Raw genomic sequence first — 52,544 nt, forward strand, 5'->3', positions numbered from 1 at the left:
CCGCCGCCGAGGACTACATCACGATGGCGCGCGCGAAGGGCCTGACCGAGCGGCGGATCATGTACCGCTACGCGGCCCGCAACGCCATGCTGCCCTCGGTGACCGCCTTCGGGATGTCGATCGGCTTCGTGGTCGGCGGCGCCCTGCTCACCGAGGTCGTCTTCGCCTACCCCGGCATCGGCTATCAGCTGCTCCGGGCCGTGCAGGCGCTGGACTACCCGCTCATGCAGGGCATCTTCCTCACCCTGACCGGCGCCGTGCTGGTCGCCAACTTCCTGATCGACATCTTCTACGTGCGGCTCGACCCGCGCGTGCGAGTGAGGTAATCATGTCCGTACAGAATTCCGGATCGAGCATGCTCTCGACGGCGACGACCTCGCGTCCCGGCGTCCCGGTGAAGAGCCCGGTGTACCGCGACCACCTGCTCGCGCGTCTGCTGCGAGACCGTCGTGCCGTGATCGGCCTCGTCATCCTGGCGATCTTCGTCGTCGTCGCCGTCGCCGCGCCGCTGCTGGCACCGGGCAATCCCCGCGCCTCGGTGGTCGCCGGCTCCGAGGCGCCGTCGCTCGCGCACCTTCTCGGCACGACGGCCAAGGGCGAGGACGTCCTCGCGCTTCTGATCTGGGGATCCCAGAGCTCGCTCGGGATCGGGTTCACCGTCGGAGCGCTGGCCACTCTCATCGGTCTGCTGGTCGGTCTGGTGTCGGCCTTCTTCGGCCGCGTCGTCGACGACGTGCTGTCGGTCGTGACGAACATCTTCCTGCTGATCCCCGGGCTGCCTCTCCTGATCATCCTCGCCGCGTTCCTCCCGCCAGGACCCGGGACCATCGTCATCGTGCTCGTGGCCACCGGGTGGGCCGGGTCGGCGCGAGTGGTGCGGTCGCAAGCCCTCTCCCTGCGCGGCAAGGACTACACCGACGCCGCGGTCGTGACCGGGGAGCGCCCGCTGACGATCATGTTCCGCGAGATGCTGCCCAACATGGCGTCCATCGTGATGAGCACCTTCCTCGCCTGCGTGATCTTCGGCATCGGGGCCCAGGCGGGACTGGAGTTCCTCGGCCTCGGCGACGTCTCGGCCATCAGCTGGGGCACGAACCTGTACTGGGCGAGCATCGAAGGCTCTCTCATCCGAGGCACCTGGTGGACCTTCGTCCCCTCGGGCGTCGCCATCGCCCTGGTGGCGTTCGCGCTCGCCCTCATCAACTACGCCGTCGACGAGATCACCAATCCTCGACTCGCCGGACGCACCAAGAGAAAGGACCGCCGGCGATGATCACCACACCGAGCGCGCGCGCGAGCAGCGCGCAAGCACCCGACGCAGCCGACGTCATCCTCGACGTCCGCGACCTCACCATCGCCTACGAGGTGAACGGACGATCCGTCACCGCCGTCGAGAACGTGTCCTTCACCATCCGCCGCGGAGAGACGTTCGGCCTGGCCGGCGAGTCCGGAAGCGGCAAGAGCACGATCGCGAACGCCATCCTCAAGCTCCTCGGCGGCAACGGCCGCATCGTCTCCGGGTCGATCCGCTGCGGCGACGTCGAGATCGAGCATCTGACCGGGGAGGAGCTGCGTGCGTTCCGGTGGAATCGCGTCTCGATGGTCTTCCAGAGCGCGATGAACTCCCTGAACCCCGTGATGACGGTCGGGGATCAGATCGTCGACGTCTTCACCACGCACCGGAAGATGAGGCGAGCGGAGGCGCGTGAGCGGGCGCGGCAGTTGCTCGAGCTCGTGGGCATCGACCCCGACCGGATGACGTCGTACCCTCATCAGCTCTCCGGGGGCATGCGTCAGCGCGCGGTGATCGCGATCGCCCTGGCCCTCGAGCCCGATCTGCTCATCATGGACGAGCCCACCACGGCGCTCGACGTCGTCGTGCAGCAGGAGATCATCAACGAGATCAAGGAGCTGCAGGCCCGCCTCGGGTTCGCGATCCTCTTCATCACGCACGACCTCTCGCTGATGGTCGAGATCAGTCAGCGCCTCGGCATCATGCGTCACGGCGTTCTGCTGGAGGTGGGGGACTCGGCCGAGGTGTATGCGCGACCGACGCACGAGTACACGCGACAGCTCATCGACGCCTTCCCGCCGGTGACTCGCGACCCGTCCGCGCCGGCACCGTCGACGGCCGCGGCCGTGGACGGACCCGCGTCGGATCCGGCCGCGGCGGGCGAGGTCGTGGTCTCGTTCCGCGATGTGACCAAGGACTTCATGGGCGGATCGATGTTCGCGCGTCGCAGCACCAGAGCCGTCGACGGCGCGAGCTTCGATCTGCACGCCGGCGAGATCATGGCGCTCGTGGGCGAGTCCGGCAGCGGCAAGAGCACGATCGCCCGCATCCTCGCACGGCTCGAGCAGCCGTCCGACGGACGCCTGATCGTCGAAGGCATCGATGTGCTCCGCGACGAGCCGCGGCGCGCGTCGCGGCGATACCGGAACACGGTGCAGATGGTGTTCCAGGATCCGTTCGGATCCCTGAACCCGACGAAGCGCATCCGTCACTTCCTCGAGCGCCCGCTCGCCATCTACTCCGACCTCTCCGCCGCACAGCGACGCGAGGAGGCCGCGGCCCTGATGCGCTCGGTCGAGCTCGACCCCGCGCTGCTGGACCGGCACCCGCACGAGCTCTCCGGAGGACAGCGTCAGCGGGTGGCGATCGCCCGCGCGCTGGCGGTGAACCCGAAGGTGATCCTCGCCGACGAGCCCACCTCGATGCTGGACGTGTCGGTGCGGATGGGGGTGCTGCAGCTGCTGAAGCGCCTCCGCGACGAGCGCGGCATCTCGATCCTCTACATCACGCACGATCTCGCCTCCGCGCGTTTCGTCGCGGACACGACGATCGTCATGCTCCGCGGAGCGCTCGTCGAAGGCGGCGCGAGCGCGGAGGTGATGGACGCGCCGCAGCATCCGTACACCCGGCTGCTCGTCTCGGCCGCCCCCGATCCGCTCCGACGCACCCCCTTCGACCGGGAGGATCGCGCCCGCGTCCGCGCGCAGATCCACACGATCACGGAGGGCCGATCGCCGGCGCAGGAGCGGCCGGCGCATCGATTCGTCTCCTCGACGCACTGGTACAGCCAGGACGGCGTCGCGTGAGAGCCGCGATCCCCGTCCCGACGATCCCCATCCCGACGACCCGCACCACGACGACCACCACGACTTCGAACTGAGAACCACGCAATGACGACGCCCCTCACCGATGCGACCAGTCGCCCGCAGGCCCACTTCGCTCCCGCGGAGAACTGGATGAACGACCCGAACGGTCTCATCCACCACGACGGCCTGTACCACCTGTACTTCCAGCACAACCCCGAGTCGGCGGAATGGGGGAACATGAGCTGGGGGCACGCCACCAGTCGGGACCTGCGGACATGGCAGGAGCACGCCGTGGCGTTGCGGTTCGACGACGACGAGCAGATCTTCTCCGGCTCCGTCGTGTTCGACGCGACGAACTCGTCGGGCTTCGGCGTCGACGGTCGTGCGCCTCTGATCGCGCTCTACACCTCGGCGACCGATCACGGCCAGGCGCAGGCGCTCGCCCACAGCGCGGACGGCGGCTACACGTGGACGAAGCACGGCGTGGTCCTCGACCGCGGTACCGCGGACTTCCGCGACCCGAAGGTGTTCCGCCATGGCGGCGAGTGGATCCTCGTCGCGGTGGAGGCGCTCGACCGGCAGGTGCACCTGTTCCGGTCCGATGACCTGCTCGCCTGGCAGCCGCTCAGCGTCTTCGGGCCGTTCGGTGCGCCCGAGGGCATGTGGGAGTGCCCCGACCTCTTCCCGGTGGACGACAGGTGGGTGCTGGCGCTGTCGGTGAATCCGGGGCATCCGGGCGGCGGCTCGGGCATGCAGTACATCGTGGGCGACTTCGACGGGGAGGCATTCACCCCGTCGCACTGGGACTGGCTCGATCACGGGCACGACTACTACGCCGGGGTCACCTTCAGCGGTCTGGAGGAGCCCGTGATGCTCGCCTGGCTCAGCAACTGGGCGTACGCGCGCGAGGTTCCCACGCACCCGTGGCGCGGCAGCATGGCGCTCCCGCGTCGGCTCTCGCTCCGCGGAGATGTGCTGCTGCAGCGGCCCGCCGTCGAGGTCGACCGTCCGGCCGCCTTCTCGTGCGAGCACGCCCCCGTCCCCGTGGGCGGATTCGAGCTGCCGCGGGAGGCGCAGGGAGCCGCGCTGCGCATCGAGCTCGCGATCCGTCCCGCTGAGGCGGAGGTCGAGCTGCACGTCCGTGCCGGAGCGGAGCCGGGCGATGCCATCGTCGTGCGGTACGCCGACGGCGTAGTGAGCGTGGACCGCTCCGGCGCGTCGAACACGTCGTTCTCGGCCGACTACGGGCTCACCTCGTCGGCGCCCGCGGAGGTGCGCGACGGCGTTCTCGACCTCGACGTCTGGGTCGACAGCACTTCGGTCGAGGTGTTCGTCGACGGGGGCGCGGTCACGATCAGCGAGCAGATCGTGACCACGGACGAGCGGGTCGGCGTCCGCATCGCGGCGAGTCGCCCCGGGGCGACGATCGATTCGCTGGTGATCACCGATCTGGACCGCGCATGATCGGCGCGGCTACCGAACCGGTCGATGCCCTCGTCATCGGCGAGGCCCTCGTCGACGTCGTCGACGACGGCACGTCGACGACCGAGCACCCCGGGGGCAGCCCCGCCAACGTCGCGCTGGGGCTCGGCCGTCGCGGCCTGGATGTCGCACTGCTGACCGACCTCGGGCGCGACGCGCGGGGGAGTCGGATCGTTCGCCATCTGGAACGATCGGGCGTGCGGGTGCTGGGCGGATCCTTCTCCGACCGGCCCACCTCCTCCGCGACCGCGACCATGCGCGAGGACGGCTCGGCGTCCTACCTCTTCGACGTGCAGTGGAACCCCGGGGCGGCGCCGCTGGCGGTCGCCCCCGCACTCGTGCACACCGGGTCGATCGGTGCCTTCCTCTCGCCGGGTCGCGCGACCGTGCTCGCGCACCTGGATCGGCTCGATGCGCGCCTCGTCACGTTCGACCCGAACATCCGCCCCGCCCTGCTCGGCACCCATGCCGAGACGTTCGCGGATTTCGAGGAGCTGGCCTCTCGGGCGGATGTCGTGAAGATGAGCGACGAAGACGCCGAGTGGCTGTATCCGCGGCTGTCGCCGAGCGAGGTCGGCGAGCGGGTGCAGGCCCTGGGCCCGCGGCTGGTCGTGATCACCCTCGGCGCCGACGGCGCGCTGCTCGTCGCTCAGGGCATCGCCGTCTCCGTCGCCGCAGCTGCGGTGTCGGTGACCGACACGATCGGCGCCGGCGACACCTATATGAGCTCGCTCATCGCCGACCTGTTGGCCGCGGATCGTCCTCTCGACCGGTCGACGGTCGAGCGTCTGGGCATCCGTGCCGCCGGTGCCGCGGCGATCACGGTGTCCAGGGCCGGAGCGGACCTGCCCTGGGCGACGGATCTTGCGACGGCCGCGCTGCCGTCGTTCGACGCGATCGGCGGGCGAGCGCCTGCCGTCGCGCACCCCTAACGGCAGCGCCGATGCTGCCCTCAACGGAAGGTGATCATGGACACTCCTCACGCGCTCTCCCGCCGCGCACTCCTCGCAGGGGCGGGGGCCGCCGCGATCGGCGGCTCGCTCGCCCTGGTGGCCGGTGAATCCGCCGCCGCCTCGACACTCGCTCCCGCGACTCCTGCCGCAGCGGGAGGTCCCTCTTCGAAAGGACGATCGCGCATGCGACCGACGTACCACTTCAGCGTGCCCGACAACTGGAAGAACGACCCGCAGCGGCCGATCTACCTCGACGGCGAGTACCACTACTACTACCTCTACAACGCCGACTACCTCGAGGGCGGAGTCGGCACGTCGTGGCGCCGCGCGACGACTCGTGACCATGTCGAATTCCGCGACCGCGGCGAGGCGATCCCGAAGTTCAGCGACGCCAACGGAGACTGCTGGTCGGGATCGCTGGTCGTCGACGAGCAGAACACGGCGGGATACGGTGCCGGTGCCGTCATCGCCCTCGTCACGCAGGCTCCGGAGGGGCGACAGGCGCAGTACCTCTGGTATTCGACCGACCGAGGCCGCTCCTTCCGCCCGGGTGGCACGGCGCCGGTGCTCGCCAATCCCGGAACGCCGGACTTCCGCGACCCCAAGGTGATCTGGGACTCCGACCGGAACCGGTGGTTCATGGCCAATGCGGAGGGGCAGACGATCGGCTTCTACGCGTCTGCCGATCTGCGCTCCTGGACGCGGGTGGGGGAGTTCGTGCGCACCGACCTCGGCCTTCTGGAATGTCCGGACATCTTCCGGATGACGGCGGACGACGGAACCTCCCACTGGATCCTCGGCACCAGCGGAAACGGCAAGGCTCGCGGCCTTCCGGCCACCTACGCCTACTGGACGGGCCGCTTCGACGGCGCATCGTTCGTCACCGACCGCGACGAGCCGGAGTGGCTCGACTACGGCTTCGACTTCTACGGTGCGGTCACCTACCCGAACCATGACACGACGGGCGCCGAGGATCCGACCCTCCGGCGCGTGATCGGCTGGGCGAACTTCTGGGACTACCCGCACAACACCCCCACGCTCGCCACCGACGGCTACAACGGCGACGACATGATCGTCCGTGACGTCCGGTTGAAGCGGGGGACCGACGGCTACTATCTCGCCTCCGCCCCCACCGCCGCGCTCGCCGACCACGTGACGCGCACGCACAATCTGGGCGATGTCGAGGTCACCGGGACGCGGGATCTCGATCTGCGGGAGCTGGCCTACGAGATCTCCTGCGAGATCGTCTGGGATGCCGGGTCTCCGCCGGCCAACGTCGGACTGGAGATCTGCCGCGCTGCCGGCGGCGGGCGCCACGTCGCCGCGGGAGCATATCTCGCGGGTGGATTCGCGTACGTCAACCGGCGTCCGACCATCAACCCGACCGGCGGCGAGACCCAGACTCCGGTCGATCCCTCGGCCGGGCGACTGAGCCTGCGGATCCTCGTCGACCGCACGAGCGTCGAGATGTTCGTCGGAGACGGCCGTGCCGTGCACTCGCACCGAGTGTTCCCGCTGGAGGGCGACAACCGCATCCGCCTCTACTCCCATGAAGGGACGAGCACGTTCCGGGGGCTGACGGTGAAGCGGCTCGCGTAACGGCCGCATCTCTCCCCGCGCGCCTCATCGGTGCTCGGGGAGAGTCGGGCTCGACCAGCCCGGATCCCGCCCGAGCTGCGCGGCACGGGAGACGGATGCCGCGCCGAAACGCTCGCGCAGTGTGTCGAGCACGCCGTCGAGACGCTGCTCGTCGCCCCAGTCGATGGGCAGCTCGGGTTGCACGCGCTCGGCGCTGTCGAGCTGCGACAGCGAGATGCCGAGGAGGGTGATGCCGCGGTCGGTGATCTCGGGCTGTGCGGCGGCCAGCAGCCGCCGTGCCGTGGTGAGCAGGATCGCCGTGCGGTCGGTCGGCGTGCCGACGGTGCGCGACCGGGTCGCCTTCGTGTAGTCGCCGAAGCGCAGGCGCAGCACGACCGTGCGGCAGACGCGCTCACCGTCGCGCAGCCGTCGCGCGAGGCGGTCGATGATCTCGGTGAGGAGGAGATCGAGTTCGTCGGGCGAGCGCGGACGGCTCCCCAGGGCGCGCTGCGACCCGATCGAGCGGCGTCGTCGGGCGGTGTCGACCGGGCGGGGGTCTCGCAGGCGGGCGAGCGCATGCAGGTGCGCTCCGGCCGCGGTACCCAGCATGCTCTCGGCGGTCGACGCCTCGAGTTCGGCGAGCTGGCCGACGGTCCGGATGCCGTAACGGTGCAGCTTCTCGGCCGTCACCGCTCCCACGCCCCACAGACGCTCCACCGGCAGTGGAAGCAGGAATTCCTCTTCTCGGTCAGGTTCGACGACGAGCAGCCCGTCGGGCTTGCTGACCGCGCTCGCCACCTTCGCGAGGAACTTGGTGCGCGCCACGCCGACCGAGATCGCCAGCCCGACCTCCGCTCGCACGCGCTCGCGCAGGCGAGTGGCGACCTGCTCGGGTGTGCCGGCGATGCGCCGCAATCCGCCGACCTCGAGGAAGGCCTCGTCGATCGAGAGACCCTCGACCAGAGGCGTCGTGTCGCGGAAGATCGCGAAGACGTCGCTGCTCGCCGCGGAGTACGCCTCCATGCGCGGGGGCACGACCACGGCATCGGGGCACAGGTCGCGCGCCTGCCTTCCGCCCATCGCGGTGCGCACGCCGCGGGCCTTGGCCTCGTAGCTCGCCGCCAGGACGACGCCGCCCCCGACGATGACCGGCCGCCCGCGCAGTGCCGGTGCATCCCGCTGCTCCACCGACGCGTAGAACGCGTCGAGGTCTGCGTGCAGCACGGTCGCCTCGCCCCGCATCCCGGCCTCCCGTCGACGCGCCGATCATCGCACGGGCCGGGGACACTGCTCAGATCGGGAGAAGCCGGGACGAGAAGGAGCGGATCCGCCGGAAGAGGGTGTCGAAGGCCGCGTCGAAGGCGGCGGCGGTGCCGACCCTGGCCGGATCGCGGATGGACCAGTGCAGGTCGTCGCCGTCGCGCAGCCGCTCGTGGGCGTCGTCGCACACCGTGATCACGAGGTCGCCGTCCGCACGGACGTCGTCGATGTGCTGCGGGGGATGGTCTGACGCGATGGTGAGGCCGTGGCGGGCGGCCGACGCCGTCGCCTCGGGGTTCACCGTGTTCGCGGGCCGCGTTCCCGCCGATGCGACGTCGACCGTGCTCGTCTCGCGCCAGATGGCCTCGGCGAGCTGCGACCGCGCCGAGTTCGCGGTGCACACGAACAGCACGCGCTGCGGCGGCACGATGCTGGCGGGGGCGAGAGTGTCGAAGACCTCGGGGCGGAGGCCGATGTAGTTGCGGCGTCGGTCGAATTCGGAGCGCGAACGGGTGATGATCTGCGCCGACTCGAGAACGCCGAGATGGTGCGCGATCAGATTCGAGCGCAGATCCAGGGCCGTCCCGATCTCCGAGGACGACAGATCTCCGATCGTGAGCAGATCGACGATCCGCAGGCGCGTCTGATCCGCAAGGGCGGCGAAGATCCCCGTTCGGCGTTCCAGATCGGTCATCACCTTCATCACTATCAGACACTCACAGATCTGTCCACGGCTATTGACTCAACGCCGACTGACCATATCGTGGTCCCACGGGTCCGCAGAGGCGGCCCAGGAGAGGAATCCACATCATGGGTATCGGAACCGGCATCGCGCTCATCGTCATCGGAGCGATCCTCGTCTTCGCGCTCAACATCGACACCGGCGGATTCGTCGATCTCGATCTGATCGGCTACATCCTCATGGGCGCCGGCGCCCTGGTGTTCCTGATCAGCCTCATCTTCGTCACGCGCAGCAGGCGCACCGAGACCGTCGCCCGCACCGCGGTCGACCCCGCGACGGGCGAGCGGGTCACGCGGAGGAGCATCCGCGACAACGAACCCCTCGCCTGACCCCGCGTGTCCGACGCCGCCCGTCGCGACGCCGCGCTGCTGACGGCCGTCTCCGCCGTCGTCGCCTTCGTCGCGTTGCGCAGCGTCGTCGCGATCGGCGGGCACCGGCCGCTGGCGATCGATGTCTGGTGGCACGACCTCATGGGGGCAGCGTCGAGTGACGTCGGCATCGTCATCGCATGGGTGCCCGCCGTCATCGGGGGCACCATCGGCATGATCCTGGTCGGCGCCGCTCTGGTCGTCCTCCTGCTCTGGCGCGGACGGCGAGGCGACGCCGTGACGCTGGCGACCGCCATGGTCGCGGTCGTCGCCGTCGGTGCGACGATGGCGGCCGTGATCGGCCGGACGCGCCCCGCGGACTCGCTGGCGGAGAGCGTGGCCACCTCCTTCCCCTCCGGGCACACCGCGGTCGCGACGACGGTCGTCGTCGTTCTCGGCATCGCGCTCCGTCGTCGCCTCGTCTGGGTGTTGGGCGCGATCTGGGTCCTCACGATGATGTGGAGTCGCACCTACCTCGCGGCGCACTGGCTCAGCGATGTCATCGCAGGAATGCTCGAGGGCATCGCCGTCGCCACCCTCGTCTGGGTGTGCGCCGAGGCCGTCCGTGATCGTCATGCCGCCCACCTGTCCGACACCCCTCCCTTCGAGCACTCCGACGAAAGCGCCACCACACCATGAATGTCCCCACATCCGCTGCCGGCACCGCCAGGGCAGCACAGAGCAGTACGGCGTTCCGCATCCTCGCCAGAGTCGGCTACGTCGTGCTCGGCATCCTGCATCTCCTCATCGGGTTCATCGCCATCTCCCTCGCGACCGGCGGGGGCGGGGGCAGCGCCGACCAGGGCGGAGCGCTGTCGCAGATCCAGCAGTCGCCCGCCGGCACCGCCCTGCTGTGGATCATCGTGCTCGGGCTGTTCGCGCTCGCGATCTGGCAGATCGCGGAGGCGGTCGTCGAGCGCGATCCCGATGCCAAGAAGAAGTGGGCTCACCGCATCAAGTTCGCGGGGACGGCCGTGGCGTACGTCGCGATCGGGGCGACCGCGCTCGTGTATGCGCTCGGCGGGCGGTCGGAGTCCTCCGATTCGTCGCAGTCCTTCAGCGCACGGCTGCTGGCCGTGCCCGCCGGGGTCGTGCTGCTCGTGGTCGTGGGCCTCATCGTCGTCGCGGTGGGCGTCGCGTTCATCGTGCGGGGCGCCACCCGGGCGTTCACGAAGAACCTCTCGCTGCCCGGCGGCGCGGCGCGCTCCGGCATCATCGCGTTCGGCGTCGCCGGCTACATCGCCAAGGGGATCGCGGTCGCCGTCGCCGGCGTGCTGTTCGTCATCGCCGCTCTCACGCACGATCCCGAGACGGCCGGCGGTCTCGACTCCGCGTTGCGCAGCCTCGCCGGGCTGCCTTTCGGTGCGGTCATCCTCTGGGCGGTCGGCGCGGGGCTCGTGGTCTACGGACTGTTCTGCGTCGCTCGAGCGCGGTACGCGAGGATGTGACGCCCCAGCCTCCCGGGGGAGGGTGACGGGGATGGTTGCTCCAGGTCGACAGTTGCGCTTTAGCAACCATCGGGAGTATAGTTGATTCTTATCAACTTTCTACACAGGAGCATCCCACTGTGACCCACGTCTCTTCCTCTTCTCTCGCTGAGCCCACGCGCTCTCCGCGTGAGGTCTTCACCGCGATCTCCGGCCTCGTCGTCGGCATGTTCGTCGCCGTGCTCTCCGGCACGGTCGTGTCGACCTCGATGCCTGTCATCATCGCCGACCTCGGCGGCACCCAGTCCCAGTACACCTGGGTCATCACCGCGAGCCTGCTGGCGACCGCCGTCTCCACCCCGATCTGGGGCAAGCTCGCCGACCTCGTCGACCGCAAGGTCCTCGTGCAGATCTCGCTCATCATCTTCACCGTCGGCACGGTGATCGCGGGATTCTCGACCGACACGAACATGCTCATCGCGGTGCGCGTCATCCAGGGCATCGGCGTCGGCGGTCTGATGTCGCTCGTCATGATCGCGGTCGCGCTGATCATCTCGCCCCGTGAGCGCGGCAAGTACATGGGCGTCGTCGGCGGCATCATGGCCCTCGGCACCATCGGCGGCCCGCTGCTGGGCGGACTCCTCACCGACGTGTGGGGCTGGCGCTCCAACTTCTTCGTCGGCGTGCCCTTCGCGCTCCTCGCGCTGGTGCTGCTGCAGTTCACGCTGCACCTGCCCAAGCCGCAGCGCGACACCAGGGTCTCGATCGACTACTTCGGCATCGTCCTGCTCGCGGTCGGCGTCTCGACCCTGCTGATCTGGGTGTCGATGGGCGGCAGCCAGTTCGACTGGGATTCCTCGACCAGCATCATGCTCGTCGTCACCGCCGCGGTCGCGATCGCCGGATTCATCACCGTCGAGTTCTTCGTCAAGGAACCGATCGTGCCGATGTCGCTGTTCCGCAACCGCACCTTCACGCTCTCCGTCATCGCGTCGATCGCGATCGGCGTCTCGATGTTCGCGACCTCGGTGTTCCTCGCGCAGTACTTCCAGCTGGCCCGTGGCGCCACACCCACGGAGTCCGGCCTCATGACCATCCCGATGATCATCGGTCAGATGGGTGCGTCGATCATCATCGGCCAGCTGGTGAGCCGGTTCGGCAAGTGGAAGGGCTGGATGCTCACGGGCTCCGCGCTCACCACGATCGGCGTGAGCCTGATGGCGACGCTGCGCTACGACACCCCGTTCCCGCTCGTCGCGACGTACATGTTCGTCCTCGGCGCCGGGCTCGGCATGGTGATGCAGAACCTCACCCTCATCGTGCAGAACGACACGAACCCGAAGCAGCTGGGGGCCGCGTCGTCGAACGTGAACTTCTTCCGCACCATCGCCGGCACCATCGGCGTGACGGTCATGGGCTCTCTGCTGTCGACGAGCGTCGCCTCGTACATGTCCGACGCTCTCGAGGGATTCACGCCGACCACTCCTGACGAGGTCGACGCGCTCACCCACCTCGCCTCGGGCGATGTGCCCAAGGTGACGCAGCTCCCCGACACCATCCGTGCGATCGTCGAGGGCGCCTACGGCCATGGCATCGCGGATGCCTTCATCATCGCCATCCCGCTCGCCGTGATCTCGATCATCGCGATCGCGTTCATCCGCAACAAGCCGCTCTCGACCAAGAACGCCGCCGAGCAGCTGCGCGAGCAGGCCGAGGAGTCGGTGCTCGACGTCTCGGAGGCGGAGGTCGGGGCGAACATGTCGACCGGCACCATCCGGATCTCGGCAGCGCAGGCGTCCACCGCCACCGGGTCGGTGACCGTCCTCGAGCACGACCGCGAGGATGAGCAGGGCCGGGAGTCGAGGAACTGAGATGACCATCTCAGACGCGGCGGTGTCCGCAGATGTGGACACCGCCCTCGGCGACCTCCAGACGCATCTGAACCTCATCTTCGCGAGGACCAGGACGCTCTGGCGCGAGTCGGCGGCGCGCATCGACCCCGAGCTGCAGGTCGGCGGTTACAAGCTGCTCGCCTTCATCGACCGCGCGGGCTCGGCCAGCGCACACGAACTGGCCGAGCGGTTCGAGATGGACAAATCCGTCATCAGCCGGCACGTGCGGATGCTCGAGGAGCTCGGGCTCCTGGCCTCTCGGGCGGACGAGCGGGACGGGCGGCTGCGCGTGCTGACGGCGACGCCGTCGGCCTGCGCCGCCCTCGCCGAGCTCCGCAGCGACCACGCCTCGCGACTGCGCACCGTCGTCGCGGAGCTGACGCCGGAGGAGATCGACGCCGCCTCCAAGGTCTTCCGACTGCTCGCCGAGGTCTGAGCGCCGTAACCGAACGATCGCCTCCTGTGTCGTCTCGGGTTGTCGATCGACGTCTTCTGTGGTTCAGTCGAATGTCTTGACTGCGCGAGTCGGCGTCCCAAGACCGGACAGAACGGTGCTTCGGTGAACTGGATCGCCTCCAACCTCGGCCTGATATTCGATCTCACGATCAATCACGTCCGTCTGGCGATCGTGCCCATCCTCCTCGGCTTCGTGATCGCGGTGCCGCTGGGGTGGGTGGCCAGTCGCAATCGCATCGCCAGGACGTTCATCATCACCACGGGCAGCCTGCTCTACACGATCCCGTCGCTGCCGCTGTTCGTCATCCTGCCGGTCATCCTCGGCACCCGGATCCTCGATGACACGAACCTGGTCGTGGCGCTCACGATCTACGCGGTCGCGATCATGCTGCGCTCGGCCACCGATGCGTTCGGATCCGTCGATCGGGCGATCATCGAGTCGGCGAAGGCCGTCGGCTTCTCGCGAGGCGGCCGGTTCTGGCGCGTCGAGTTCCCGCTCGCCGGGCCGGTGCTCGTCGCCGGCCTCCGCGTCGTCTCCGTGTCGACCATCGCCCTCGTCTCGGTGGGTGTGATCATCGGCTCCGAGAACCTCGGCTACCTCTTCCAGAACGGCAAGCAGCGCGGCATCCTCGAGGAGGTCGTCGTCGGGATCGTCATGAGTCTGCTCATCGCCCTCGTCTTCGATCTGATCCTGGTGGCGATCGGGCGGGTTCTGATGCCCTGGAGCCGCGCGGCCGGCGCACGTGCGCAGGGTGGCGCGCCCACCGGCAGCGACACCACGGCCGCCGATGCGGGTGCCGGCGGCGGTCGGCTGCTCGCGCCCCCGGGAGCGGGTGTCTGATGAACTTCTTCCTCGACGCCATCGCCTGGATCTTCGATCCCGCCAACTGGGTGCCGGGCTCGCAGAGTCCGCTGCCCATCGGCGACCGGCTCGTCGAGCACCTCCTCTACTCGGGGGTCTCGCTCGCCATCGCGATGCTGATCGCTCTTCCGCTCGGCTTCTACATCGGGCACACCGGGCGCGGTCGGCAGTTCGTCATCGGCTTCACCGGTGCGATGCGCGCCCTCCCCACGCTGGGGCTCCTGTTCTTCCTCACGATGGTGCTGCGCTCCGGCCTCAGCACCACTCCGGCCGTGCTCGTAGGCTCCGTCATCGCGTTCGTCCTGCTGGCCATCCCGTCGCTGCTCGCCGGCGCCTACGCGGGGCTCGAGAGCGTCGGCCGCGAGGCGATCGATGCGGCGCGCTCGATCGGGATGACGGAGATGCAGATCCTGCGCAAGGTCGAGATCCCGCTCGGTCTTCCCGTGATCATCGGCGGGATCCGCTCGGCCACCCTGCAGGTGATCGCGACGGTGACGATCGCGTCGTACGTCGGACTCGGCGGCCTGGGGCGCATCATCTCCTCCGGCATCGGCCTCAACGACTACACCGTGATCCTCGGCGGCGCGCTCCTGGTCACCGCCCTCGCCCTCGTCATCGACGGCGTCTTCGCGCTTCTCCAGCGTCTCACCCGCACTCGGGGACAGGCGAGGCGTCCCCTCCGCAGCGTTCAGCGAAACAGATCGGATGCCGCTGTGGCGCCGATCCTCGACGAAAGGACCCCCGCATGACCTCTCGAGCCCGCAAGACCTGGCTGACAGCCTGCCTGCTCGCCGTCAGCACCACCGTCGCACTCACCGGCTGCGCGACCTCCGACCCGACGTCGTCCGGCGGCGAGTCCGGCGGGGCCGCCGACGGCGACGCCATCATCGTGGGCTCCTTCGCCTTCCCCGAGAGCGAGATCCTCGGCGAGATCTACGCGCAGGCGCTCGAGGGCGAAGGCTTCGACGTCTCCACGAAGTTCAACATCGGTCCGCGACAGCAGACCATCCCCGCTCTCCAGGACGGGTCGATCAACCTCATCCCGGAGTACAACGGCAACCTGCTGGCCTACTACGACACGGCCTACGAGGAGCGGACGACCGAGGACGTCGACGCCGCGCTGCCGGATGCCGTGGGTGCAGACGATCTGCAGGTGCTCGACTCGGCTGAGGCCGAGGACAAGGACGCCTACGTGGTGACGAAGAAGACCGCCGAGGAGAACGACCTGAAGGCGATCGGCGACCTGAAGGCGCTGGAGCCCTTCTCGCTCGCCTCGAACCCGCAGTTCGGCGAGCTCGGGTACGGCATCCCGGGCCTGCGCGACGTCTACGGCGTCGGCACGGAAGCCGGTCAGGTCACGTTCGTCCCGTACGAGGACTTCGGCGGCCCCGACACCGTGCAGGCGCTCGTCGACGGCACGGTGCAGGTGGCGGACATCTACACGACCTCTCCGGCGATCAAGTCCGAGGATCTCGTCGTGCTCGACGACCCCGAGAACATGATCTCGGCGCAGAACGTCATCCCGCTGCTCTCGAAGGACATCTACACGGACAAGCTCGCAGAGGTGCTCAACGCGATCTCGGCGAAGCTCACCACCGACGACCTGATCGAGCTGCGCAACCGGGTCGAGGGCGACGAGAAGGCATCGGCTGCGACGGCGGCGGAAGAGTGGCTCACCGCCGCAGGCCTGCTCGACAAGTGACCGTGCGGACGGATCACCCGTCCACGATCTGATCGACGCCCCGCTGTCGCACCGGCAGCGGGGCTTCGCCGTATCATGGCGATCATGAGTGCCTCTTCCGACGAACACGCCGGACCCGACGCATCCGCCCAGGACGCCGCATCCGCGGGGGCTCTCGATCTCGACGAGGCGGTGTCGCGCGTCGAGCACGAGCTGGGGCGGCTCTTCGCCCGCATCCGCGTGAGCTGGCGGGAGGCGGCGCAGACCGTGCATCCCGATCTTCAGCCGCTCGGCTACCAGGTGCTCACTTCGATCGCGACCGGCAAGGCGACGTCGGCCGGCGCGATCATCGAACGACTGCAGACCGACAAGACCGCCGTCAGTCGCCAGGTGCGGCAGCTCGAGCAGCTCGGGCTGGTCGAGAGCGTGCGGGATCCCGACGATCGGCGAGCGCGGGTTCTCGTCGCGACCGCACTCGCTCAGGAGAAGGTCACGGCCGCGCGCTCGCGCTATGAAGCCCGACTGGCCGCGCGGCTCGGCCAGTGGTCGCAGGCCGACCTCGATCGCTTCGCCGAGATGCTCTCGGAACTCGGTGGCGGGGCATCCGACGGTGCGGACGGCAAGACTCCGGCATCCTGACCGGGAATACGCGACGAGCGACGCGACTTGACCCTCACTGTGAGTCTTTACGAGCCCGCCGTCTTCGGCGCCCTTCCGCTGTCCAACCGCGTCGTCATGGCGCCGCTGACCCGCACCCGTGCGGACGATGACGGCGTGCCCACCGAGACGATGGTGGAGTACTACCGTCAGCGCGCGGGGCAGGGTCTCATCCTCACCGAGGGCACGTGGCCCGCGGCCGAGGGCAAGTCGTACCCCGGACAGCCCGGCATCGTGACGCCCGCGCAGATCGAGGGCTGGCGTCGCATCGCCGACGCCGTGCACGAAGAGGGCGGCACGATCGTGATGCAGCTCATGCACGGCGGTCGCGTCTCGCACCCGGCGATCTCCGGAGAACCCCGCGTGGTCGCGCCGAGCGCTCTCGCCGCTCCCGGTCAGACGCACACGCCCGAGGGCAAGGTCGACATGCCGGTCGCGCACGCTCTGACCCTCGACGAGATCCCCGAGGTGATCGAGCAGTTCGTGCAGGCCGCCCGCAACGCGATCGCCGCCGGTCTCGACGGCGTCGAGGTGCACGGCGCCAACGGCTACCTGGTGCAGGAGTTCCTCTCGCCCGTGTCGAACGTCCGCGACGACCGGTACGGCGGGTCTCCGGAGAACCGTGCGCGGTTCGCGATCGAGGTCACGACCGCGGTCGCCGAGGCCGTCGGCGGCGACCGGACCGGCATCCGCCTGTCGCCGCAGCACAACATCCAGGGCGTCCTCGAGGAGGACGACGCCGATGCGCTCGCGACCTACCTCGCCGTCGCCGACGGGCTCCGCCCGCTGGGCCTCGCCTTCGTCGACATCCTGAACGCCGCCCCCACGGGCGAGCTCGTCCAGCGCATCCGCCGCGCGCTCGGTGCACCCCTGATCATCAACTCGGGATTCGGGCTCGTCACGACCCGGGAAGAGGCCGAAGGCCTCGTCGACGACGGATGGGCGGATGCCGTCGCCGTCGGCCGCCCCGTGATCGCCAACCCCGACCTCGTCGAGCGCTGGCGTCAGGGAGCCGAGCTCAACGAGCCGCGCCCCGCGCTGTTCTACGGCCGCACCGGCGAGGGCTACACCGACTACCCCTCGCTCGAGACGGTGCGCACCGGCGCCTGAGCGGAGAACGCCTGTCGGATCCCGAACCTGAGCGATCCGACAGGCCTGGCGCGTAGCCTGAACCCCATGACGCTCACGAAAGCCCGCACCGCCGCCGAGGTCGTCGACTGGCGACGCCGTGTGTTCGCCCTGTACGACGCCGTCCGGCAGGCGGAATCGCCGGAGGAGGCGCACGAGCTCTGGCGCATCGAACGCGACGACCTCATGCTGCATCACCCGGCGACTCCGCTGCGTGCGGGCGACAGGGCCCTGTTCGAAGGGCTGCCCATCGCCTCGTACGATCCGCAGTGGCGTTTCGAGCTGCCGATCCTGCCCGCCGATCCCGGCGGATTCGACTTCGCGACCGGAACCGACGGCGTCGTGCCGTTCGAGCGCATCGGCAGGGTGGAGATCCCCGACACCGGCTCGCTCGACATCTGGCGCCTGACGACTTATGGCGGGGGATTGTTCATCCCGGTGCGCGACGCGCTGGCCGGACGCCCCGGCGGCACCTACGGGGGCGGCCGCTACCTGATCGACACGATCAAGGGCGCAGACCTCGGATCGGATGCCGAGCGCGGCACGATCGTCCTCGACTTCAACTTCGCCTACAACCCGTCGTGCGCCTATGACCCGGCATGGGCCTGCCCTCTGGCGCAGCCGGGCAACGTGCTGTCGGTGGCGATTCCGGTGGGCGAGATGTACGCGGGCACCGCCGACTGACCGCCCGGGTCAGCGCCGGACGCGCGCCCGCGTCTTCGCGACGCTGCTGAGCGTGGCTCGGACCGGCGTGCCCAGGTAGAGGCCGAGCGAGGCGCCGGAGGCGAGCCCGATCCCGATCACCGCGGCGCCGATCAGCGATCCGCCCGTACCGACCACGCCGCTCTGCGTCCCCACGGCGTGCACCATCTCGAGCAGCCCCTGGAACACCGCGACACCGGGCACCAGGGGGACGATGGCGGCGGTCGTGACGGCGACCGACGGCACATGCAGGTTGCGGGCGATGAGCATGCCGATGAAGCTCGAGGCCAGCGCGCCGATCGCGCTCGCCGCGGCCGGATGCAGGTTGAGACCGGTCATCGCCGTGTAGCCGGCGATGGTGACGGCGCTCAGCAGCGCGCTGACGAGGATGATCCTGAGGCCGGCGCCGTTGAAGACCGCGACGGCGATCGCCACGATGATCGCGCCCGCGAACTGGTTCACCAGCGGCCCGAAGGGGGCGGGATCATCGGGGAGTCCCATGGTGAAGCCGAACACCTTGCCGAGCTCGAGTCCGACGAGGATGCCGATCACCACGCCGAGCGTCTGCATCGTGAGATCGAGGATGCGTCCGCCTGCGGTCAGCGCGAAGCCGTCGATCGCATCCTGCGCGGCGCCGACCACGGTGAGCCCGGCGAGCATGAGCACGATTCCGGACGCCACGATGATCGAGGGGCGGATGCCGACGAACGGCTCGATCCCGGCCGCGCCGAGCGCCGACACCGCCACGGCGACGATCGTGGTCACGAATCCACCGGCGATCTGGCTGAAGAAGAGGGGGACCCTGATGCGGGCGAGGCCGGCCTGGGTCAGTGCGGCGCAGAGAGCGGCCACGAAGGTGAGCCCGACGACGATCGGCGATGCTCCCAGCATGATGCTGACGCCGACGGCCAGCAGCGCCCTGGCCACGATCACCACCGGCTGCTGGTAGCGGAAGGGGAGCCGGCGCAGCGCCTTGAAGGCGATGCGAGCGGATTCGAGGTCGAGCCCGTCGTCGATGTCGGCGACGAGTGCCTGCACCCGCTGCAGCTTCGCATGATCGGGGGCGGCGACGCGCACGACGCGGACGAGGGTCTCGGGCCAGACCTCGCCGCTCAGGTGGAACGAGACGGTGATCGAGTTGTAGGTGACGTCGACCTGCACGTCGCGCATGCCGTACGCCGCGCAGATGCGGGTGATGGCGAGGGTCACCTCGTGCGCCGACGCGCCCACTCCGAACATCGATTCACCGATGCGGGTGGCGAGATCGAGGACCCGCGGCACCGTGCGCTCGTCGATGACGGGCATGGCCTCGGTGAGGGCCACAGCCGACGGATCGGTGTGCAGGACTCTGCGCACGGAGGCGAGCAGTCGCCGTGGGGGATTCTGGGCCATAGCCTCATTCTCCCGCCTCGGAGACGCGTGTTCCGGCGACCCGCAGGACTGCGAGCGGATCGTCGGGACGACGTCAGGCGAAGGCCGGGGTCGGTGCCTTCTGGACCGGCGCGGAGGCGGGCTCCGAAGGCTCCGGGACCAGGTAGAGGCCGCTGGGGGCGTTCGCGGTGAACGCGAGAGCCTCGATCCAGTTGCGGTTGATCGAGGGCTGCCTGCTGCCGCTGTACTTGAACACGAGCGAGCTGCCGGCGTGCACCCATACGGTCGTGCGTCCGCCGCCCACGCTCATGTCCTCGCGCCAGGTGAACGAGAACGGCTCACCGCGACGCAGCTTGGTGGTGATGACCAGCTGCAGGTGCGTCAGCGCCCGGTCCTCGATCTCCGCCTTGACGCTTCCTTCATAGACGAGCTTGCCCATCGTGATCTCCTCAGTTCGCCACGGAACCCGTGCCACGCGGTGCAATCAGGATGATCACTGGCGGTATTCCAGCTTCCCACAGATACCCACCCCTCGGGCTGCGATCTCTCTCAGGATCAGTGCGCATGGCGTGACGTCGGCACCCGGGTCGAGCGTCTGTCAACCCTCTGTGCCGATCCGCCGACGGGTGTGGAGTCTGGAAGACCGGTGAACGACGAGGAGGACGAACGATGAAGGCACTCACCTGGCAGGGCACCCGCTCCGTGGCGGTCGAGGAGGTGCCGGATCCCGTGATCGAGCATCCGACGGATGCGATCGTGCGGATCACCTCGTCGGCGATCTGCGGCTCGGATCTGCACCTGTACGAACTCCTCGGGCCGTTCCTCGACCGGGGCGACATCCTCGGTCACGAGCCCATGGGCGTCGTGGTGGAAGTCGGAGGCGCGGTGAAGGACCTGGCCGTCGGAGACCGTGTCGTGGTGCCGTTCACCATCTCCTGCGGGCACTGCTTCTTCTGCCTGCGCGGCCTGCAGTCGCAGTGCGAGACGACCCAGGTGAAGGAGTACGGCAGCGGAGCCTCGCTCTTCGGCTACACCAAGCTCTACGGGCAGGTGCCCGGTGGACAGGCGGAGTACCTGCGCGTGCCGCTCGCGGACTACAACCACATCAAGGTCGCCTCCGACCTCCCCGATGAGCGCTACCTGTTCCTCAGCGACATCCTGCCGACGGCGTGGCAGGGCGTGGAGTACGCGGAGGTCCCCGAGGGGGGCACTCTCGCCGTGATGGGTCTGGGGCCGGTCGGCCAGTTCGTGGCGCGGATCGGCGCGCACCGCGGATACCGTGTGCTCGCCGTCGACCCTGTCGCCGAGCGGCGCGATATGGCCGCACGCCACGGCGCCGAGGTCTTCGACCTCACCGACGACATCGTCGAGCAGCTGAGGGACCTCACAGGAGGGCGAGGTGCGGATGCCGCCGTCGACGCCGTCGGCATGGAGGCTCACGGAAACCCTGGCGTCTCGCTCGTGCAGAAGGCGGTGGGCCTGCTCCCCGATGCGGCGGCCCGGCAGGTCTTCGACAAGGCGGGCATCGATCGCCTCGCCGCGCTGTATTCGTCGATCGACGTCGTACGACGCGGAGGGACGGTGTCTCTGAGCGGCGTGTATGCGGGAGATGCCGACATCCTGCCGATGAAGACCATGTTCGACAAGCAGATCAGCCTGCGCATGGGGCAGTGCAACGTGAAGCGCTGGATCGACGACCTGATGCCCCTGGTCGAGGACCTCGCGGATCCGCTGGGCGTGATGGACCTCACCACCCACACCGCGCCGCTCGAGGACGCACCGAAGCTGTACGAGACATTCCAGCGCAAGGAGGACGGCTGCATCAAGGTGGTGCTGCAGCCCTCCGCGGTGTGACGGTCAGGCGGCCCCGTACGACGGGGCCGCCTGATCCCGTCCCACCCGCCCGCGGATGAAGAACAGTGCGATGAGCCCGACCACGATCACCGCGGGGTTCCCGACGCCCGCGAGCGAGCTCAGGGCTCCTTCCACCGGATAGGCGGTGTGCAGAAAGATGCTGGGATCCGTGCTCGCGTGCAGCAGGATCGGCGCGATGATCGTTCCCGTCACCCGCATCGCGAGGTACATGCAGACGCCGAAGGCGAACGTGTAGACGAGCTGGAACAGGGTCGCGGGCAGCGACTGGCCAGTGAGGAGGTTGCCGGCGTGCAGCGCCGCGAACAGCGCCGACGAGATCACCGCCACGACGATCTCGCGCTGCCCGGCCCGGCGGAGCAGCGTGACCACGAGTCCCCGGGTGAGCACCTCCTCGGCGAAGCCGATGAAGAGTCCCGTGAGCAGCCAGGTCGCGACGACCTGCGTCCCCGCGGCTTCGTAGTCGAACGAGAGCAGATGCAGCACGTTGAACAGGAGCACCACGGCGACAGCGATCCACATCCAGCCGCGCCCGCGGATCGGCTGCGGACGGAAGAGCTGATGCAGCCAGCCGACCGACGCGGCGAAGCCGACCAGGAGCAGGCATCCGATCAGGATCGGCGCGGCGTAGAAGACGAGGATGCCCGCTGCGCTGCCCGGATCGTCGATCTGCGTGGCGAGCGGTGTCAGCAGCAGCGAGAGGCCGTTGTAGAGGACGAAGTACACGACGACCAGCACCACGGCACGCCACCAGCCACCGCGGTCCCAGAAGCGGGTCCAGCCCGACCGTGTCGCCTCGCTCATGGATCTCCCGTCGCATCCGCGACGGTCGCGGCCCCTTCGCACCAATATATGGGTTGGTTCCCTCCGCGCGGCAGAGGCGGATGCCGGTACGGATCACGCGGTGCGGGGCAGGCGGCGTGGGGCAGGCGGTGCGGGTCAGGCGGCGAGACCTTCGGCGAGGTACGCCAGCCGGTGCAGCGTCTCGGAGTTCCGCCAGCGCAGCAGGGGCGTCGTGAGCACGCCCGGCAGCAGCGTGGCCGGTCCGCTCACGGGCTCCTCGTCGATGCGCACCATCGTTCCGTCGCCGTACGAGCGCACGCGCAGGGTGACGCGTGCTTCGCCGATCGGCCAGCCCTTGGCCCGCATCACCATGCGGTGCGGCGGATCCCATTCCTCGACCACGGTCGTGTCGTCGAGGAGCGCCGGCCAGACCCCCACCGAGTGGTGGAGTTCGGCGCCCGGCCGGGGCCAGGTCTCGTCGACGTCGCGCATCCTCGATGCGCCGACGACCCAGGCGGGGTAGAGCCAGCCGTTCCCCAGAACCCGGAACACGTCCTCCGGGATGCAGCTCATCGTGCGTACGTTCTTCGCCATGTCGACTCCTGTTCTCGGTCACGCGGTCGCGGGTTCTCAGTCACGCGGACGCGGTCCGTCTGCGGCGATCCTCCCTGTATCGTGCGGGCCGGTCACGCCCTTGACCGAGGGGGTTGACGGCCGTGCTGCGTGATGCACCGAGGGAACGGGCGCCCTGCGATGCGTGCCCGTTCCCTCGGTGGGCCTCCGCCACAGGCCGGGCGCGTGACCGGCTACGGTAGGGCACATGTCGCAGGCCTTCCGGATCTTCGCGCGCATCGTCGCCGGGCACTGGCCCGCGCTCATGGCGTGGTACCTCGGGGGAGAGGCTCTGCACCGGGTGCTCATCGAGCTCGCGGGTTTCGTCGGCGGCCACACCACACTCGGCGGTCTGCTGCTGCTGCCGCTCGCGGTCGCCGCTCGACTCGTCTCGTACGTCGCGATGTACCTGACGGTGCGGCCGTCGCTGCCGCACAGCCGCAGAGAGGACGCCGGAGGCATCCGCGAGTTCGCCTCCGCCACGCTGGCCGCGATCCTGCCCTTCTTCGCGTTCTACACGGCGTGGGGCCTGCTCGACGCCGACCAGATCGAGTTCTTCCAGATCGCGAATTCGGTCGCGGTCGCGGGTGTCGGATACGATCCCGCTCAGCTCGGCGACCGAGGCGGCCTGATCGCGGTCGGCGTCCTGCCGCTTGCCGTGCTTCTCGTCGCCTTCGTTGCGCGTCTGCTCTTCGCCCGCTACGCCGCACGGTTGCCACGCTGGACGATCATCCTCGCGACGTACGCCGAGGCGCTGTGGACGTTCATGCTGTTCATGTTCGTCGCCCGCTGGTGGGCGGGGGTGCTCGACTGGTTCTCCCAGCGAGAGGCGGTCGGCTGGGTGCAGGGCGTCGGCGACTGGTTCGCCGTCAATCTCGCCCCGGTCGCGATCGTGTGGGAGGGAGCGGCCTGGGTCGTCGGCATCCTGGTCGCGGCCCTCATCGTGCCTGCGGCCTGGCTGACGGTCGCAGGCGTGATCTTCGGCACCACCTTCGATTCCACCCCCTCTCTCGGGCGCTGGGGGGGAGCGGCGGCGCGAGGCGCGGCGCGGAGCGCGGCGATGAGCGTCGCGCGCACCCTGGTGATGCGCCTGGAAGGGCTGTGGGCCGCAGTCACCGTGATCTGGCGAGGAGGACCGCTGCTCTACGGCGCCTACGCGCTCGCCTACGCGGCCTGGGCGCTCGCCGAGCAGGCGGGGACCCGCGCCGTATTTCAGCTGATCGGCGGCCACGAGGCATCGTTCTGGGCCGGACTCTTCCCCCTGGTCACTGTGGCGGTCGCTGCAGTGACCGAGCCGCTCAGGGTCGCGATCGTCGTGACGGCATACGACGGGGTGCTCGGTCGACCTCAGTCAGAGCTCGACACCCGACCCTCACGGGTCGATGTCGAACCGGGCGAGATCGTCGTCGCTGCCCTCGATGTCGAGCCGGAACGGCCCGTCGGCGTCGTCGGGAAGCAGGAAGACGAGCAGGATCCGGTACGCATCCGTCTCGACGGTGCATGAGCTCTCGCCGTCATCGGACGAGACCTCGAGGCCCTTTCGCGAGCTGATCCAGGTGCGCGATGAGTCCGGCTCGGTGAGTGTCGACCGGCCGCAGAGCGAGGCGTCGAGACCTCCGCTCGACGACAACCGCACGCTGAGCGTGCGCGAGCCCGACGGAGCCTCGAACTCGCCCCACTCGGTGGCGCCGAGTGTCAGGGTCTGCCCGGCGATGTCGACGCTCGTGTCGGCCTCGACGACCCGGTCGGTCGGACGCGCGCTCGGCAGGATGTCGAGCCAGATCGTGACCGCGACCATCGCGACAGCGGCGACGACGAGCGCGATCAGCGCCGTGCGTTGCCTGCGCCACCAGCTCACGGAGTGCTCCATGCGGGGGCCTCGATGTCGAGGGTCGGAACTCGTGGCAGGTCGTCCAGAGCGAGGGATATGGCGATGAGGTCGTCGAGCTCGGCGGTGTAATACGAGGTGGTCAGGCGCAGCTCCGCGGTTCCCGCGACGACGTCGGGAGGCAGCTCGAACGCCAGCATGCCCTCGGTGTCCGTGCCGACCCGCAGCGGTGCACCCTTGAGAGTCGTCGCGACCCGTTCGCTGGAGTGGAACACGCGGTCGCCGATCGCCAGCGCCGCCAGCTGGATCGCGGCATCCGCCTCGGTGGTGGGTGCAGAGGCGGTGACCCTCACCACGAGCCAGTTGCCCTCTGCGCTCCAGTGGGAGGTGGGAACGGCGACCTCATCGGCGAAGGTCGCGTCGGACGCCGTCGCGATCAGAGAGCGCGACTGCACGGCGTCGCCGACCGCCCCACGCAGCAGAAGGGGGCCGATCACCGCGTCGTCGCCGGGGGTGACGGCGGTGAGCGCTCCGGCGCCGAGCAGCAGCACGCCGCCCAGGATCCAGGGGCGGGCGCGCTTCATCGCGCATCCTCCGCGGCGACGGTGATGCGCGCGCCGACTTCTGCGGCGCGCCAGCTGACCGCAGTCGACGAGATCAGCACTCTCCCGCGACGCACCTCCGCCTCGTGTACGTCGAGCGAGACCTCGCCGTCCGAGAGCGCCTCCTCCGGCACGGTCCAGGCGAAGGTGACCTGACTGGGCACGCCCGGCTGGAGGATCACCTGTCCGGCCGAGCCGTCGGCGCGCCAGACCGACACGGAGGCATCGGTCGCCGTCGCATCCGCCAGATCGAGGAGTGGGCCCGGGATATTGATGATGTTGGTGGAAGTGCGGTCGGCGGTGGTGCCGACGCCGATCGGAGCATCCGTCAGGTTCTCCATGCGCGTGGTCATCACGAGGAGCTTTTCGCCCGGGTCGGCGCTCAGATACTCGGATTCGATCTCCGTGGCGACCTCGGCGCCGAGCACCGTGATCGCGTAGGTCGACATGCGTGCCTCGTCGCCGACGCCGAGTTCGGGCGGGTGCACGGTGGCCCGGGTGAAACCGCCCGTCACGCCCACCACGAGCAGGACAGCGGTGGCCGTCGCCGCGGCGATCCAGATTCCCCGTGGTACGTCGAGGATCGCCCGACCCCACCGCGCGATGATCGCGCGCGCGGACAGCACGGGCGGGGCGGTGTCATGACCCGCTCCCTCGTGATCCCCCGTCATGCTCACGGGGTCAGCCTACTCACGCCCTTCGCGCGGCGACGGTCATGGGCAGGTCTCGAACACGTACCCCTCGACATCCGGAGTGACGAGGTCGCGGTCGCGCAGCACCATCGAGGCCGGGGACTCGGGATCGGCGCACATCTCGCCGAACGACCGGGGGAGCTCGTCGCTGTACTCGATGTCGATCACGGCATCGCCGTAGACGGCGGCGTAGACGCCGCATTCCTCGTAGACCGCGCACTGTTCGACCACGGCGAAGTCGAACCCGGCGCGCTCGTGCAGGACCACCGCATCCTCCGCCGCGTTCTTCTGCCCTGCCGCGAGCCCCGAGGCGTGGGCGACATCGACGAGCAGGGTGGCGAGGGCGAGGTTGTCGTCGAGCGTGAGCGCGTCATGAGATCGCGTGTACGAGTCGAGGTTGTCGAACTCGACCGCGTCGAAGCCCGACGTCGCACACCCCTCGATCCAGGCCCCGACGGTCTCGGCGATGCGCTGACGTCGATCGTCCGTCGACGTGTCGAGCAGAGCCTCATCCGGCCAGTCCGGATCGAACACCGGCTCGCCGCCGCGCTGCAGCACCAGGTCCCTCGGCCAGGACTCGAGCTCACCGGGCTGCGTCTGGAACCCGTTGACGTAGCAGACCGAGTACAGTCCGTCCGCCGGTTCGTCCGACCGATCGCGGCCCACGATGCCGACGCCGTCTGCCGGATCGTAGCCGCCGCCGAGCTGGTAATCGGGGGTGGCGCCCGCCGGCGGGAGAGCGGCATCCGCGGCATCCGGCGCCGAGGCCTGCGCGCAGCCGGCCAGAGCGAGGGCGAGCAGGGCCGCGGCCACCGCGGCCGTCACGCGCCTCAGTTGCCGGCCCCGTACAGTGCGGCGATCTCTTTCGAACCCATCCCCTGATCGTACGTGCCGTGCTGCGGCCATCCGGCGGGCGAGTCCTCCCACTCCTCCTGGCGGCCGTAGGGGAGGAGGTCCACCAGCCCCTGCACGTGGCTGAGGCGCTCGGTGCCGCGGCCGTTCGTGTGCCACGTGCGGTACACGGTGTCACCGTCGCGCAGCAGGACGTTCACCGCGAAGCCCTCGTTCGGCCCGGCATCCATGTCCGCGCCGAAGGTGCTGTCGGCGCTCGAGTACCAGTCCATCCGGTTGCCGACCCGGTCGCGATACGCCAGGGCCTCGTCGATCGGTCCGTTCGTCACGATCACGAAGCGCGCGTCGTAGTACCGCTCGAGCACGTCGAGCCGTGTGAACTGCGAGGTGAAGCCGGTGCAGCCGGGGCACTGCCACTCGTTGCCGTCGGACCACATGTGGTTGTACACGATGAGCTGCGGATGCTCGCCGAAGATCTCGGCGAGACCCACCGGCCCGTCGGCGCCGATGAGCGTGTAGGGCGGCAGCTGCACAATCGGCAGACGACGCCGCTGCGCGGCGATCGCGTCGAGTTCACGGGTCGCCGCCTTCTCGCGCACATGCAGTGCCTCGAGATCGCGACGCCACATGTCGGCATCGACGATGGGCGGAAGGGGAGACGGGGTGCTGCTCATGACGGACCTCCGGATGCTCGGGCGGTGAACTCAGTCTGCGCCCGGCCACCGACACGGTCAACCGATGGGCGTCGAGGCTCCGTCGACCGTCTCGGCGGGCGCGTCTTCGGCCGGGTTGCGACGGATGCCGATCCACGACACCACGCCACCGAGCACGAGCAGGCTCGCGGTGACCAGAGCGGCGTTGTGGAAGCCCGCGAGATCGAGGGTGCCGCCGATGATGGTCGACAGCATCGCCACGACGAGCAGGCCCGCGACACGGGACACGGCGTTGTTGACGGCGGATGCGATGCCGGAGCGCGACTCGTCGATGGCCCCGAGGATCGCCGAGGTGAGCGGCGCGACCGTCAGAGACAGACCGAGTCCCATCACGATCATGGCCGGCAGCACCTGCCACCAGTAGTCGAAGCTCTCGGCGACCGTCAGCAGAAGCAGCGCACCCGCGGCCATGACGATCGGTCCGACCGTCATGAAGATGCGGGGCCCGAACCTGCCCGCCCACGATCCGGCGCGTGAGCTGAGGAGGATCATCAGGATCGTCAGCGGCAGGCTGGCGAGCCCCGCGGCGGTGGCGGTGAGCCCCGCACCCTGCTGCAGGTAGACGCCGACCACGAAGCCGTTGAGCGAGAGGGCGGCGTACACGAACAGGGTCGCCACATTGCCCCAGGCGAAGTCGCGCACGCGGAACAGCGAGAGCGGCATGAGGGGAGCGGTCGAACGCTGCTGGCGCACCAGGAACCACGCGAACAGGGCCGCCCCCGTGAGGCCGGGCACCCAGATCGCGGGGGACTGCCAGCCGAGGTTCGGCTGCTCGATCAGCGCGAACACGACCGCGCCGAGGCCGATCGCGCACAGGGCGCCGCTGAGCCAGTCGACCTTCACGCCGCTCGGCTTCTCGGCGAGCTTCAGACGCGACAGCAGCACCAGCGTGACGGCGATCGGGAGCACGTTGATGAGGAACACGAACCGCCACGACAGGTAGTCGACGAACAGTCCGCCCAGCAGCGGGCCGACCAGCTGAGCGCCGGTCGTGAATGCCGTCCAGGTGCCGATCGCGCGTGACTGCACGTCGGCGCGCATGGTCGCCGTGATCAGGGCCAGTGAACTCGGCACCAGCAGAGCACCGGCCGCTCCCTGCGCAGCCCGGGCGATGATCAGGATGAGCGGATCGGGCGCTGCGGCCACCGCGACCGACGCGACGCCGAACGCGATCAACCCGATGCGCATCACGAGCACCCGGCCATAGGCGTCGGACAGCGACCCCGCGAGGAGGATCAGGGCGCTGAGGGTGATCAGGTACGCGTCGACCACCCACTGCTGGGTCGTGATGCCGCCGCCGAGCTCCCTGCTGATCGCGGGCAGCGCGACGGTCACCACCGTCCCATCGAGGAACGTCACGAACGAGGCGAGCACGGCGACCGAGATCACCAGACGTTGGAGCGGGGCGAAGCGGGAGGTGGCCACAGCCAGACACTACTCCCGCCCGGGGACGGCCGGGGCGGCGCCGCCGACGCGCGCGTCAGAGCGTCGCGGTGCCCTCGAGGTAGAGGTCGCGCAGCCCCGCGGTGCCGTTCTCGGCGTAGGCGCGCAGCTGCCGCTGCGCTCCGGTGCCGTCCGTCGCGATGCGCGCGAGCCCCTCGGCGACGAGATCGGCGTCGCCCAGTCGATCGAGGGTCGGGGTGAGACGGTCGAGCAGACCCGCACTGATGCGTCGGACGGAGGCGACCTCGCCGGTGAGCGGATCGACGAGTCGCGCATCCGGCCCGAATCGTGCGGCCGTCCACAGCGACGCGTCGATCACGTCGAGCGGCATCGGCGCCGCTGCGTCGAAGGCGTCGCTGGTCATGATGCCGCGACACAGGGCGGCGGCGAGAAGGGTGTCTTCGGAATCGAGCTGCGCGTCGAACACCCGCACCTCGACCGTCGGGAAGCGCTCCGACAGCCGCACCGTCCATGACAGCGAACTCGCATCCGCGATCGCCCCCATCGAGATGAGCTGATCGATGCGGGTGCGGTAGTCGTCGAGGTCCTCGAAGTGCGGAGGGCTCCACGACGACGGCATCCGGTGGATCAGGATGCTGCGCCAGCTCGCGAATCCGGAATCGCGGCCGTGGGTGAAGGGGGAATTGCCGGTCAGCGCGAGCAGGGTGGGCAGCCAGGCGCGGATGCGGTTGAGCACGCGTACGCGCTCCTCGTCGCCGTCGACCTCGACGTGCACGTGCACCCCGTTCACCTCGTGCTCGCGCGTGATCTCACCCAGCTGCGCCGAGACGGCGTCGTAGTGGGGGGAGGACGAGACCACGAAGCGGTTGGGGGAGATGAACGGCGTGCCGGAGCAGGCGACGATGGCGCCGTGCATCTGGGCCGCGCGTCCCAGACGACTGCGCGTTCGCCGCAGATCCGCCCTGGCCTGCTCGGTGGTGGTGACGGGCGCGGTGGCCGACTCGAGCTGGCACGTGAGGTACTCCGCGGTGAGGCCGGGACCGACGTCTCGCAGGATCTCGTCGCGCGCCTCGACGCTCATGCCCGAGGGGACGAGGGTCTGCTCATCGAGCAGTACGAACTCCTCTTCGATGCCGAATCGGGCCACGGGGGTGAACCTAGTGGTCCCTGAGCGTGGAGATCAGCTTCTCTTTGCGCATGCGGCTGTAGCCCGACAAGCCCAGCTCCTTGGCGCGGGCGCGCAACTCCGAGACCGTCCAGTCCTCGTAGTCGCCATGCTCTCCGCCGCGTCTGCCGACCGCGCTGCGGCCGTCCCTCGCCGCCGCATTCGAGATGCGCGCGGCCTTCTCCTTCGAGGCGCCGTCGTCTCGGAGCTCCTCGTAGAGCTCCGGATCCTTGAGCGAACTGTTCCTGCGTCCGGGCATGACCTCTACTCCTCTCTCGTCGGCGGGACTGCACCGGCGGGCTCGCGCCCGCCGGTGAGGGACACTCAGTCCTTGAGACCGTCCCGAAGGTTCTCGCCGGCGTTGTGCGCGGCATCCTTCACGTTCTCGCCGGCCTGCTTGGCCGACGCCTTGGTCTGGTCGGCGCGGCCCTCGGCCTCGAGCTTCTCGTTGTCGGTGACCTTGCCGACGCCCTCTTTGATCTTGCCGCCGACCTTCTCGGCCGAGTTCTTGATGTCGTCTGCTCCGCTCATGGCGTGCCGTCCTCTCATCTGTCGATCAATGTCCGACCAACCTCGCACGGGCCACGGATGCTGCACACGGGATTGACAACGAGCGCGGCTCGTGAGAGCCGCGGATCGACCGTCGACGTGGACGTCCGGGCGGACTAGCCTGGCCCTCAGGCGGGTGGTCCTGCCCGTTCTCACCCCGGCTGCGGCCGACGACGGAGGCGGTACAGATGGACTCGATGATGATGGGCGCCATGACGCAGAGCATGAAGTCGATGCCCGACATGGCGGCGATGGACATGTCCGTCCTGCAGGCGTGCATGGACGCCTGCGCGGCATGCGAGCAGGCGTGCACCGTGTGCTCGACGCAGATGATGGACTGCAGCCCCGCGTGCATGAACTGCGCCGACATGGCGGGCACCATGATGAGGTCGATGCTGCGGATGCAGGGGATGACCCCCGCGTCGATGATGGCGATGCTCGACGCCTGCATCGCCATGTGCCAGACCTGCATGGACGAGTGCATGCAGCATGCGGATCACAGCGAAGTCTGCCGGATGTGCGCTCAGGCCTGCAAGGACTGCATGGATGCCTGCATGGCAGTGAAGGACATGATGATGGCGAGCGCCTGAGGCTCGCTCCCCGAACGTCTCAGACGAGTGCGATGTTGAACTGCGTCCGCCCCACGGACAGGACGCCGTAGCGCACGTGCAGCGCGACCGGGGTGCCGACGGGAGCTTCGAGAGCGGCCCCCGCCGCACTCCAGATCTCGTGGGCGGTGCCGTCGAGTGTGCGCACGGCGAGGGTTCCCGAGAGCGCGTCGGCGTGCTCCACGACCGCATCGACCCAGTCGCTCGGCGTCGCCGATGCCATGCGCGCCTGGATGAGGTGCAGGGCGTGGCCGTCGGCGAAGGAGGAGCACGCGAAGCCGTGCCGGCACATGCACGCGGAACGCTCACGCACCGAGAGGGGCGGAAGGCTGTTCAGCGGCGTGGACACGGTGGTCTCCTTCGTGAGTGGACGTTCCGGCAAGAGTAGGTCGGTCGCGACACCGAGGGAACCGGGACCGACACGCGGTGAAACAAACGGGCGTAGACTCTCCGGGTGCTGTTGTCGAAGAGTGCTCCCCGGACGCCGGGTAGAGCGCGGAACGGAGCCGTGGGCGCATTCCGCGCCACGGACAGAGGCTGACGATCGGCCGGAGGCGGAACATCCCGTCCCCGGTGGCCCGTCGTACCCGCATCCGTCGTGATGCGCTCCCTCTTCTCCTGCCGCCGCTCGGCGGCCCGCCGCCTCGCGCGGCCGACACGAAAGTCTGCACCCTCATGCGTCCCATCGACGAGCGCACTCTGCGCGCCTCCTTCCTCAACGCCTCCCGCAAAGAGGTCTCCGACCTGACCCTGCCCCCGGGCTTCGCCGACCTCGACGTCGAGAAGCTCGACTACCTCGGCTGGGTCGATCCGAAGCTCCCCCGTCGCTCATACGTCGTCGCCTGGGTCGACGACGTCGTCACCGGCGTCATGCTGCAGCGGGCGGAGCAGCGCGTTCTCGCCAGGGCGCAGTGCTCCTGGTGCGAGGACGTGACGCTCCGCAACGACGTGCAGCTCTACGTCGCACGCAAGGCGGGCCCCGCCGGCCGCAAGGGCGACAGCATCGGGACCCTGCTGTGCGCGGAGTTCGGATGCTCGCGGAACGTGCGGATGCTGCCGCCCTTGGCCTATGAGGGATACGACCGGGAGCTCGCCCGTGAGATGCGCATCCTCAGGCTGCAGGAGCACGTCGGGGCGTTCATCGCGGCCGTCCGGGGCTAGACGTACTGACCCGGATCGTCGTTGACGGAGGAGAGACGACGAGCAGGCGCTCTCGGCCGCCTGCCTGCTGCACGATCGCCGCGGAGTTCCTGAGCGAGGATCGGGAGGGACGGGAGGATCGGCTCACGGCCGAGGAGCGAGGGCTCAGCCGCGGGCGAGCCGGATGAAGGCCGCGAACGCCCCGTGCACATCGACCGACTCGTCGAGCAGCCATTGCAGTTGCAGGCCGTCCATGATGGCGGCCAGCAGGACGGCAGCCTGCTCAGGTTCCAGGGCGAGATGACCGCCAGCGGCTTCGGCGGCCCTCAGTTCGCCCGCGAATTGGGCACGGATGCGCGCATACCGGTCGACGAAGAACTGATGAGCGGGATGGTCCCGACCGACGGCCTCTCCGGACACCGTCGTGAACACCTCCGTGATGGCGGGATCCTCCAGCACCTGGTCCAGCAGTGCCACCAGGGCATCGAGCAGGTCCATGCCGTGCACGTCCGCCTGCTGGGTGCTGTGCTCCTGATCGCGCTGCTCCAGCACCGCGATGAGCAGTTCGTCCTTCGTCGCGAAGTGATGACGGAGCCCCGTGAACGTGATGCCGGCCTCTTCGGCGATGCCGCGCATCGACGAACCGCTGTAGCCGAACTGGGCGAACACGCGACGCGCGGCCGCGAGGATGTTGTCGCGCTGCGCGACCGATTTCGCGTACGGTCCCCGCGCTTTTCTGCCTGCCACGGAGACCACTGTACGACAGACGTTCTGAAAATATTGCACGTGAGCTGTTTTAGGGCTACTGTCGAGGCAACCTCTCCCAATGACGTGAACGGAGTCCGTAGCACCGTGACCATTCCTGACATCGCCCGGCCGATGACGGCCCTGCCCGACGCCTGGATCGGCGTGAACTTCTGGTCCCGCGTCGGCGGCCCATTCATGTGGCGCAGCTTCGACGAGACGGTCGTGCGCGAGGAGTTGCAGACGCTCGCCGATCACTCCCTCACCGTCACCCGCTCGTTCTTCTTCTGGCCAGACTTCCACCCCGAGCCGTACGAGATCGACGAGGAACTCTGCCGGGCCTTCGCCCGTTTCCTCGACCTCCACTCCGAGACGGGCCTCACCACGATTCCGACCTTCATCGTCGGGCACATGTCGGGACAGAACTGGGACCCGGCCTGGCGGAACGGACGCGACCTCTACACCGACGTCTGGATGGTGGGTCGGCAGGCGTGGTTCATCCAGCAGATGACCGAGCGCTTCGCCGAGCACCCCGCGGTGGCGGGCTGGCTGATCTCGAACGAGATGCCGCTCTACGGGGGCGGAGGAGGCCTGATGGGCCCGGTCGAGCGTGTCGACGGCGCGGCCGTGCGCACCTGGTCGGAGCTCATGGTGGCGGCGGTCAGGGCGGCCGGAGCCACCCAGCCCGTCTCCCTCGGCGACGGGGCGTGGGGTCTGGAGGTGATGGGCCAGGACAACGGGTTCCGGCTGTCGTGGTCGGCCCCGCTCACCGACTGGATCGGTCCGCATTCGTACCACATGAACGACGACCCGGTTCGGCAGAACCTCATCCCCGCCTTCAACGCCGAACTGTGCGCGCCTCACGGGAAGCCGGTCGTGATGGAGGAGTTCGGCGTCACCAGCGAGTTCGCCGCCGACGACAACGCGGCGGACTACTACCGTCAGGTGCTCCACTCGACCCTGGCCGCCGGAGTGACGGGCTGGCTCGGCTGGAACAACACCGACTTCGACCTCGACGCGCAGGAACCCTACAACCACCGCCCGTTCGAGTTGCACTTCGGGCTCACCACGGCCGACGGCACCCCGAAACCCGCGTTGCGTGAACTCGGCGCGTTCGCCAGGGCGGTCCGCGATCGCGGACTCGCGCACGCGACCAGAGCATCGACCCGAACCGGCCTCGTGGTGAGCAGCTACTTCGACGGCGGGTTCCCCTTCTGGGGGCCGGAGGAGTCCCCCGCCCTGCGAGACGCACTGCTCGAGGGCTATATCGCCGCCCGGCTCGCCGACCTCGCCCCCGCTATCGTCCGCGACGACGCGGACGTGCCGGCGCTGCCCCTGCTCGTGGTGCCGTCGGCCAAGGCGATCACCACGCCGGGAGCTCGGGCCCTCGCCGATGCCGCCCGCGCCGGGTCCACCGTCTGGGTCAGCTTCAGCTGCGGGGAGACCCTCAACCAGCGCGGCTGGTGGTGGCCGGGCGTCGACCAGACCTTCGGTGTGCGCCACGCCGCACGGTACGGCCTCGCCGAGCCTGTCACAGGCGATACCGTCGTGCTGCACTTCGAGGAGGCGTTCGGCGATCTGGCCGCGGGCGAGCAACTGGTGCTCCCGGTCGGCGGCCCCGACATCGCCCGCGCCGTCCTCCCGGTCGAGGCGACCGAGGCGCGCGTCGTCGCCCGGGATGCCGAGGGGCGCCCGGCACTCCTCGTGCACGAGACGGGCGCGGGCCGGCTGGTGCTCTGCACCTACCCGGTCGAGCTGTTCGCCGCGCGCACCGGCTTCGTCGATCGCAGTAGCATCGTTCGGCTCTACCGGGCCCTCGCCGAGATCGCCGACGCGGCGGGTCCCGTGCAGGTCTCGGCACCCGACGTCTACGGTGACCTCGTGCACGGTCCAGACGGCGAACCGAGCATCGTGCTGATCAGCGAAGCCGGCGAACGGCGTGAGGTGACCGTCCGCATGGCCGGCCGTGCCGATCTCGAGACGTCCCTCGCGCCCTTCGATGCCGCGATCATCGCCATGGCACCGCTCGACTCCACTTCCTGACTCTCCACCTCACACCCTCAATGACGAGAAAGGCACCACAGCAATGACATCACCCACCACCCGCCGGACACGCCGGGCCGCCCTCGCGGCAGGCACCGTCGTCGCCCTGGCTCTCGGAACAGCGGCCTGCTCCACGGGAGACGCTCCATCGAGCGGCGGCGACGACACCGTCACGACGCTCAGTCTCTACTCCGCCGACAGCCCAGCCGGCGCCTGGCTCACGACGATGGCCGCGGACTTCCAGAAGGAGACCGGCATCACGGTCACCAACGACTTCGTGCTGCAGACCGATCTGCCGACCACTTACGGCAAGTCAGTGGTCGCCGGCAACGAGCAGGATCTGGTCCTGACGAACCTGGTGGGCGACCCCACCACGTGGCTCGCGAACGGCGCCACCGTCGATGTGTCGACCTACCTCGATGAATGGGGCCTGAGCGACGTCTTCGCCGACAACGCCTTGTCGGCATGGAAGACCTCCGACGGCGCGCTCCAGGCCTTCCCCCTCGAGGGATACAACTGGCCGATGTGGTTCAACATGGACCTCTTCTCCCAGGCCGGCATCAGTGCTCCTCCCTCCACCTGGGACGAACTCATCGCTGATTCGAAGGCGCTCCGCGCCGTCGGCGTGCAGCCGTTCGTGGTGGGTGGTGCGGACTACCCCGCACCGGCCGTGGTCACCCTCGTCGCCCTCTCGCTGCTGAGCGAAGAAGAGGTGACCGAGCTGTACGCCTCCGGCGACTGGTCGGGCGCCACCGGCCAGAAGGTGATCGACGGCATCCTGGAACTCCAGGCGGCCGGCGTCTTCGCCGACGACTCCGCAGGCCTGAGCTACTCCGACCAGATCGCGGCGTTCGGCGCGGGCGAGGCGGCGATGCTCTTCGACGGGTCCTGGGGCTACGGCAACGCGGAGAGCACCTTCCCCGACGTGAACATCCAGCTCGGCGGCTTCCCGCTGGCGTCGTCGTCGCCGATCTCCAAGCCGGTGAGCTTCGCCGGTCAGTCGACCGGGGTGTGGGTGTCGCCGAACGGGCAGAAGAACATCGACGCCGTGCAGAAGTTCATCTCGTTCCTCTACGAACCGGAGAACCTCGCGCAGTTCGTGAACATCGGCTACATCTCGCCGGCGAAGCCGGGGTACCTCACCCTTGACACCTCGGCACTCCCGTCGCTGAACGTGGCATCGCAGGAGCAGCTGCCTGACGCGACCACCGTCTACACGCCGACGTACAACTCGCTCTCGCCGACGGTCACCAGCGCCTTCTTCCGCGCCAGCACCCAGGCCTTCGTGCCCGGCACCACCGCGGAACAGCTGACGCAGAGCCTGGAGCAGGCGTGGCAGGCACAGTGATCGACACCCCCCGGCGGCGTGCTTCGGCCCGCCGCCGGGGGGCCGCCGGCCAGGTCGCGGAGGTCACTCCCGCTCTGGCCTGGTATGGGCTGTTCATGGTGGCGCCTCTCGTTGCGATGATCGTGCTCAGCTTCTTCAGCTGGAACAGCCTCGTGGCCTCCCCCCAGCCCAATGGGCTGGACAACTATGCCTATCTCTTCCAGGATCAGATCCTGCGCGTGGCGGTCGTCAACACGATCCTCTACGTGGGGATCGGGCTGTTGCTGATCATCCCGTTCGGCTTCCTGCTGGGCTTCTTCCTCTCCCGCCGGCCGCGCGGGCACGCGGTGCTCTCCATCATCTTCTTCACCCCGTGGATCGTCTCGGCATCTGCGCGGGCGATGATGTTCACAGGCCTCTACCAGCCCAACGGCGCCATCAACAGCATCCTCGACGTCATCGGCCTGGGCGACCTGGGCCGGGTCTGGCTCGCCGACCCCGCCACCGCGCTGGCCGCGGTGATCGCCACCGAAGCCTGGGCGGGCATCGGTGCCACGGCCGTGATCTTCTCCTCGGCGCTCGGCCGGATCCCCGATGAGGTGTACGAAGCGGCCAGGCTGGACGGCGCAGGCATCTGGCGCGAGATCTTCGCTATCGCGATGCCGCTCTCGAAGGACTTCATCGGCCTCATGACCATGCTGCAGTTCCTCTGGCTGTTCCTCGGTTCGGCCGGAACGGTCCTCCTGCTCACCAAAGGCGGACCGGGTTCCACCACCATGACCCTGTCCTTCTACCTCTACGACCAGGCTTTCGTCTCGGGACGGCTCGGCTACAGCCAGACCATCGGCGTGGTCGGCCTGCTGGTGGGTCTGCTGGGCATGGGCATCATCCGCTACGCGTTCCGCACGAAGGACTGACCATGCGATCCCTCCGCTTCCGCTCCGCCGCCGGCTGGACCGCCGCTTACATCCCGGTCGTGCTCTATGCCGCGGCGATCCTGGTTCCCCTCTACTACGTGGTGGTCAGCGCGTTCAAGACGAACGCCGAGATATCCCTGAACCCGTTGGGGCTTCCCAGCTCCTTCAGCTTCGAGAAGTTCTTCGATGCGAACGACGCCGTGAACCTCGTGGCGGCCGAGGGCAACTCGCTCCTGGTCGCGGCCGGATCCGTGGTGCTCACCATCCTGTTCGCTGCACCGGCCGCCCACGGCATCGCCCGGCGCGTGAACCGGTTCTCCTCGGGTGCCCAGCTGGCATTCGGACTGGCGTTCCTCATCCCGCAGTTCGCGGTGCTCGTGCCGGTCTACCTGATCGCCGTGCGCTCCGGGCTGATCCAGGCTCCGCTGTTCTTCCTGATCCTGTTCTACGCGGCCATGAACATCCCGCTGGCCGTGCTGCTGCTGGTGCCCTTCTTCCGCGCCATCCCGAAAGAGATCGAGGAGTCGGCCGAGCTCGACGGGGCCGGCCTGGCGTCGCGGTTGCGCCACGTGCTGCTGCCGATCGTGGTGCCGGGTCTCACGACCGTCGCAATCCTCTGCTTCCTCGCCGCCTGGAACGAGTACATCTTCGCGCAGGTCATCACCAACAGCACCTCCTACACGGTGCAGGTCGCTCTTCCCCTGCTCCGTAACGAGGGCGCCTTCCAGGGCGCTGACGTCGACCTCGGCCGGCTGGCCGCCGGCGTCGTGGTCAGTATCCTGCCCGTCTTCGTGGTCTATGCGATCTTGCGGCGGCGTCTGATCGACGCCTTCGCCGCAGGTGCGGTGAAGGGCTGACCCGCGAGATGACGATCCGATCCAGGCTGGTGGCCACCGCAGCGAAGCTCCCCCCGCGCACCGACGACCTTCAGAACAGCCGGGGCACCTTCGGCTCGAGTGGCCGGTTCGTGCCGTTCCAGAACGATTCTGATGACGGGGCGTACCCCTACGGCGTGATCGGGCCGTGGACCCACGGCTCACCGAGCATCCTCGGCGCCCTGGAACGCGAACGCCGGTCAGACGTGTTCACCACCAGTGCGCCGGGTGTCGCGGGGGAGCGGCGGCTGATGTCGCGCACCTACGCACCACGCAGCGTCAGGCTGCCCATGCTGCCGAGCGGCTGGGACGATCTCCGCGCCGACCGCACGGCGATCACGGAGGATGCGGCATGAACGCCACCGTTCGGCAGGGGACGTGGGCTCCGGGATTCGACGCCGTGCGCGATGCCTTCGACGCCTTCCTCGACGCCGACCCGGAATTCAGCGCACAGCTCTGCGCCTACGTCGACGGCATCTGCGTGGTGGATCTCGCAGGCGGGCCCCACCTCGGCCTTGATGACGTGACGGGTGTCTTCTCCGTCACCAAAGGCGTCGCCGCTCTGGCCCTCGCGACCATCATCGACGACGGCCTGCTCGAGCTCGACGCGACGGTCGCCTCGTACTGGCCGGAGTTCGCGGCCCGGGGAAAGGGCTCGATCTCCGTGCGGCAGCTGCTGTCGCACCGGGCCGGGCTACCGGCACCGGAAGGAGGCGTCACGCAGGAGGATGTGCTCCATTCGGAACGCGGAGCCGCACGCCTCGCCGCTGCCGCACCGCTCTGGCACCCGGGGGCGATGTTCGGCTATCACGGACTCACCATCGGCATCCTGATGGAGGAGCTCGCCCGCCGCACGACCGGCCGAGACCTGCGGTCGATCTACGAGTCCGACGTGCGGCAGGTGCACGGCATCGACTTCTATCTCGGACTGCCGACGGCATATGAGGGCAGATACCGGCCGGTCCTTCCCCCGCGCGGAGCCGACCCCGCTCCCGCGGACGGGCCCGCCCTTCTCACGGACACGCTCGCGGACGCCGCTTTCGGGCGTCTGCTCGGCTCGGTGGACGAGGGCCTATCCGCCTTCGGCCCGAACACACGGGAGATTCGTGAGGCCGGACCCGCGGCCTCGGGCGGAACGGGCTCGGCCCGCGGACTCGCCCGCCTCTACGCCGCCGCACTCGGGCAGTTCGGGACGACTTTCGTGAGCCAGGAGACGCTCGAGCAGATGGCTCGCCTCCACGTCAGCGGACACGACGTGGTCGTCGACGACGAGATGAGCTTCGGCGTGGTGTTCATGAAGCCACAGCCGCGGATGCCCTTCGGCAGCTACCGGGCCTTCGGCCATGACGGAGCCGGTGGGGCCCTCGCCTTCGCCGACCCGCTGCACCGACTGGCATTCGCCTACATCCCCGCCCCCATGACCACCCCCGGTGGAGCGGACCCCCGGGCCGTCGAGCTGTCGCGCATCCTGCGCCACTGCCTCTGACGACCCGTCGCCGCGACACCACACCTACCGGAAGACTAACCAGGAAGCAGGAACCCATGCGCGCAATCGTGTTCGACCGAGCCGGATCGGTCACCCTCACTGAGGTCCAGGAGCCGTCGCCCGGCCCGAAGGACGTGATCGTGGAGGTCGCCGCCGTCGGCATCTGCGGCACCGACACCCACGTGCACGACGGCGAGTTCGAGGGCACCGTCTATCCCCTCATCCCCGGTCACGAAGCCAGCGGCCGGGTGGCGGCGATCGGATCGGAGGTGACGGATCTGGTCGTCGGGGACCCGGTCGTGGTCAATCCCAGCACCACCTGCGGCGAATGCGAGTTCTGTCTCGCCGGCCGGACGAACCTCTGCCGCAACTGGAACGGCCTCGGTGTCGTCGCCAGCGATGGTGCCTGTGCGCGGCTCCTCAGGGCTCCGGTGGCCAACGTCTACCGCCTGAAGGACAGCACCGACCTGTATCAGGCGGCCCTCATCGAGCCGCTGGCCTGCGCGCTGCGCGGCTACGATCTGCTGCCGCGCACGATGGGCTCGCACTACCTCGTCTACGGCTCGGGCACGATGGGCCTGCTGATGGCCCAACTTGCCCCCCGCGCGGGAGCGGCGAGCGTGACGATCGTCGACACCAACCCGTCCCGGCTCGAGGCCGCCCGTGAGCTCGGCATCGAACAGGCCCTCGCCTCGGCCGACGACGCCTCCCGCGACCGATGGGACGTGGTGATCGACTGCACGGGAAACGTGCGCGCGATCGAAGACGGTCTGGGCCGGGTCAAGCCCGGCGGTCATTTTCAGCACTTCGGCGTGGCGCCCACGGAGGCCCGCGCCCAGTACTCGCCGTTCCGCGTCTACCGCGACGAGATCACCATCGTCGGCACCATGGCCGTGCTCAACACCTTCGGGCGCGCCGTGGAGATGTTCGAGGCCGGGGCGATCGACCCCGGGCCGATGATCAGCCACTCCTTCTCGCTCGACGACTACTCCGAGGCGCTCCAGATGTTCCGCGACGGAACGGGCCGAAAACTCCAGATCAGGCCCGGCGACGACCGGTCGCGATCGCTGCTCGCCACCCCGGCACAGACCGTCGCATGAGCTACGTCCTCAACGCGCCGGAGCACTTCCGCGCCGAGATGATCACCGGGTTCGTACGAGCGCACGGGCGCACCGTCAGGGCGGTGCCGGGAGGCGTCGTTCGGAGCCGACCGGGCGCGGCGGGCAAGGTCTCGCTCATCATCGGAGGCGGATCGGGACACTACCCGGCCTTCGCCGGTCTCGTCGGGGAGGGACTGGCTGACGGCGCAGCGATGGGTGAGGTCTTCGCCTCGCCGTCGGCGACCCAGATCACCGACGTCGCCCGCGCCGCGGAATACGGCGGCGGCGTGCTGCTCTGCTACGGAAACTACACCGGAGACGTGCTCAATTTCTCGCTCGCCGAGCAGCGCCTCCGTCGCGAGGGCATCAACTGCCGGACCGTGCGGGTGACCGACGACGTCTCCAGCGCCGACGCTTCCGAACGGCACCGCCGACGGGGCGTCGCCGGCGACCTGGTGGTGTTCAAGGTCGCAGGTGCCGCCGCGGAACGCGGCGACGACCTCGCGGCGGTCGCGGCCGTCGCCGAGCACGCGAACGCGAACACTTTCACGGTCGGGGTCGCCTTCTCCGGCTGCACCCTGCCGGGCGCGGCGGAGCCCCTCTTCTCGGTCGCGAGCGGCCGCATGGCGGTGGGCATGGGGATCCACGGCGAACCGGGCCTCAGTGAGACGGCCCTCGTCTCGGCCGGACGGATCGCCCGGATGATGGTGTCCGCTCTCGCGGAGGAGGGCAAAGCGCTCGACGGCGCACGCCTGGCCGTGGTCGTGAACGGACTGGGGTCGGTGAGCCTCGAGGAACTCTTCGTGCTCTTCCGCGACGTGGCCCAGGTGCTCGACGACGCCGGAGCGGTGCTGGTGGCACCGGAGGTCGGCGAGCTGGTCACCAGTTTCGAGATGGCGGGAGCCTCCCTCACGCTCACCTGGCTCGACGACGAGCTCGAAGAGCTCTGGTGCGCGTCGTCCGGCGCACCGGCCTTCACGCGCACCGAGAATGCCTGGGTCTCCCGGCCGGGCGCGACGGAGGCGGTGGATGACGCGCCGCCGACGGCCACGTCGCGAGCGCCGGGCCAGGCGGATCGCACGACGACTGTGGAGGGCACAGTGGGAGACGGTATGGTCGGGCGGCTCCTCGACGCGGCCCGATCGGCCGTGGATGCCGAGGCGGAGGCCCTCGGACGCCTCGACGCCGTCGCCGGCGATGGCGATCACGGCATCGGCATGCGACGCGGACTCACTGCGGCTGCGGCGGCGGCCCGCGGAGCGCGATCCACACGGAACGCCCTCCATCTGGCCGCCGATGCCTGGGCCGACCACGCCGGGGGCACCTCGGGGGCCCTTTGGGGGCTCGTCCTCGGAGCACTGTCCACGCATCTGCCGGACGGTTGCCCCTCCACCCGGGAGCTGGCGGACGGATGGTCCGCCGCCGCCGAGGCCGTGCAGACCGCCGGGGGCGCCCGGCGGGGCGACAAGACCATGGTCGATGCGCTGCAGCCGTTCGCGGACGAGCTCGCGGCCGATCCGGACCGCCCTCTCTCCGCCTCCTGGGCGGCCGCCGTGGCCGCGGCACGGGAGGGTGCGTCGGGTACCGCGGACCTCGTCGCGAGACAGGGGCGCGCGCGCTCGCACGGCGCCGCCGGCCTGGGGCACCCCGACCCGGGAGCGGTCTCATTCGTCCTCGTGGTGGCCGCCGCCCAGCCCATGCTGGAGGCGTCTCGATGACCGGGCTGCGGATCGTCGTCGGATCCGACGACGCGGGCTTCGAGTATAAGGAGGCCCTGCGGCGCGATCTTGAGCTCGACGGGGGGGTCGACACGGTGACGGACGTCGGCGTGGATGTCTCGGGCCACGCCCCGTACCCGCGAGTCGCGATCGCCGCGGCCCGCGAGGTGGCCGAGGGGCGCGCCGATCGCGCCCTCCTGATCTGCGGGACCGGTCTCGGAGTGGCCATCGCGGCGAACAAGGTGGCCGGCATCCGCGCCGTGACCGCACACGACAGCTACTCCGTCGAACGCGCGATCCTGAGCAACAACGCGCAGGTGCTCACCCTGGGGCAGCGGGTGATCGGCCTCGAGCTCGCCCGGCGACTGGTGAAGGAGTGGCTGCTGTACCGCTTCGACGACACCTCTGCGTCCGCAGCGAAGGTCGACGAGATATCCCGCTTCGAGGCGGAGCGGTGACATGCCTGCGCCGCTGATCGCCGTCAGCCTGAAGATGTACTTCGACCACCTGACCACGCTCGAGTGGGCCCGCGCCGTCCGCCGGCACGACGCCATCGGCCCCGTGATCGGATCAGGCGAGGTGGAGCTCGTCATCCTGCCGGGCCTGGCGAGTCTCGACGCCGTCGCCCGGACCTTCGAGGGCACAGCGGTGCGCCTGGGCGCCCAGGATCTCGCCTGGGCCGATTCCGGCGCGTTCACCGGCGACGTGTCCGGCGCGAGCATCCGTCAGGTGGGCGGGGCGTTCGTGGAGATCGGTCATGCCGAGCGCTTCATCCACCACGGCGAAGACCTGCATCGAGTCGGCGACAAGCTCGCCGCAGCCCTCCGGAGCGGGCTCCAGCCTTTGGTCTGCGTCGGCGAGCACGAGCGCACGAGTCCGGAGACGGCGGCGGAGATCTGCATCGGCCAATGGACTGCCATGCTCGCCCGGTTGCCCGACCGCGGCGGTTCATCCTTCGCCGCATCGCCCCCCGTCATCGCCTACGAGCCGGTCTGGGCCATCGGAGCCGCAGAACCGGCCAGCCCCGATCACGTGGCGAGCGTCGTGCACCGGATCGAAAGCACGGGCGAACTTCCGCCCGGCACCAGGATCATCTATGGCGGATCGGCGGGGCCTGAGCTCGTGCCGCAGTTGAGCGGCGCAATCGACGGCTTCTTCCTCGGGCGCCGCGCCCACGACCCAGAGGTGCTCTGGGACGTCATCGCTGCCGCTATCGGAATGCCGGGTCGAACGCGGTGACGTGGCCGCGGCCACGGGAGGGCGACCCCGCGGCCAGAGGGCGGACGATGTCGGGGCGGTTCGTACGCTGGAGGGATGAAGCTCCTCCTTCTCTCCCGCAATCCCGGCGCGATGCGTCCGTTCCTCGACGGCGCGCGTCCCGGGGTGCCCCTGCGCGTCGGCTACATCCGCGATGCCCAGGTCGCGTACGCCGGTGCGCCCTTCGTCGCCGCCGAACGTCGCGCCGTCGAGGTTCTCGGGCACGAGATCGTCGACATCACGGTGCGGGATCTCACGTCATCCGCCTTCGCGACGACGCTCGCCGCCATCGACGCCGTGTATGTCGCGGGCGGCAGCACGTTCGCTCTGCTCGAGGCGCTCACGATCACGGGGAGCGACGTCGTCCTCGCCGAGCGGGTGCGCGACGGGATGCCGTACATCGGATGCAGCGCAGGGTCGATCATCGCCGGGCCCGACATCACCCCCGCCTCGCTCATGGACGACCCCGCCGATGCGCCGTCCCTCACCGAGTTCGCAGGCCTGGGGCTGATCGACCGCACGGTGATCCCCCATGCCGACGGACTGCTCGAGCCCTACCCGTCCTCGCTGATCGACGAGACCATCGCACGGTACGGATCGAGTCACCGGCTTCTGCCGCTGCGCGACGATCAGGCGCTGCTCGTCGACGGCGATCGGGAGACGGTGATCGACTCGGCGGACTGAGGGGACGACTAGGGAGCAGCGCTGCGGCGCGACATCCGTCTCGTCGTGCGTCGGACGATCTCGAAGCGGGCGGGGCTCTCCGTCGCGGCGGTCGCGGTGGGTTCTGACCTGATCGGAAGTTTCGCCGATCGGCGACTCTGGGCGCCGTCGTCGTAGTTCCTGATCTTCGCCCTTGGCGGCGTGATCCACCGGAAGTGCGTCGCCGCTGTTCTCCTGGTCAAACAGGTCCCGCAGGGCTAAATGAGCAGGTGACCGGCGTTCGTGAGTGCGTCCTCTGCACGATCCGCGTCTCCGCGGGGAACCATCAGTACATCGCCGTCGTAGGTGGAGACGACGAACACAGGGCAGCTGATCGCTGACAGCGGAGACACCAATGACGTCACCACTCCCGTCAATCCGAAGGGGATGGGGCCACCGACGTACAGCGCGGCCCAGGGCCCGTCGATCTCGGCGTCGGGCGGTGCGGAGCCAGCGGGGCACACGATGGATATCTCCTGCGGGGTGCGCGTGATCGAGACGAAGGGGCCTTCGCCGATCACGTCGACCAGGAGGGAACGGACGTCGGACGACACAGGAAAGCGTGCGACGACGTATTCGCCCGGGAGGCGCTGCAGCGTGACGGGGGAAGTGGGCATGAATGCGACCCTTCACTACATCGCGCGGAAGGCTCTCAGCTGGAGCCACTGCATTCGCGCGGTCCTACGATACGGCACTGCCCCGGAGTGCTCAGGGTCTCGGAGCACGAGTGGGCGCGCCGAGACTCGATCTCGTCGCGCGTCACACGATCTCGAAGCGGGCCACCGCCTCCTCCTCGTCGCAGGCGCCGCCGACCCACAGTCGGATCGTGCCGGGCTCGACGCGCTTCACGCCGTCGAGCCCGGTGAACGCGAGACGGTCGATCGGCACCTCGAAGCGCACGACCGCCTCGGTTCCCGGCAGCAGCGCGACGCGGCGGAAGTCCAGCAGCTGGGCGACCGGACGCGCCACGCTCGCGACCTCGTCGTGCGCGTACAGCTGCACCACGTCCGTGGCCGCCACCGCGCCGGTGTTGCGCACCCGTACTGCCGCGTGGAGTGTCTCGCCGGCGGCGACCGATGCGGGGGCTGTGAGCCCCTCGTGCGTGAAGGTCGTGTAGCTCAGGCCGAACCCGAAGGGCCGCACGGGTGTGGGGTCGGCGCTGGTCACATCGGTACGACCGCCCAGCACCGCGTGCAGGTACGAGTACGGCTGCGCCCCCGCCGAGCGGGGCAGCGAGACCGGCAGTCGACCCGACGGCACCACGCGTCCGCTCAGCAGACCCGCGAGCGCCGGAGCGCCCTCCTCTCCGGGGAAGAACGTCTGCAAGACCGCCGCCGGTCGCTGGGGCGCGGCGGCGGGAGCGGATGCCGGGACGGTCGCCGGCGCCGGGGCGTTCACGGCCCCGAGTCCGACCATCGTGCCCGTGGCGCCGGCGCGCTCGGGCAGCGCCCAGTCGAGCTCGTACGGGCGACCGGTCATCGCGATCAGGACCACCGGTGTGCCGGTCGCGACGATGCTCTCGACGAGCTCGCGCTGGATCCCGGGGAGCCCGAGATCCTCGACGTCGTTGCCCTCGCCGACCGTGCCGCGCCCGAACAGCCCGGCGCGATCGCCCACCACGACGATCGCCAGCTCGGCTGCGCGTGCGGCCGCCACCGCGTCGGGGATGCCGGAGCGGTCGGCGCCCTCGACGTCGCACCCGAGGGTCGTGGTGACCTCCGCGAGCGGGAACTCGTCGCGCACGGCGTCGACGACCGTCGGCAGAGCGATGCCGGCGGGCGTCCCGGGGTGGTGCGCGAGCACGTGGTTCACGAACGAATAGCACCCCATCAACGCGTCTGCGCTGTCGGCGTTGGGACCGATCACCGCGATCTTCGAGGGCGCGCTCCCCTCGAGCGGCAGCACGCCGTCATTGCTGAGCAGCACGACCGACTCCTCGGCCAGGCGGCGGGCGAGTTCGCGATGCTCCGCCGGGTCGAGGTCGATGTCGGAGGGGGGCGAGGTGAAGTCGGCATCCAGCAGCCCCAGCTCCTCCTTCTGCGACAGGACGCGTGCGACCGCACGGTCCAGATGCGCTTCGGAGAGCCGGCCGTCGCGCACCTGCGCGGCGAGGGTCAGATAGGCGTCGGGAGAGGGGAGCTCCACGTCGAGGCCCGCGGTGAGGGCGAGTCGCGCCGCCTCCGCCTTGTCGGCCGCGACGCGGTGCATGGTGCGCAGGAAGTCGACGGCGAAGTAGTCCGACACCACGACGCCGTCGAACCCCCACCGGTCGCGGAGGATCTCGGTGAGGTAGTGGGCGTCGGCGGTGACCGGCACACCGTCGATGTCGACGTAGGAGTTCATCACGCTGCGCACCCCGCCCTCGCGGACGGCCATCTCGAACGGGGGGAGGAGCACGTCCTCGATCTCCCGCCGACCGGCGCTGACCGGGGCGTGGTTGCGTCCGGCGCGAGACGCGGAATAGCCGACGAAGTGCTTGAGCGTCGCGTGCACCCCCTCGGACTGCAGCCCTCGGACGTAGGCGGTCCCCACCCGTCCGACGAGCAGCGGATCCTCGGCGATGCACTCGTCGACCCGCCCCCATCGGGGATCGCGGATCACGTCGAGCACCGGGGCGAGCCCCTGGTGCACCCCCAGCGTGCGCATCGACGACCCGATCGCCCGGCCGACCTCCTCGACGAGTTCGGGATCGAAGGATGCGCCCCACGCCAGCGGCGTGGGGAAGGTCGCGGCCTTCCACGCGGCGAGCCCGGTCAGACACTCCTCGTGCACGAGGGCGGGGATGCCCAGTCTGGTCTCCGTCTGCAGCCGACGCTGCTCCGCCCAGAGCCAGGCCGCCCGTTCGGCGGGGTCGACAGGGCGGGTGCCGTAGACCCTCGTCAGGTGACCGATCCCGTGGGCGGTCGCCTCGTCGTACCGGGTCGAGCTCTGCTTCTCGCCGGCCATCGGGGCGACCACCTCATCGCCCTGATCGACCCAGAAGCCGACCAGCTGCGCCTGCTTCTCGTCGAGCGTCATCTCGGCGAGCAGCGCATCGACGCGGGGGGAGTGGCGTGCTTCGCCAGGGGACTGCGACATCGTGGTCTCTTTCTCGTTCTCTTCGTCGTCCGCGATCGCGCGCTCGACGGGATCAGCCCTTGACGGCACCGGTGAGCCCTCCGACGATGCGCCGCTCGAACAGGCTGAAGAAGATCAGTGCGGGGATCATCGACAGCGACGTGAAGGCCAGCACCTTCGCGGTGTCGACGGAGTACTGCGACGCGAACGACTGCACCCCGAGCGGCAGGGTGAAGGTCGCGGCGTCGTTGAGGATGAAGAGCGGCAGCAGATAGCCGTTCCAGCTGCCGATGAAGGCCAGGATGCCGGTCGTGATGACCCCCGGCAGCGACAGGGGCAGAACCATCCGCCAGAAGAAGCCGATGCGACTGCAGCCGTCGATGAACGCCGCCTCCTGGATCTCGTCGGGGATCGCCCGCAGGAACGGCACCAGGATGATGATCGTCGTGGGCAGCGCGAAGGCGATCTGGGGCAGGATCACCCCGCCGAGGGAGTTCATCAGGCCGAGGCTGCGCACCACGATGTACAGCGGGGTGATCGCCACGGTCAGCGGGAACATCAGTCCGGCGGCGAAGAACGCGTAGAGCACGCCTCGGCCCGCGAACCGGTATCTGGCCAGCACGTACGCCGCCATCAGCCCCAGTGCGACGACGCCCACGGTCGTCGCGAGCGCGACGATCGTCGAGTTCAGCACCTGGCGCCAGAAGATCCCGCCGGTGAGCACGTCGAGGTAGTTCCCGATCGCCCATGGCTGGGGCAGGCCCGCGGGATCCGTGGTGATCTGCGCGTTCGTGCGGAACCCGCCGACGATGATGTACGCGATCGGCGCGAGCATCAGGCCCACGGCGATCAGCGCGACGAAGTACACCGTGGGGTTCGCCCAGGGGAGCCGCGGCCTGGACGGGCGTCCGGGACGCTGGGTGACGAGCACCGAGGTGGCGGTCATCGGACGGACTCCTTCTCGAGTTCCGGCGCGACCTGCGCGTCGGGGGTCGTGCGCGTGCGGGGCCGACCCGACGCTCCGGTGAGCGCGCCGTCGGTGTCCTTGCGGAGCACGGCGCGCTGGTAGACGAGGGCGACGACGAGCGAGATCAGGAACAGCACCACGGCGACCGCGTTGCCGTAGCCGAAGTTGCCGGCGTTGCGTCCCTCCGAGACCATGTACGTCGCCATGGTCGAGGTGCCCGCGGTCGAGGCGATGTACTGCCCCCAGATGATGTAGACGAGGTCGAACAGCTGCAGCGAGCCGATGATCGATAGGAACGCCCAGATGCGCAGTGTCGGGGCGAGCAGTGGCAGCGTGATCTGCCACTGGATCTGCCAGTAGGACGCGCCGTCGATGGCTGCGGCCTCGTGCAGCTCCTCGGGGATGCCCTGGAGTCCTGCGAGGAAGAGGATGACGGCGAATCCGACGTACTTCCAGGTGATGATCGCCATCAGGGTCCAGATCGCGATGTCGGGGTTCGAGAGCCAGTCCGTGGCGAGGAATCCCAGGCCGATCTTCTCGAGCAGGTCGTTGAACGCGCCGTTCGTCTGGAGCATCAGGCTCCAGCCGGTGCCCACCACCACCTCGGAGATCACGTACGGGACGAAGATCAGCACGCGGATCAGCGACTGACCGCGCATCCGCCGGTTCAGCAGCAGCGCCAGCGCGATGGCGGCGGGTCCCTGCAGCACCAGGGACAGGACGAGGATGAACCCGTTGTGCGCGAGCGCGTCGAGGAACAGCGGGTCCTGCACGATCGTGAGGTAGTTCTTCAGGCCGACGAAGTCGGTCGGCGGCCCGTATCCCTGCCAGCTGAAGAAGCCGTAGAACGCGGCCATCAGCACGGGGAAGATCACGAACGCGAGGAAGACGACCAGGGCGGGCCCGGCCAGAAGGATCACTTCCAGCCGGGCTCCTGCCTCACGCCTTCGCCGCGGCATCCTGAACGGCCTTGACGATGTCTTCGGGGGTTCCCTGACCGGCGAGCATGGTGACGACGGCGACGTTCAGCGCGTTGCCGACGTTCTGTCCGTAGACGGTGTCGAGCCACTGGGTCGCGTAGGGGGCGGAGTTGTACGCCTCGAGGATCGACTGGAGGTAGGGCTCGGTGACGGCCTCCTGGGCGACGGTGTTGACCGGCGGCGCGTTGAACGCCTGGTAGTACGCCGTCTGCACGTCGGAGGTGCCGAGGTAATTGAGGAAGTCGACGCAGGCGTCGGGCGCATCGACCGAGCAGGAGAAGCCGTCGACACCGCCCATCATCGAACCGGGCTCGCCCTCGCCGCCCTCGATCTCGGGGAACGGGAACCAGCTGAGATCGGCGAGCGGCTCCTCGTCAGGGGTCAGCGAGGCGATGACTCCGGGGTTCCACGCACCCATGAGCTCCATCGCGGCCTGGTGGTTCGCGATGAGGCCGGCGGAACTGCCGGCGCCCTGCTGTGCGGGGGTGGTCAGGAAGCCGGAGTTGAACGGCTCCGTGGCGGCGAAGGACTCCAGGTCCTCCCCGGCGCGGATCCAGCACTCGTCGCTGAAGTCCATCTCGTCGGCGGCTGCGGCGAGGGTGTCGGAGCTGCACTCGCGCAGAGCCAGCCAGTAGTACCAGTGCGCCGCAGGCCACGCATCCTTCGCCCCGAGCGCGATCGGGTCGATGCCCGCGGTCTTGAGCGTGGCGGCCGTCTTCTCCAGCTCGTCGAGCGTGGTCGGGTTCTCGGTGATGCCCGCCTCGTCGAACAGATCCTGGCTGTAGAAGAGCCCGCCGGGCAGCACGGCGACCGGCATGGCGTAGATCTTGCCGTCGAGGCTGTTGGCGGAGTACGCGGCGTCCGGGATCTCGTCCGCGGCTGCACCCGTGATCTCGTCGGTGAGGTCCTTGAGCTGCCCGGCCTTCACCATCGCGGCCATCTTGCCTCCGCCGCGCTGCAGGAAGATGTCGGGGGCGTCGCCGGAGTTCAGCGCGGTCTGCAGCTTGCCGTCGAGGTCCTCGTTCTGCACGGACTGGATCTCGATCGAGACGCCCGGGTTGTCGGCCTCGAAGTCGGCGACCGTCTTCTCCCAGAACTCCACGCCGGGTCCGGTGGTCGAGTTGTGCCAGAGGGTCATGCTGGTGTCGCCGCCGTCACCGGTGCCGGATGCGTCTGCCGTGCAGCCCGAGAGGGCAAGCGCTCCCACGGCCAGGACGGTGACCGCGGAGGCGAGGGGGAGCCTTCTGCTGTTCATGTGATCGTTCTCCTCATCGAGAGTTGCGCACCGCGTCGCTGCGGGCGCCTGCGGACGCTCGGGGGTGAGACCGCAGTGGGATGCAGTCTTCTGCCGTGCTCGAAGGGCGTCAAACGTTTTCGAAAACAGTTTCCATGCGGGAGCGCGCGGGGCTACGCTGGCGTCTCATGGGGGCTCGCACCACGATCCACGACGTCGCTCGGGCGGCCGGGGTGTCGGTGTCGACGGTGTCGAAAGCGGTGAACGGCCGATACGGCATCGCCGATGCCACCGTGCAGCGGGTCCTCGACGCCGTGAAGGATCTCGGATACGAATCGAGTCTCGTCGCGAGCAGCATGCGGGCGCGACGCACCGGAGTCATCGGTGTGCTGCTGGCCGACTTCGAGCCGTTCAGCGCCGAGATCCTCAAGGGCGTCGGCACCGCCGTGCACGACACGGCCTTCGACCTGCTCGCCTACAGCGGCTCGCACCGCGGCGCGGGCGACGGCTGGGAGCGACGCTCGTTGAGCCGGCTCTCCGGCACGCTCATCGACGCGGCGATCTTGGTCACCCCGACCGTGGTCAGCGCGGGGACCGAGATCCCGGTGGTCGCGATCGACCCGCACACGGGGCGCGCCGATCTTCCGACGGTGGAATCCGACAGCTTCGGTGGCGCGCTCGCGGCGACCACCCACCTGATCGGACTCGGCCATCGCCGCATCGGCTTCCTCGCCGGCCGCCCCGACCTGCGCTCGGCGGGACTGCGAGATGCCGGGTATCGGCGGGCGCTGGCCGACGCCGGCATCGTCCTCGACCCGTCGCTCATCGGCATCGGCCGCTACGAGCTGGACGCGACCAGGGAGTCCGCGCGGGTGATGCTCAGCGCGACGAATCGACCGACGGCGATCTTCGCCGCCAACGACCTGTCGGCGATCGCGGTGATCGACGTCGCCCACGAGCTCGGGCTGCGCGTGCCTTCGGATCTGTCGGTGATCGGGTTCGACGACGTGCCGGAGGCCACCCGCCGAGCGCTCCCGCTCACCACGATCCAGCAGCCCATGCGCCGGCTGGGGTCGGTGGCGGCGGAGATGGTGTTCACGCTGCTGTCGGGTCAGGCGATCGACGAGATGAACGTCATCCTGCCGACGCGTCTCGTGGTGCGGGCGACGACGGCGCCGCCGTCGCGGTGACCTCGCGCACTCGCCGCCACGCGGCATCCGCCAGCGCCGCGGACAGACGGGTGAAGTCCGCCACGCTCGCGCCGCCTGGCCAGTCTTCCGGCAACATCGACGGCGGCAGGCCGGGGTCGAGATAGGGCAGCACGCGCCAGCTGTCGATCAGGCGCACGTACCCCGCGAAGGGGTCGTCGGGGAGTGCCGCGAGCGCCGACTGGAAGGTGAGGTGCTCGGCACGCAGTGCATCGAGATCCCACCAGGCCGCGGCGGCCTCGTGCGGCGTACTCGCCATGACCGGACTGTGCGCCTGGAACAGCGTGACCCAGGGGTGCGCGTCGAGATCGGTGACGATCTGCCAGGCCTCGTCCTGCAGGTGACCGGGGCAGATCCAGAGAGCTGGCGACACGACCCCCGCGCCGATCCAGTGCAGTCGACGGCGCAGCTGATGGCGCACACCGCGGGCGCTCTCGGGGATCGAGAACGA

Annotated in this window: 55 protein-coding genes; 33 read left to right on the forward strand and 22 right to left on the reverse strand. The window is 69.3% G+C overall.

From position 1 onward, the window contains the following. The 6 genes from ABTZ43_RS05805 to ABTZ43_RS05830 all read left to right on the forward strand — a co-directional run. The coding region (locus ABTZ43_RS05805) for an ABC transporter permease (protein ID WP_350538146.1) at positions 1–326 on the forward strand (326 nt) is incomplete at its 5' end. Between the two features lie 2 nt (positions 327–328). Continuing rightward, positions 329–1,273, forward strand: coding sequence for an ABC transporter permease (locus tag ABTZ43_RS05810; protein WP_253384359.1), 945 nt, complete (start codon positions 329–331; stop codon positions 1,271–1,273). Beyond that, entirely contained in the window at positions 1,270–3,099 is a 1,830-nt protein-coding gene (locus ABTZ43_RS05815) for a dipeptide ABC transporter ATP-binding protein (RefSeq protein ID WP_350538147.1), read from the forward strand. The genes ABTZ43_RS05810 and ABTZ43_RS05815 overlap by 4 nt, the downstream gene beginning before the upstream one ends. Before the next feature lie 84 nt (positions 3,100–3,183). After that, entirely contained in the window at positions 3,184–4,563 is a 1,380-nt protein-coding gene (locus ABTZ43_RS05820; protein WP_350538148.1) for a glycoside hydrolase family 32 protein, read from the forward strand. Continuing rightward, positions 4,560–5,513 carry a PfkB family carbohydrate kinase gene (locus tag ABTZ43_RS05825; protein WP_350538149.1) on the forward strand — a complete coding sequence of 318 codons (954 nt, stop codon included), beginning with the start codon at positions 4,560–4,562 and terminating at the stop codon, positions 5,511–5,513. Before ABTZ43_RS05820 ends, ABTZ43_RS05825 begins: the two co-directional genes overlap by 4 nt. Before the next feature lie 36 nt (positions 5,514–5,549). After that, the gene (locus tag ABTZ43_RS05830; RefSeq protein ID WP_350538150.1) at positions 5,550–7,133 is read left to right on the forward strand and encodes a glycoside hydrolase family 32 protein; all 1,584 of its coding nucleotides are present in this window, start codon (positions 5,550–5,552) and stop codon (positions 7,131–7,133) included. Between the two features lie 24 nt (positions 7,134–7,157). Here the strand turns inward: ABTZ43_RS05830 and dinB are convergent, their stop codons facing one another. Together dinB and ABTZ43_RS05840 are read right to left on the reverse strand one after the other, a co-directional pair. Next, positions 7,158–8,354 carry a DNA polymerase IV gene (dinB, locus tag ABTZ43_RS05835; RefSeq protein ID WP_350538151.1) on the reverse strand — a complete coding sequence of 399 codons (1,197 nt, stop codon included), beginning with the start codon at positions 8,352–8,354 and terminating at the stop codon, positions 7,158–7,160. A 49-nt stretch (positions 8,355–8,403) separates the two neighbouring features. Further along, positions 8,404–9,066 carry an arsenate reductase/protein-tyrosine-phosphatase family protein gene (locus ABTZ43_RS05840; RefSeq protein WP_350538152.1) on the reverse strand — a complete coding sequence of 221 codons (663 nt, stop codon included), beginning with the start codon at positions 9,064–9,066 and terminating at the stop codon, positions 8,404–8,406. 116 nt (positions 9,067–9,182) lie between these two features. On the opposite strand from ABTZ43_RS05840, the gene ABTZ43_RS05845 reads away from it, so the two are divergent. The 11 genes from ABTZ43_RS05845 to ABTZ43_RS05895 all read left to right on the forward strand — a co-directional run bounded on the left by ABTZ43_RS05845 (position 9,183) and on the right by ABTZ43_RS05895 (position 18,269). Further along, entirely contained in the window at positions 9,183–9,443 is a 261-nt protein-coding gene (locus ABTZ43_RS05845) for a DUF6458 family protein (protein WP_056415682.1), read from the forward strand. A gap of 6 nt (positions 9,444–9,449) precedes the next feature. After that, positions 9,450–10,121: a phosphatase PAP2 family protein gene (locus ABTZ43_RS05850; RefSeq protein ID WP_253384346.1), complete on the forward strand. Its 672-nt coding sequence runs from the start codon at positions 9,450–9,452 to the stop codon at positions 10,119–10,121. After that, a complete protein-coding gene (locus tag ABTZ43_RS05855; protein WP_253384344.1) occupies positions 10,118–10,930 on the forward strand; it encodes a DUF1206 domain-containing protein in 813 nt (270 codons plus the stop codon). Before ABTZ43_RS05850 ends, ABTZ43_RS05855 begins: the two co-directional genes overlap by 4 nt. Before the next feature lie 119 nt (positions 10,931–11,049). Next, positions 11,050–12,780: a DHA2 family efflux MFS transporter permease subunit gene (locus ABTZ43_RS05860; protein ID WP_149422390.1), complete on the forward strand. Its 1,731-nt coding sequence runs from the start codon at positions 11,050–11,052 to the stop codon at positions 12,778–12,780. A 1-nt stretch (position 12,781) separates the two neighbouring features. Beyond that, entirely contained in the window at positions 12,782–13,237 is a 456-nt protein-coding gene (locus ABTZ43_RS05865) for a MarR family winged helix-turn-helix transcriptional regulator (RefSeq protein WP_056415692.1), read from the forward strand. Between the two features lie 123 nt (positions 13,238–13,360). After that, positions 13,361–14,098, forward strand: a complete 738-nt coding sequence (locus ABTZ43_RS05870; protein ID WP_350538153.1) for an ABC transporter permease — start codon at positions 13,361–13,363, stop codon at positions 14,096–14,098. Beyond that, complete coding sequence (locus ABTZ43_RS05875) at positions 14,098–14,868, forward strand: ABC transporter permease (RefSeq protein WP_149422392.1); 771 nt, start codon at positions 14,098–14,100, stop codon at positions 14,866–14,868. Before ABTZ43_RS05870 ends, ABTZ43_RS05875 begins: the two co-directional genes overlap by 1 nt. After that, a complete protein-coding gene (locus ABTZ43_RS05880; protein ID WP_350538154.1) occupies positions 14,865–15,821 on the forward strand; it encodes an ABC transporter substrate-binding protein in 957 nt (318 codons plus the stop codon). The genes ABTZ43_RS05875 and ABTZ43_RS05880 overlap by 4 nt, the downstream gene beginning before the upstream one ends. An 84-nt stretch (positions 15,822–15,905) precedes the next feature. Beyond that, a complete protein-coding gene (locus ABTZ43_RS05885; protein WP_350538155.1) occupies positions 15,906–16,439 on the forward strand; it encodes a MarR family winged helix-turn-helix transcriptional regulator in 534 nt (177 codons plus the stop codon). 39 nt (positions 16,440–16,478) lie between these two features. Beyond that, positions 16,479–17,567, forward strand: coding sequence for an alkene reductase (locus ABTZ43_RS05890; RefSeq protein ID WP_350538182.1), 1,089 nt, complete (start codon positions 16,479–16,481; stop codon positions 17,565–17,567). Positions 17,568–17,633: 66 nt separating this feature from the next. Then, complete coding sequence (locus ABTZ43_RS05895; protein WP_350538156.1) at positions 17,634–18,269, forward strand: DUF1684 domain-containing protein; 636 nt, start codon at positions 17,634–17,636, stop codon at positions 18,267–18,269. A gap of 9 nt (positions 18,270–18,278) precedes the next feature. Here the strand turns inward: ABTZ43_RS05895 and ABTZ43_RS05900 are convergent, their stop codons facing one another. After that, entirely contained in the window at positions 18,279–19,679 is a 1,401-nt protein-coding gene (locus ABTZ43_RS05900) for a threonine/serine exporter family protein (protein ID WP_056415706.1), read from the reverse strand. A 73-nt stretch (positions 19,680–19,752) separates the two neighbouring features. Continuing rightward, positions 19,753–20,097, reverse strand: a complete 345-nt coding sequence (locus ABTZ43_RS05905; protein WP_056415709.1) for a DUF7882 family protein — start codon at positions 20,095–20,097, stop codon at positions 19,753–19,755. Positions 20,098–20,327: 230 nt separating this feature from the next. On the opposite strand from ABTZ43_RS05905, the gene ABTZ43_RS05910 reads away from it, so the two are divergent. Next, a complete protein-coding gene (locus ABTZ43_RS05910; protein ID WP_149422398.1) occupies positions 20,328–21,512 on the forward strand; it encodes a zinc-dependent alcohol dehydrogenase in 1,185 nt (394 codons plus the stop codon). Between the two features lie 3 nt (positions 21,513–21,515). Here ABTZ43_RS05910 and ABTZ43_RS05915 read toward each other — a convergent pair whose 3' ends face one another. Together ABTZ43_RS05915 and ABTZ43_RS05920 are read right to left on the reverse strand one after the other, a co-directional pair. Continuing rightward, complete coding sequence (locus ABTZ43_RS05915; RefSeq protein ID WP_350538157.1) at positions 21,516–22,334, reverse strand: CPBP family intramembrane glutamic endopeptidase; 819 nt, start codon at positions 22,332–22,334, stop codon at positions 21,516–21,518. 135 nt (positions 22,335–22,469) lie between these two features. Then, positions 22,470–22,907, reverse strand: a complete 438-nt coding sequence (locus ABTZ43_RS05920; protein ID WP_056415718.1) for an SRPBCC family protein — start codon at positions 22,905–22,907, stop codon at positions 22,470–22,472. Between the two features lie 226 nt (positions 22,908–23,133). Between ABTZ43_RS05920 and ABTZ43_RS05925 the strand changes: the two genes are divergently transcribed. Further along, positions 23,134–24,429, forward strand: a complete 1,296-nt coding sequence (locus ABTZ43_RS05925; RefSeq protein ID WP_350538158.1) for a hypothetical protein — start codon at positions 23,134–23,136, stop codon at positions 24,427–24,429. Between the two features lie 350 nt (positions 24,430–24,779). On the opposite strand, the gene ABTZ43_RS05930 is transcribed toward ABTZ43_RS05925, so the two are convergent. The 8 genes from ABTZ43_RS05930 to ABTZ43_RS05965 all read right to left on the reverse strand — a co-directional run bounded on the left by ABTZ43_RS05930 (position 24,780) and on the right by ABTZ43_RS05965 (position 30,712). Further along, on the reverse strand, positions 24,780–25,337 hold the full coding sequence (locus ABTZ43_RS05930; protein ID WP_149422402.1) for a hypothetical protein: 558 nt from the start codon (positions 25,335–25,337) through the stop codon (positions 24,780–24,782). Further along, the gene (locus ABTZ43_RS05935) at positions 25,334–26,032 is read right to left on the reverse strand and encodes a hypothetical protein (RefSeq protein ID WP_350538159.1); all 699 of its coding nucleotides are present in this window, start codon (positions 26,030–26,032) and stop codon (positions 25,334–25,336) included. The genes ABTZ43_RS05930 and ABTZ43_RS05935 overlap by 4 nt, the downstream gene beginning before the upstream one ends. Positions 26,033–26,068: 36 nt before the next feature. Next, positions 26,069–26,872: an endo alpha-1,4 polygalactosaminidase gene (locus ABTZ43_RS05940; RefSeq protein ID WP_350538160.1), complete on the reverse strand. Its 804-nt coding sequence runs from the start codon at positions 26,870–26,872 to the stop codon at positions 26,069–26,071. Between the two features lie 5 nt (positions 26,873–26,877). After that, on the reverse strand, positions 26,878–27,573 hold the full coding sequence (locus tag ABTZ43_RS05945) for a DUF899 family protein (protein ID WP_350538161.1): 696 nt from the start codon (positions 27,571–27,573) through the stop codon (positions 26,878–26,880). A gap of 57 nt (positions 27,574–27,630) precedes the next feature. Next, positions 27,631–29,037, reverse strand: a complete 1,407-nt coding sequence (locus tag ABTZ43_RS05950; protein WP_350538162.1) for an MFS transporter — start codon at positions 29,035–29,037, stop codon at positions 27,631–27,633. A gap of 55 nt (positions 29,038–29,092) precedes the next feature. After that, positions 29,093–30,163: a carboxylate-amine ligase gene (locus ABTZ43_RS05955; RefSeq protein WP_350538163.1), complete on the reverse strand. Its 1,071-nt coding sequence runs from the start codon at positions 30,161–30,163 to the stop codon at positions 29,093–29,095. A 10-nt stretch (positions 30,164–30,173) separates the two neighbouring features. Further along, complete coding sequence (locus tag ABTZ43_RS05960) at positions 30,174–30,440, reverse strand: DUF7218 family protein (protein WP_056415735.1); 267 nt, start codon at positions 30,438–30,440, stop codon at positions 30,174–30,176. Between the two features lie 65 nt (positions 30,441–30,505). Beyond that, positions 30,506–30,712 carry a CsbD family protein gene (locus ABTZ43_RS05965; protein WP_149422407.1) on the reverse strand — a complete coding sequence of 69 codons (207 nt, stop codon included), beginning with the start codon at positions 30,710–30,712 and terminating at the stop codon, positions 30,506–30,508. 206 nt (positions 30,713–30,918) lie between these two features. Here ABTZ43_RS05965 and ABTZ43_RS05970 point away from each other — a divergent pair, with 206 nt between their 5' ends. Continuing rightward, entirely contained in the window at positions 30,919–31,320 is a 402-nt protein-coding gene (locus tag ABTZ43_RS05970) for a four-helix bundle copper-binding protein (RefSeq protein ID WP_350538164.1), read from the forward strand. 19 nt (positions 31,321–31,339) lie between these two features. Here ABTZ43_RS05970 and ABTZ43_RS05975 read toward each other — a convergent pair whose 3' ends face one another. After that, the gene (locus ABTZ43_RS05975; protein WP_350538165.1) at positions 31,340–31,687 is read right to left on the reverse strand and encodes a hypothetical protein; all 348 of its coding nucleotides are present in this window, start codon (positions 31,685–31,687) and stop codon (positions 31,340–31,342) included. A 326-nt stretch (positions 31,688–32,013) separates the two neighbouring features. On the opposite strand from ABTZ43_RS05975, the gene ABTZ43_RS05980 reads away from it, so the two are divergent. Next, complete coding sequence (locus ABTZ43_RS05980) at positions 32,014–32,499, forward strand: FBP domain-containing protein (protein WP_149422409.1); 486 nt, start codon at positions 32,014–32,016, stop codon at positions 32,497–32,499. 144 nt (positions 32,500–32,643) lie between these two features. On the opposite strand, the gene ABTZ43_RS05985 is transcribed toward ABTZ43_RS05980, so the two are convergent. Then, positions 32,644–33,264 (reverse strand): TetR/AcrR family transcriptional regulator, encoded by a 621-nt coding sequence (locus ABTZ43_RS05985; RefSeq protein ID WP_350538166.1) that lies wholly within the window; start codon positions 33,262–33,264, stop codon positions 32,644–32,646. Between the two features lie 66 nt (positions 33,265–33,330). Here ABTZ43_RS05985 and ABTZ43_RS05990 point away from each other — a divergent pair, with 66 nt between their 5' ends. The 11 genes from ABTZ43_RS05990 (at position 33,331) to ABTZ43_RS06040 (ending at position 44,629) form a co-directional block, all read left to right on the forward strand. After that, positions 33,331–35,265, forward strand: coding sequence for a glycoside hydrolase 5 family protein (locus ABTZ43_RS05990; RefSeq protein ID WP_350538167.1), 1,935 nt, complete (start codon positions 33,331–33,333; stop codon positions 35,263–35,265). Between the two features lie 43 nt (positions 35,266–35,308). Further along, entirely contained in the window at positions 35,309–36,613 is a 1,305-nt protein-coding gene (locus ABTZ43_RS05995) for an ABC transporter substrate-binding protein (RefSeq protein WP_350538168.1), read from the forward strand. Further along, a complete protein-coding gene (locus ABTZ43_RS06000) occupies positions 36,598–37,509 on the forward strand; it encodes a carbohydrate ABC transporter permease (protein WP_350538169.1) in 912 nt (303 codons plus the stop codon). Before ABTZ43_RS05995 ends, ABTZ43_RS06000 begins: the two co-directional genes overlap by 16 nt. Before the next feature lie 2 nt (positions 37,510–37,511). Continuing rightward, positions 37,512–38,366, forward strand: coding sequence for a carbohydrate ABC transporter permease (locus ABTZ43_RS06005; RefSeq protein WP_350538170.1), 855 nt, complete (start codon positions 37,512–37,514; stop codon positions 38,364–38,366). A gap of 8 nt (positions 38,367–38,374) precedes the next feature. Next, the gene (locus ABTZ43_RS06010) at positions 38,375–38,740 is read left to right on the forward strand and encodes a hypothetical protein (RefSeq protein ID WP_350538171.1); all 366 of its coding nucleotides are present in this window, start codon (positions 38,375–38,377) and stop codon (positions 38,738–38,740) included. Next, positions 38,737–39,870 (forward strand): serine hydrolase domain-containing protein, encoded by a 1,134-nt coding sequence (locus ABTZ43_RS06015; RefSeq protein WP_350538172.1) that lies wholly within the window; start codon positions 38,737–38,739, stop codon positions 39,868–39,870. Before ABTZ43_RS06010 ends, ABTZ43_RS06015 begins: the two co-directional genes overlap by 4 nt. Before the next feature lie 56 nt (positions 39,871–39,926). Next, on the forward strand, positions 39,927–40,970 hold the full coding sequence (locus tag ABTZ43_RS06020) for a zinc-dependent alcohol dehydrogenase family protein (protein ID WP_350538173.1): 1,044 nt from the start codon (positions 39,927–39,929) through the stop codon (positions 40,968–40,970). Then, entirely contained in the window at positions 40,967–42,688 is a 1,722-nt protein-coding gene (locus tag ABTZ43_RS06025; RefSeq protein WP_350538174.1) for a dihydroxyacetone kinase family protein, read from the forward strand. Before ABTZ43_RS06020 ends, ABTZ43_RS06025 begins: the two co-directional genes overlap by 4 nt. Continuing rightward, positions 42,685–43,146 (forward strand): ribose-5-phosphate isomerase, encoded by a 462-nt coding sequence (locus ABTZ43_RS06030; protein WP_350538175.1) that lies wholly within the window; start codon positions 42,685–42,687, stop codon positions 43,144–43,146. Before ABTZ43_RS06025 ends, ABTZ43_RS06030 begins: the two co-directional genes overlap by 4 nt. 1 nt (position 43,147) lies before the next feature. Then, positions 43,148–43,927, forward strand: coding sequence for a triose-phosphate isomerase family protein (locus ABTZ43_RS06035; RefSeq protein WP_350538176.1), 780 nt, complete (start codon positions 43,148–43,150; stop codon positions 43,925–43,927). 75 nt (positions 43,928–44,002) lie between these two features. After that, entirely contained in the window at positions 44,003–44,629 is a 627-nt protein-coding gene (locus ABTZ43_RS06040) for a Type 1 glutamine amidotransferase-like domain-containing protein (RefSeq protein ID WP_350538177.1), read from the forward strand. 236 nt (positions 44,630–44,865) lie between these two features. Here the strand turns inward: ABTZ43_RS06040 and ABTZ43_RS06045 are convergent, their stop codons facing one another. From ABTZ43_RS06045 to ABTZ43_RS06065, 5 genes are all read right to left on the reverse strand, one after another. Continuing rightward, on the reverse strand, positions 44,866–45,264 hold the full coding sequence (locus ABTZ43_RS06045) for an ACT domain-containing protein (RefSeq protein WP_149422411.1): 399 nt from the start codon (positions 45,262–45,264) through the stop codon (positions 44,866–44,868). A gap of 142 nt (positions 45,265–45,406) precedes the next feature. Further along, complete coding sequence (locus tag ABTZ43_RS06050) at positions 45,407–47,725, reverse strand: beta-xylosidase/alpha-l-arabinosidase (RefSeq protein ID WP_350538178.1); 2,319 nt, start codon at positions 47,723–47,725, stop codon at positions 45,407–45,409. 52 nt (positions 47,726–47,777) lie between these two features. Continuing rightward, positions 47,778–48,650 (reverse strand): carbohydrate ABC transporter permease, encoded by an 873-nt coding sequence (locus tag ABTZ43_RS06055; RefSeq protein WP_056415754.1) that lies wholly within the window; start codon positions 48,648–48,650, stop codon positions 47,778–47,780. Next, on the reverse strand, positions 48,647–49,630 hold the full coding sequence (locus tag ABTZ43_RS06060) for a carbohydrate ABC transporter permease (protein WP_350538179.1): 984 nt from the start codon (positions 49,628–49,630) through the stop codon (positions 48,647–48,649). The genes ABTZ43_RS06055 and ABTZ43_RS06060 overlap by 4 nt, the downstream gene beginning before the upstream one ends. Further along, positions 49,611–50,906 (reverse strand): ABC transporter substrate-binding protein, encoded by a 1,296-nt coding sequence (locus tag ABTZ43_RS06065; RefSeq protein ID WP_056415761.1) that lies wholly within the window; start codon positions 50,904–50,906, stop codon positions 49,611–49,613. Before ABTZ43_RS06065 ends, ABTZ43_RS06060 begins: the two co-directional genes overlap by 20 nt. Positions 50,907–51,073: 167 nt before the next feature. On the opposite strand from ABTZ43_RS06065, the gene ABTZ43_RS06070 reads away from it, so the two are divergent. Beyond that, entirely contained in the window at positions 51,074–52,075 is a 1,002-nt protein-coding gene (locus ABTZ43_RS06070) for a LacI family DNA-binding transcriptional regulator (RefSeq protein ID WP_350538180.1), read from the forward strand. Here ABTZ43_RS06070 and ABTZ43_RS06075 read toward each other — a convergent pair. Further along, on the reverse strand, positions 52,020–52,544 hold a 525-nt coding region (locus tag ABTZ43_RS06075; protein WP_350538181.1), incomplete at its 5' end, for a PaaX family transcriptional regulator C-terminal domain-containing protein. The two genes, ABTZ43_RS06070 and ABTZ43_RS06075, sit on opposite strands and share 56 nt — an antisense overlap.

Origin of the sequence: Microbacterium sp. NPDC097977, assembly GCF_040302605.1 — a bacterium.
Classification (GTDB): Bacteria; Actinomycetota; Actinomycetes; order Actinomycetales; family Microbacteriaceae; genus Microbacterium.

Excerpts from the sequence above, each read along its gene's own strand:
- ABTZ43_RS05810 (WP_253384359.1), top strand. The coding sequence starts at position 329 with ATGTCCGTACAGAATTCCGGATCGAGCATGCTCTCGACGGCGACGACC.
- ABTZ43_RS05815 (WP_350538147.1), top strand. The coding sequence starts at position 1,270 with ATGATCACCACACCGAGCGCGCGCGCGAGCAGCGCGCAAGCACCCGAC.
- ABTZ43_RS05820 (WP_350538148.1), top strand. The coding sequence starts at position 3,184 with ATGACGACGCCCCTCACCGATGCGACCAGTCGCCCGCAGGCCCACTTC.
- ABTZ43_RS05825 (WP_350538149.1), top strand. The coding sequence starts at position 4,560 with ATGATCGGCGCGGCTACCGAACCGGTCGATGCCCTCGTCATCGGCGAG.
- ABTZ43_RS05830 (WP_350538150.1), top strand. The coding sequence starts at position 5,550 with ATGGACACTCCTCACGCGCTCTCCCGCCGCGCACTCCTCGCAGGGGCG.
- dinB (WP_350538151.1), bottom strand. The coding sequence starts at position 8,354 with ATGCGGGGCGAGGCGACCGTGCTGCACGCAGACCTCGACGCGTTCTAC.
- ABTZ43_RS05840 (WP_350538152.1), bottom strand. The coding sequence starts at position 9,066 with ATGACCGATCTGGAACGCCGAACGGGGATCTTCGCCGCCCTTGCGGAT.
- ABTZ43_RS05845 (WP_056415682.1), top strand. The coding sequence starts at position 9,183 with ATGGGTATCGGAACCGGCATCGCGCTCATCGTCATCGGAGCGATCCTC.
- ABTZ43_RS05855 (WP_253384344.1), top strand. The coding sequence starts at position 10,118 with ATGAATGTCCCCACATCCGCTGCCGGCACCGCCAGGGCAGCACAGAGC.
- ABTZ43_RS05865 (WP_056415692.1), top strand. The coding sequence starts at position 12,782 with ATGACCATCTCAGACGCGGCGGTGTCCGCAGATGTGGACACCGCCCTC.
- ABTZ43_RS05875 (WP_149422392.1), top strand. The coding sequence starts at position 14,098 with ATGAACTTCTTCCTCGACGCCATCGCCTGGATCTTCGATCCCGCCAAC.
- ABTZ43_RS05880 (WP_350538154.1), top strand. The coding sequence starts at position 14,865 with ATGACCTCTCGAGCCCGCAAGACCTGGCTGACAGCCTGCCTGCTCGCC.
- ABTZ43_RS05885 (WP_350538155.1), top strand. The coding sequence starts at position 15,906 with ATGAGTGCCTCTTCCGACGAACACGCCGGACCCGACGCATCCGCCCAG.
- ABTZ43_RS05895 (WP_350538156.1), top strand. The coding sequence starts at position 17,634 with ATGACGCTCACGAAAGCCCGCACCGCCGCCGAGGTCGTCGACTGGCGA.
- ABTZ43_RS05900 (WP_056415706.1), bottom strand. The coding sequence starts at position 19,679 with ATGGCCCAGAATCCCCCACGGCGACTGCTCGCCTCCGTGCGCAGAGTC.
- ABTZ43_RS05905 (WP_056415709.1), bottom strand. The coding sequence starts at position 20,097 with ATGGGCAAGCTCGTCTATGAAGGAAGCGTCAAGGCGGAGATCGAGGAC.
- ABTZ43_RS05910 (WP_149422398.1), top strand. The coding sequence starts at position 20,328 with ATGAAGGCACTCACCTGGCAGGGCACCCGCTCCGTGGCGGTCGAGGAG.
- ABTZ43_RS05915 (WP_350538157.1), bottom strand. The coding sequence starts at position 22,334 with ATGAGCGAGGCGACACGGTCGGGCTGGACCCGCTTCTGGGACCGCGGT.
- ABTZ43_RS05920 (WP_056415718.1), bottom strand. The coding sequence starts at position 22,907 with ATGGCGAAGAACGTACGCACGATGAGCTGCATCCCGGAGGACGTGTTC.
- ABTZ43_RS05925 (WP_350538158.1), top strand. The coding sequence starts at position 23,134 with ATGTCGCAGGCCTTCCGGATCTTCGCGCGCATCGTCGCCGGGCACTGG.
- ABTZ43_RS05930 (WP_149422402.1), bottom strand. The coding sequence starts at position 25,337 with ATGAAGCGCGCCCGCCCCTGGATCCTGGGCGGCGTGCTGCTGCTCGGC.
- ABTZ43_RS05945 (WP_350538161.1), bottom strand. The coding sequence starts at position 27,573 with ATGAGCAGCACCCCGTCTCCCCTTCCGCCCATCGTCGATGCCGACATG.
- ABTZ43_RS05960 (WP_056415735.1), bottom strand. The coding sequence starts at position 30,440 with ATGCCCGGACGCAGGAACAGTTCGCTCAAGGATCCGGAGCTCTACGAG.
- ABTZ43_RS05965 (WP_149422407.1), bottom strand. The coding sequence starts at position 30,712 with ATGAGCGGAGCAGACGACATCAAGAACTCGGCCGAGAAGGTCGGCGGC.
- ABTZ43_RS05970 (WP_350538164.1), top strand. The coding sequence starts at position 30,919 with ATGGACTCGATGATGATGGGCGCCATGACGCAGAGCATGAAGTCGATG.
- ABTZ43_RS05980 (WP_149422409.1), top strand. The coding sequence starts at position 32,014 with ATGCGTCCCATCGACGAGCGCACTCTGCGCGCCTCCTTCCTCAACGCC.
- ABTZ43_RS05995 (WP_350538168.1), top strand. The coding sequence starts at position 35,309 with ATGACATCACCCACCACCCGCCGGACACGCCGGGCCGCCCTCGCGGCA.
- ABTZ43_RS06005 (WP_350538170.1), top strand. The coding sequence starts at position 37,512 with ATGCGATCCCTCCGCTTCCGCTCCGCCGCCGGCTGGACCGCCGCTTAC.
- ABTZ43_RS06010 (WP_350538171.1), top strand. The coding sequence starts at position 38,375 with ATGACGATCCGATCCAGGCTGGTGGCCACCGCAGCGAAGCTCCCCCCG.
- ABTZ43_RS06015 (WP_350538172.1), top strand. The coding sequence starts at position 38,737 with ATGAACGCCACCGTTCGGCAGGGGACGTGGGCTCCGGGATTCGACGCC.
- ABTZ43_RS06020 (WP_350538173.1), top strand. The coding sequence starts at position 39,927 with ATGCGCGCAATCGTGTTCGACCGAGCCGGATCGGTCACCCTCACTGAG.
- ABTZ43_RS06025 (WP_350538174.1), top strand. The coding sequence starts at position 40,967 with ATGAGCTACGTCCTCAACGCGCCGGAGCACTTCCGCGCCGAGATGATC.
- ABTZ43_RS06030 (WP_350538175.1), top strand. The coding sequence starts at position 42,685 with ATGACCGGGCTGCGGATCGTCGTCGGATCCGACGACGCGGGCTTCGAG.
- ABTZ43_RS06035 (WP_350538176.1), top strand. The coding sequence starts at position 43,148 with ATGCCTGCGCCGCTGATCGCCGTCAGCCTGAAGATGTACTTCGACCAC.
- ABTZ43_RS06040 (WP_350538177.1), top strand. The coding sequence starts at position 44,003 with ATGAAGCTCCTCCTTCTCTCCCGCAATCCCGGCGCGATGCGTCCGTTC.
- ABTZ43_RS06045 (WP_149422411.1), bottom strand. The coding sequence starts at position 45,264 with ATGCCCACTTCCCCCGTCACGCTGCAGCGCCTCCCGGGCGAATACGTC.
- ABTZ43_RS06050 (WP_350538178.1), bottom strand. The coding sequence starts at position 47,725 with ATGTCGCAGTCCCCTGGCGAAGCACGCCACTCCCCCCGCGTCGATGCG.
- ABTZ43_RS06055 (WP_056415754.1), bottom strand. The coding sequence starts at position 48,650 with ATGACCGCCACCTCGGTGCTCGTCACCCAGCGTCCCGGACGCCCGTCC.
- ABTZ43_RS06060 (WP_350538179.1), bottom strand. The coding sequence starts at position 49,630 with ATGCCGCGGCGAAGGCGTGAGGCAGGAGCCCGGCTGGAAGTGATCCTT.
- ABTZ43_RS06065 (WP_056415761.1), bottom strand. The coding sequence starts at position 50,906 with ATGAACAGCAGAAGGCTCCCCCTCGCCTCCGCGGTCACCGTCCTGGCC.
- ABTZ43_RS06070 (WP_350538180.1), top strand. The coding sequence starts at position 51,074 with ATGGGGGCTCGCACCACGATCCACGACGTCGCTCGGGCGGCCGGGGTG.